Below are 57,544 nucleotides of genomic sequence, written 5' to 3'. Positions count from 1 at the left end.
GGTGACCTGGTCGATGATGTCGCGCACGCGGTCGAGGATGGCGTTGATGTCGATCATCGACAGGTTGGGATTGGCACGCGAGATCTCGCGCAGCTGCGGCGTCTGCTGCGCCGGCAGCCAGTAGCTGGCGATGAAACTGTGCGGCAGCTGGGCCGCGCTGGCCGGGTCCAGCAGCACGAAGAAATTGACCCGGAACGAGGTCCAGTCGGCCTCGCGGATATTGACGATGCGTGCTTCCAGCGTGCGTTCGCCCACGGTGAAGCTCAGCGTGTCGCCGAGCTTGAGGCGCAGCATGTCGACCCAGACGCGCTCCACCGACACCTGCGGCTCGGTCGCCTTGCCGTCGAACCAGGCACCTTCCTTGAGCACGTTGGAGTCGGGCAGGGCGTCGCTCCAGGACAGGCGTGTCTCGCCGTTGATCCAGTTGGCGGCGCGGCGGTCGTCGTAGTCCTCCGGCCGCGGCGGCTTGCCGTTGATCGCGACCAGCTTGCCCACGGCCAGCGGCAGCAGGTTCAGGTTCTTTGCGCCCAGCGCCTGCAACTGCTGCTCGACGCTGTTGCGCTGCTCGGGCTGCAGATTGAGCAGGAAATGATTCGGCGTCTGCGGCGGCAGGTCGGCGCGCCAGGCGTTGAGCAGGCCGGGGCCGACCACGGCGAGCAGCAGCAGGGCAGTGAAGCTCAGCGCCAGCGCGGTAGCCTGGATCAGACTGAGGCCGCGGCGGCGCGCCAGGTTGGCCAGGCCGAACCGCAGCGCGCCGGGCAGGCCGCGACCGATGCGGCGCAGTGCCCAGATCAGCAGCAGGCCTATGACCAGGGTCGCCGCGGCCACGCCGAGCAGGCTGCCGCCCAGGGCCGAGGCGATGGTCGCATTGCTGCTCTGGCTCGCGATCAGGCCGAAGGCAACCAGCGGCGGCAGCAGATACAGCAGATCGAAGCGGCGCGGCCGCAGTCCGACCGCGCGCTGGAATACGCGCATGGGCGGCACATCGCGCAGGCGCGCCAGCGGCGGCAGGGCGAAGCCGATCAGCACGGCCAGGCCGACCGCAATCGCTGCGAGCGCCGGTTGCAGGCTGGGCGGCGGCGCCGCGGCCGGCAGCAGATTGCCGGCGTAGCTCAGCACGATCTGTTGCAGGCCCAGGCCCAGCGCAGCGCCGAGCAAACAGGCGGGCAGGCCCAGCATCAGCACGGACAGGCTCAGGCTGGCCAGCACACGCTGCTTGCCCAGGCCCAGCGCACGCAGCAGGGCGACTTCGTCGATCTTGCGTCGCGCATAACGCTGCGCCGCCAGCGCCACGGCGATGCCCGACAGCAGCGCCGACAGCAGCGCCGCCAGGCGCAGGAAGGATTCGCCGCGCTCGAATGCGCTGCGCAGGTTCTGCTGCGCCTCGGCCACGGTGACCAGCTGCGCGCCGTCACTCAGGCGCGGCTTGGCCCAGGCCTGGAAGCGGGCCAGTGCCGCCGGCTCGCCGGCCAGCATCAGCTTGTGCCGCGCGCGGCTGCCCACGCCGAGCAGGCCGCTGGACTGTGCATCTTCCAGCGCCACGATGATGCGCGGGGCCAGCGAGAACAACTGGCCGCCGTCGGGCTGGCGCAGGATCTCGCCGCGTACGGCCAGCGACTTTCCGGCCAGCTCCAGCGCGTCGCCGGTCCTGAGTCCCAGCGCAGTCAGCAGCAGACCGTCGGCATAGACCGTGCCCGCGGCCGGCGCGGTCACATCCTGCTCCGCGCCGTGTTCGTTGCGTATGCGCAGCACGCCGCGCAGCGGATAGGCCGCATCCGTCGCGGTGACCTGGGCCAGCTGGCTCTTGCCGGCGGCAAACACCACGCTGGGAAACTCGGCGCTGCGGTTCATGCGCAGGCCTTCGCGCTGCGCTTGCGCGGCATATTCGGCGCCGACTTCGCGCCGCGCGGCGACACCGAGATCGCCGCCGATCAGCTCGGCCGCGCTGGCGACGATGGCGCGCTCCACGCGCTGGCCCAAGGTGGCCACGGCGGTGAGCGCGGCCACCGCCAGCACCAGCGCCGCGGCCAGGGTGCGCAGCTCGCCGTGGCGGAATTCGCGGCGCAGGGAACGGGCGGAAAAGCGCCAGATATTCATGCGGCCTCTTCCACGCGGCGGCCGCTGTCCAGCCGCACCACATGCTGGCAGCGCTGGGCCAGGCCCAGATCATGTGTGACCAGCACCAGGGTGGTGCCGCGCGCCTGGTTGAGTTCAAACAGCAGGTCGCTGACGGCGCGCCCGGTGCGCGCATCCAGGTTGCCGGTGGGCTCGTCGGCGAACAGCAGCCGCGGTCCGTGCACGAAGGCGCGCGCGATGGCGACGCGCTGCTGCTCGCCGCCGGAAAGCTGGTGCGGATAGTGATGCAGGCGCCTGGCCAGGCCGACCGCGGACAGGGCCTCCTGCGCCGCCTGGCGCGCATCGCCGCCGTCCTCCAGCTCCAGCGGCAGCATCACGTTCTCTTCCGCGGTCAGCGCCGGCAGCAGGTGAAAGCTCTGGAACACGAAGCCGATGCGGCGCCGGCGCAGCGCCGCGCGCGCTTCCTCGTCCAGTTGGTGCAGGGCCTGGCCGTCCAGCACGATCTCGCCGCTGTCGGGATTGTCCAGCCCGGCCAGCAGCCCCAGCAGGGTGGTCTTGCCCGAGCCCGAGGCGCCGACGATGGCCAGCGAATCGCCGGCCGGCACTTCCAGGCTCACCGCGTCCAGTATCTGCAGCCGCCCGTCGGGGCCGAGCACGGCTTTGCTAACATCGCGGGCGGTCAATATCACTTCGGCGGGTTGCGGCATGCGTCGGTTCCTTGAATTGATTTTTCTGTTTGTATCTTTTGTTTCAAATGCGGCAACTCCGGCGGCGCATGCGGCGGCGCCCGCGACCGCACCGGCAGCGACCGTTGCGGCCGAGCCGGCCAGCGCGACCGCCGCCACCGGCAGCGTGCTGGTGCTCGGCGATTCCCTCTCCGCCGCCCACGGCATCGCCCGCGATGCCGGCTGGGTGAACCTGCTGCAGCAACGCCTCGCCGCTGCCGCGCCGGCGCGCAGCGTGGTCAACGCCTCCATCAGCGGCGAAACCACTGCCGGCGGCCTGGCCCGGCTGCCGGCGCTGCTCACGCAGAACAAACCCGCCATCGTGCTGATCGAACTCGGCGCCAACGACGGCCTGCGCGGGCTGCCGCTGAGCGAGATCAGCGCCAATCTGAAACAGATGCTGGAGCTGGTACGTAAAAGCGGTGCGAAAGCCGTCCTGGCTGGTATCGAACTGCCGGTGAACTACGGCCCGCAGTACCGCGACGGACTTCGCGCCATCTATCGGGACTTGGCCGGGGAATTCAATGTGCCCTTGGTCCCGTTCCTGCTTGAAGGCGTGGCGCTGCAGCCCGAGCTGATACAGGACGACGGTCTGCATCCGACGGCGCAGGCGCAGGGGCGGATATTGGAGAATGTCTGGAGCGTGGTGGGGCCGGTGCTGAAGTAGTCATCGCGGATTCGGCACGCTCTGGCGCGAAGCAGGTTCTGCGTGCCGGGCCGGGGACGGTGATGCCTCGGATGCGCCCGTGCGGAACGCGGCGGCTTCCGGCACATGGAGGAATGGGACGGTAGTGCCGACGGCGACGGCAAGCCACGCCGATCCGCCGCGGCCGGCGCATTTTTGTGCTGCCCGCCGGCAGAATCCGACAGGGAACTGCCACGGCCTTCACAACCCCCTCACTCCAGAACCCTCAGTCTTCACAAATGTGAAGACGGCCGGTACGGGAGCGGAGCATGAAGCAGCGCGAGGAGCCGGCAGGGCTGATCCTGCTGATCGAAGACAACCGCGGCATCGCCGAGATGGTCGGCGAATACCTCGAACGCCGCGGCTATGGCATCGACTACGCCACGGACGGGCTGACCGGCCTGCGCCTGGCCACCAACAACAGCTACGACGTCATCGTGCTGGACCTGATGCTGCCGGGCATGGACGGCATAGACCTGTGCCGGCGCCTGCGCAACGAAGCCAAGAAATCCACCCCGGTGCTGATGCTCACCGCACGCGACACGCTGGACGACAAGCTGGTCGGGCTGGATGCCGGCGCCGACGATTACCTGGTCAAGCCCTTCGAGATCCGCGAGCTGGAAGCCCGCGTGCGCGCGCTGATCCGGCGCGACCGCCGCCTGGTCAGCGCCGAGGTGCTCAAGGTCGCCGACCTGGTGCTGGACACGGCCACGCTGCGCCTGACCCGCGCCGGCCAGGAGCTGGTGGTGTCGCCTATTGGCATCAAGCTCCTGACCATACTCATGCGCGAATCGCCGCGCGTGGTCAGCCGGCGCGACATAGAACGGGAGATCTGGGGCGATACGCTGCCCGACTCCGACACCTTGCGTTCGCACCTGTACAACCTGCGCAAGATCATCGACAAGCCGTTCCAGCAGCAATTGCTGCATACCATCCACAGCGCGGGCTATCGCCTGGCCGACCTGGACGCGGAACTGGCTGCGAACAGCCAGGCTTGAGCCGATGCGGCGTCCCGGCGGCATACGGCGCAAGATCTGGGTCGTATTCGTACTGCAGTTGGCGGCGATCAGTTTTGCCACCGTGGTCGGCGTCTACGGCGCCGCCACGGTGCTGGAAGACCTGCTCATCAAGCAGGCGCTCAAGGACGAGGCCTCGCACTATTTCCGCCGCCTGGCGCTGAACCCGCGCGCGGAGCTGCCCGATACCTACAACCTGCATGGCTACCTGGCCGCCGACGAGGCCGCGCGCGCGCATCTGCCGCAGGAACTGCGCGGGCTGGGCCTGGGCTATCACCATGTGCGCCAGGGCGGGCGCGACGATCTGATCTACGTCAGCCAGGATGCCCAGGGCTGGCTGTTCCTGGTGTTCAATCAGGAACAAGTGCACAAATTGGCATTCCTGTTCGGCTTCGTGCCGCTGACCGTGGTGCTGCTGATCATCTACCTCACCACCTGGCTGACGTACCGCGCCTCGCGCCGGGCGCTGTCGCCGGTGGTCGCGCTGGCCAATGTGGTGCGCGACTGGGATCCCAAGCGGCCGGACCTGGAAGCCCTGGACAGCGCCAACCTGCCCGGCGATGCCGACCACGATGCGGAAGTGCTGTCGCGCGCGCTGCACGGCTTCGCCACGCGCATCGAGGAATTCGTCGACCGCGAGCGCAATTTCACCCGCGACGCCAGCCACGAGCTGCGCAGCCCGCTGACCGTAATCAAGGTCGCCGCCGATGTGCTGGAGGAAGAGGAACAGCTCAGCCCCTTCGCACGCCGCTCGGTAGGCCGCATCCGCCTGGCCACGCGCGACATGGAGGCGCTGATCGAAGCCTTCCTGATCCTCGCGCGCGAGGCCGACACCGGCCTGCCCGAAGAGGATTTCCTGATCGGCGAACTGGTCGCCGACGAGCTGGAACAGGTGCGCCCGCTGCTGGAGAACAAGCCGGTGCAGCTGGAGCTGCGCCGCCAGGGCGATTTCTGCCTGCACGCCTCGCCGCGCGTGCTTTCGGTGGTGGTCGGCAACCTGCTGCGCAACGCCTGCCACTACACCGAGCGCGGCCGCGTCGTCGTCACCGTCGGCGGCGATTTCGTGCAGGTGGAGGACACTGGCGTAGGCATGAGCGACGACGAACTGGCCCAGGTGTTCGAGCCTTTCTACCGCGCCCAGCGCAGCCAGCGCGGCGGGCACGGCGTCGGTCTCACCATCGTCAAGCGCCTTTCCGACCGCTTCGGCTGGCCGCTGCAGATCCACAGCGTGCTGGGCGAGGGCACGGTGGCTTCGATCCAGTTTCCATCGGCCACTGCCGCACGCGCGGGAGCGTTGCCCTGCGGCGACGGCACGGACTGAGCTGGCGCAGCCGCCGGCGAAGCGGCGGCCGCTGCCGGTCGCGGTACGATCGGTACGTCGCACGGCGCCGACGAGACGGCGGCGCGGATCGGCAACTATGCTTCAGCCCGGCTGCTGGCTCGAACTGAGCGCCAGGCGCGGCACGGCCAGCCCGGATCACCACCAGCCTGCGACTGGCGCACGGGTGCATGAGCGTACGCCGGTCCAGGGGCTGTGGGCCGCCGCTCGCCGCCGCCGCGGGACGCTACAGCTCGAAGCCGTTGCGGAAGATCAGGTTGCTGTCTGCCGCCAGTCCGAAATTCGCGGTCGCTGAACTGGTCGCCCCGAGCACGACCGGCGTGCCGCCGGTGACGTTGCAGGCGCCCTGGGCGCAGGGCAGGTCGTTCCAGAGTTCGTCCAGCAGGCCGGTGTGGCTGGTGCGCAGGAAATAGCTGCCGGCGCCCAGGCCCGGGTAGCGATAACTGCCGTTATTGCCGATCGCAGCCAGGCCGAGATACTGGCCGCCGGAGCGGTAGACCTCCACATAGCCGTCGGTGACCGGCAGGCCGGTGGCGGTCGCGGTGACCGTGCCGCTGATCTGTGCGGCCGGAGCCAGGGCGAAATTCGCCACCTGCGCGCCGGAGCCCACGAGTATCGGCGTGCCGCCGGTAATCGTGCACACGCCCTGGGCGCAGGGCAGGTCATTCCAGAGTTCGTCGAGCAGGCCGGTATCGTCGGTGCGTACGAAATAGTTGCCGGGGGCCAGGCCGGTCAATGCGTAGGCGCCGTTTGCGCCGATCGACACCAGGTCAAGGAAATTTCCCGCACTGTTGTACAGGTATACCTGACCGTCGGCGACGGGCTGGCCGGTGGCCTGGGCGGTGACCACGCCGTTGATGCTGCCACCGCCGTTGAGCACGAAATTCGCCGTTGCCGTAGTGGTAGTGACGGCGATCGGCGTACCACTGGTCACCGTGCAGTTTCCCTGGGCGCAGGGAATGTCGTTCCACAGTTCATCGGCCAGATTGGTCGAGCCCGTGCGGGCGAAGTAGTTGCCCGGCGCCAGTCCGCTGTAGAGGTAGTTGCCGCTGTTGTCGATGCTGGCCAGGCCGAGGTAGGCGCCGGTCGCCGCGTGGATCTGCACGTAGCCGTCGGTGACGACCTGGCCGCCGCCGCTGCGCGTGACGCTGCCGCCGATGGAACCGCCGCGCTGCAGGCTGAAATTCACCGTCGTCGTTGCGCCGGCGGTGACGGCGATCGCTGTTCCGCTGGTCACGCTGCAGACTTGTTGGGCACAGGGCAGGTCGTTCCAGAGTTCATCGAAAAAGCCGGTGTCGGCGGTGCGGGCGAAATAGTTGCCCGAAGCAAGCCCCGCATAGGCGAACTGGCCGGCATTGTTGATCGACGCCAATCCCAGATAGCTGCCGCTGCTGTTGTAGATCGTGACGTAGCCGTCGCCGATGGGCTGGCCCGTAGCCGTGGCAGTAACGTTTCCGGCGATGACCCCGCCGGCCTCCAGCGCGAAATTCGCCTGCGTGGTGCCGTCGCCAACGACGATGGGCGTGCCGCCGGTGATGCTGCAGGCGCCCTGTGCACAGGGCAGGTTGTTCCACAGCTCGTCGAACAGGCCGGTATCTTCCGTGCGGGCGAAGTAGTTGCCCGGCGCCAGGCCGCCATAGCTGTAGGCGCCGGCATTGTTGATCGCGGCCAGCCCGAGGTAGGTGCCGTTGGCGCGGTAGATGACGACATAGCCGTCGCCGACGGGCTGGCCGCCGACGGTGACGGTTCCGGCAATGCTGCCGGCCACGGCAGGGCCTGCGGCGGCCAGTGCGACCAGCGCGGCAATGGGCTTGGACAAGTTCATGCGAGGCATCCTTGCTGAGGAAAAGGAAGGGTGGGTGCCCGGGACGGCCTTGCGCAAGGGCGCCGCGGCCCGGGAAAGCGTAGCGGTTAACTGTCGGCTTGCGGCCTGTCCTCCCAGTGCCGCGAGCGCTTCCGGCGGCCAGCCGCCAATGGGTGTAGTCCGCTCCGGCCAGATCCCCAGGTCGCCGCGCCGTGTACACCTGTGCAAAACGACGGAAACGCGCAGGTGCGGGGGCAGCGCCGCCCGCCGGGCATCGGCCTTTTGCGGGCGGTGACTCTCCCTCGGCAGCACCTGCGCAGGCTTGAGGCGCGGCGGTGGCCGGTGGGCCGAGCGCAGGCAGGTCCGGCTTGTGAGACGCAGGCGCCGCCAGTACGGTACGGGGCTTGCCGCTGCGGCCGGTCCCAGGAGATTCAGCGATGTCGCTCGCCCTCTACGGTCATCCCTTTTCCTCGTACACGCAGAAAGCCCTGATCGCGCTGTACGAGAACGCCACGCCGTTTGAATTCCGCTGCATAGGCCCGGATACGCCGGAACACGCGGCCGAATGGCTGCGGCGCTGGCCGCTGGCCAAGTTTCCGCTGCTGCTGGACGGCGAGCGCCAGATCGTGGAGACCAGCATCGTCATCGAATACCTGCAAGTGGCCCATCCCGGCCCGGTGCGGCTGATTCCGGCCGATGCGCTGGCCGCGCTGGAGGTGCGCTTCCTCGACCGCTTCTTCGATCTGCATGTGATGAGCGCGGTGCAGTTTGCCGTGGACTGCGCGCTGGGACGCATCCCCGCGCCGCCCGAGCAGGGCCGTGCGCTGGTCGCGGACAGGCTGCAGGGCGCCTACGCCTGGCTGGAAGGCCACCTCGCCGGCAAGACCTGGGCTGCCGGAGACACGTTCAGCCTGGCCGACTGCGCCGCTGCCCCGGCGCTGTTCTACGCCGACTGGACCCACCGCATCGGCGAGGACTTTCCGATGCTGCGCGCCTACCGTGCCCGCCTGCTGGCGCGGCCGTCGTTTGCGCGGGCGATGGAGGAGGCGCGGCCGTATCGGCCGCTGTTTCCGCTGGGGGCGCCGGACAGGGATTGAGGCCGGCGGTGCGCGGCGAATGGCTGCTTGCGGTGGGCTGCTCCGCCCATCTGCATCGATTGCGCTACTGCCGGATGCCGGCGTTCACGCCGCCGGCCTGCCCAGCTCCTGCCATTGCCGGAACGCCAGCAGCAGCCGCGATCCGTCGGGATCGTCGCAGTTGCCTTTGTGTTTGATCTGCCAGCTTGCCGCGAGCGAGGCAACTTTTTCCACCAAGGAAAAAAGTCCCATTATCGCCGTATCGGTCCAGTCTGCGCCCCGGCGGTAATTGACGGAGATCAATTCCGGCGCGTCGAGATAGACGCCCAGCCCGGGCAGCGCCGCACCGTTGGGCGCGTGCAGGGCGTCGTAGCTGACGTGGAACGGGTCGGCGTCGCCAGTCAGCAGCAGCGCGGCGGGGTTCTCGCCGTGGTGGATGTCGAAATCGCGGCCGCGGGCCTGGCACCAGATATGGCCGAGTATGCCGGTTGCCGGCACGGCGCAGGACTGGATCAGCGCATAGGCTTCGGCGGCGAGGGCTTCGCCGCCGAAGTCGATGAAGATATCCGGCAGCGAACCGTCGTCGCCGTGCATCAGCTCGCGCAGGCTGTGCAGGAATGGCAGTTCGGCCGGCGGGTTCGGCACCATGCTATTTTTCCAGCCGGTAATTCAGACCGGCACGGTTCTCCGTCGTCGCGTTCTGCGCCTCCAGCTCCCACATGCGCGAGAGCTTGTAGCGCAGGGTGATGACTTCGCCCGGGGTGAAGATGCCTACGCCGTAGCTCAGATAGAGCTTGGGCGAAAGGTATTTGCCCACGGTCAGCGCGGCGCCGCCGAGGGCGGCGTTGTCGCTGACTGCGGCGTCCACGCCCAGGCGCGCGCCTATGCTCTTGGCGAGCAGGTCGCCGGTGGCCGAGCCCAGCGCCTGGGCGGCGGCGCCGACCAGATCGCCTTCGCCGCTTTTCAGCGCCGACAGCGGACGGCCGGTGATGAGATAGGACAGCGCTTCGGACTGTTCCATGGCCGGTTCGGAATACACCGTCAGGACCGGTACCTGGGCCGTGCCCTGTACGCGCAGGCCGGCGGTGACGTCCTTGAGTTCGCGCACGGCGCGCATGTCCAGGCCGGGGTTGTCGATGGCGGTGCCGGCGAACAGCAAGCGGCCGGTCTGGATCTTGAGATCCTGGCCGTAGGCCTTGTAGGTGCCGCCGACGCGGATCTCGCCGCGGCCCACGGTCTGGCGGCCGGGGCGCTCGACCACGACCAGCTGGCCGTCGAGCTTGCCGTCCAGGCCGAAGCCCTTGAGCTTGACCGCATCGCCCAGGCGCAGGGTGACATCGGCGGTGACCGGCAACGGTTCCTTGCTGTCGACCTTGTCCGCATCGACGACGACCACATCGGGCGAGGTCTTGGCCGCGCCGCCGCCGGGCAGCTTGGTCAGGTCCACGTCGGCTTCGGGCACGACCACTTCGCCGCTGGCCTGCAGGCCGGCGGCGCTGCGCTGCACGCGCAGCCGGGGCGCGATCACCACGTGCGCGGCGGGAATGTCGGCGGCGAGGAAATCCTTGCCTTCGATGCTGATGTCCAGCGGCGCATCGGCGGCGGTGCCGGCGGTGCCCTTGAGATCGATGCGGCCCTTGCCGGAGGCCAGGCCGCCGTTCACCACGATGCGGCCCTGGCTGTCGAGATTCACCGTGATCCGGCCGTCGGCCAGTTTCAGGCCGGCCGCGGGGACTTCCGCGGCGAAGCCGGCCAGCTCGATGTTGCCGCTGAGCGCGGGTGCGGCCACGGTGCCGGCGAAGTCGATGCGGCCGTCCAGGTGGCCCTTGGCGGCGGCGACTTCGGTGGTGAACAGTTCCACAAAGGAAATGCTGCCCAGGGCGAGCTGCACCTGGCCGCTGAGCGCCTGCTCGGCACCGCTGACGGCGACATTGCCGTCGATGCGGCCGCCGTCGGACAGCTGCGCCTGGATGAGCACCTGCTGCGACTGCGGCGACAGGGTCGCGCTCACGGCGAGGTTGGTGTAGTCCAGCAGCGGCCTTTCCGACGTATCCGGATAGGCGATGCGGCCGTTGGCCGAGGCCAGCCGCGCCGCGCCGCTGAGCGCGCCCTGGGGCGTGCGCGCGACATTGCCTTCGCCGTTGATCTCGCCGTCGAGTTTGAAGGTGGCATCCGGCGCGCCGATGGCCGCGAGCATGGCCAGCGGCAGCTTTTCCACCCGGTAGGTGCCCTGCACGCCGCCGTCGGCGGCCTGGCTGCCGGCCAGGCAGATGCGCGCGCTCTGCGCGACCAGGCAGAGATCATTGAGCTTGGCCGCGCCCTGCTGCCAGGACAGCGCGGCGGGCTGGTCGAGGTTCCACTCGGGCTGGTCCTTCAGCGCGAGCTTGAGCTGGTTCAGCGTGCCGGCCCAGTTCTCGCCGTTCAGTGCGCCGCGCAGCTGCAACTGGGTGGACAGCGCAGCGCCGCCGGCGTTGAACACCAGCTCGTGCGATTGCCGGTCGCCCTTGCCGTCCAGGCTGACGCGGTCGAAATGCTGGCCACCCGCATCGACGCCGGTGGCCAGCAGTTCCAGCGAACCGCGCGGCGCGCTGGTGTCGGTCACGTCCAGATTGAGTTCCAGCGAGCTGGCGCGGTTGCCCTGCAGCGCCAGCGCCTGGCCGTCCATGCGGCCGTTCACCGCCAGCGCCGGCCATTGGCCCTTGAGCTTGAACTGGCCGCGCAGGCGGCCCTGGGCTCCGGGCAGGAAATCGCCCAGCGAGGCCAGGGTGAAGCCGATCTGCGCATCGGTAGCGCCCTTGCCGCCGCGGCCCTGCACCGCCAGCGTGCTTTCGCCCGAGGCCAGCGCCAGGGTGCCGTCGATGACCAGTTCCGGCGCGATGGTGAGATCGGCCGTACCGCTGACCGGGCGCTGGCGCAGGGTGCCGTCCAGTTTTTCCATTTTCAGCGTCGTGGTGACGCCCTTGTCGTCGCTGGCGCCGACGCTGGCCAGGGTGAAGTTCAGCGCGCCGGGCCATTCGGCGACGAAAGCGCCGGGATCGAGGCGGTCGGCGACGGCGCGCAGGCTCCAGCCCAGCGCGGGCTTGAGCGTGACATCGCCCTGCAGCACCAGCGAGCCGGCCGGCTTGCCGTTGCGCTGCTGCAGCAGCTGGATCTGCTCCAGGCGGATCTTGTCGGCATTGCCGTCCAACTGCAGGTTCATGTCCACCGGCTGGCCGGGCGGGCCCAGCTGCAGCTTGCCGTCGAGGCCGAACTGCTGCGCATTGCCGTTGAACACCACGTCGCCGCGGCTGTGCAGTTCCTGCCCGGTCAGTCCCGCCGGCAGTTTCACGTCCTGCCAGCTCAGTTCCAGTTTCGCCGCGGCGGCGGCATCGCCCAGCGGCACTTCGCCCTTGAGCGCGAGCAGGCCGGGAATGTTGGGCGAGGTCAGCGCCACGTTCTGCAGCAGCAGGCGCTGCGGCTCCAGCTTGAACTGGGCCGGGGAAATGACGACGCGGTAGTCGTCGATGTCGATGGGGCCGCTGAAACTGCCGCCTTCGCGGCTTATCGTGCCGGCCAGGCTGAAGCCCAGCGACTTCAGCGTACTGTCCTTGAGCACGGCCTTGGGGTCGAAGCGCTCGGCGTTGAGGGTGACGGCGTAGGTGCGCTGGTCCAGCGGCTGGCTGGAGGCTTCGCTCGCCGCCACCGTCGCGGCCAGCGCGACCGGCTGCTGCAACTGCACCTGTACCTGGGGCTGGCGGCCGTCGTTGCTGGCGCTGAGCGTGCCGGCGTAGTCGGTGCCGTCCACCTGCCAGCGGAAGCGCCCGCTGCTGCTGCCGCGGTAGTCGCTGAAGGAGTCGAGGCGGGCGTCGAGATCGACTTCGCCCTGCCTGGCACGCAGGGCCAGTTTCTCCACCGCCAGGCCGCGGCTGGTCCAGCGCGCGACGGCGGCGAAGCTGTCGGCCTCGAACACGGGTTGGGCATCGTGCGTGAGCTGTATGCGCTCCAGCGCGACGCGGTCGACCAGGATATCCAGCGGCGGCTGCAGCGACAGCGGTTCGTCCGACGGCGGCGCGGGCGGCTGGGTGGTGGTGGCGATGCGGATATCCGAAGCCGCGATGTTTTCCACATGGGCAACGTTGCGCAGCAGCGCCAGCGGCGCGATATCGACTTCGAGGCGGCCGATCTGCGCGTCCACGCCGGCGTCGCGCCAGCGCACGTCGGTCAGCACCAGCGGGCCGGCCAGGCGGCCCTGGCTGGCGCCGATGGCGAGCTTGCCTTCGGTCGCGCCCAGGGCGCGGGCGATGGCGAAACGCGCGCCGGACTCGGTGCGCAGCAGCCAGAACAGGCCGACGCAGGCGACCAGCAGCACCAGGGCGAACAGGCCGCCCAGCCATTTCAGCGCGCGCTTCACAGGTCAGGCCCTATCACGAGGTGGATCTGCACGCCGTCCTTGGGCTCGCGCAGCGGCACGCCCAGGTCCAGCCGCAGCATGCCCACCGGCGAGCGCCAGCGCAGGCCCAGGCCGGTGCCGATCTTGGGTTCGTACTTGGTGCCGGAGAAGGCGTCGCCGGCGTCGACGAAGGTGGCTATGCCCCATTTGCTGCGGAAGTAGTACTCGTATTCGGCGCTGGCGGTGAGCAGGTGCTTGCCGCCGATCACGACCGGTTTCTTGGCCGGATCCACGATCAGTTCCGGGCCTATGGTCTGGTAGACATAGCCGCGGATGGAGCGGTCGCCGCCGGCGAAGAAGCGCAGGTCCGGCGGCAGCTGGTCGAACTTGTCCACCCAGCTGGTGCCGACGCTGCCGCGCAGGATCAGGCGCTGGCGCGGCTTGAACGCGCGTATCCATTTCACGTCGCCGCGCAATTGCACGAAGTTGGTGTCCGACAGCACGCCCTCGGCGGCGGCGCGGGCGAGCAGGCTGACCGAGTAGCCGCGGCGCACGAACAGCGGATCGTCGGCGCGCTTGCGGGTCAGGTCCAGCTGCGGATAGAGGATGGTGGAATTGCCGCGGAAGGCGACTTCCTTGCGGTTGCCGATCTCGAAATCGCCGGTCTGCAGGTGGATGCCGGCATTGCGGGTGAAGCCGCGCCACTGGCGCGTCTCGCTGGCAACCAGGGTGGTGGTCCTGGAGCGGGTGGTTTCGGTGTCCTCGTCGCGGAAGTTGACGCCGAAATTGAAGCTGCGGTTGTCCGGGCCGGGCAGCGGGATCTGGTACAGCGCGGTGGCCGAGGTCAGGCGCTGGGCCAGGATCAGTTCGCTCTTGAGCTTGTGCCCGCGCCGGTTCATCCAGCGCCGTTCCAACCCGCCGCGTACGCCGAAGCCGGTATCGGTGCCGACGAAGATGCCGCCGGTGTAGATGCTGCGCTTGGCCGGGGCCAGGTTGACCCGGATCGGCACCACGCCGTCGGCGGCGTTCTCGATATCCGGGTTGACGTCGACGATGGCGAAGTAATCGGCCTCGTTGAGGCGCTGCTGCAGTCCCAGCAATTGTTCCTGTGTATAGAAATCGCCGCGCTGCCAGGGCAGGTAGCGCTGCAGGAATTCGGTGGGGAACTGGGCGCCTTCGAACACGGTTTCGCCGATGCGGTAGCGCTGGCCGGGCTCCCAGGCCAGCTTGACCGCGGCCTTGTGGGTGGAGCGGCTCAGTTCCACGCGGTGCTCGACCAGCTTCGCGTCGAGGAAGCCGTCGGCGAACAGGGCGGCCTGGATCACCGCCTTGCCGCGCTCGTAGGCGGCGTGGTTCATGGGCTGGCCGACCTTGGGCTCGAACGCGCGCAGGGCCTGGCGCACGCTCTTGAGTTCGCGTGCCTCGCCCTGGAGCTTGAGTTCCAGCGTGGCGACCGTGACCGGCTCGCCCGGCGTGACGTTCAGCGTGGCCTGCCAGCCCTGCGGAGTTTCCTTGAGGTCGCCGCTGACGGTTGCGTCGTAGTAGCCGTAGGGCTCCAGCGCCGCGGCGATCTGCGCCGGCGCGCGCTCGTACAGGCGGCGCGCCTGGGCGGCGCTGACGTCGCGGCCGGCGTACTGGTTGAGATCCAGGCCGGCCAGCGCGGCCAGCTTGAGATCGCCTTCGATGCCGCCGACCGTGGTGGTGATCGTGGCGGCCTGTGCGCTGCCGAGCAGGAGCAGGCCCAGGGCCAGCACTCGGGCGATGCAGCGGGCAGGCGGCGTAGGCAGGGTGTCCTTTTCAGGCATGCGACCGATCCGTGCGAACAAGACCGATCTTATAGCAGGGTGGACCCGGCCGCCGCATTACGCGGCTTGCCGGGTGGTGACAATGTTCACTGTCGCGGGCCGCGGCAGGCGCCTGCCGTGCTCAGGCGGCGGGGCGCTGCAGCGCGTACAGATCGGCCTCGGCGCCGACGCGCGCCAGGTGCAGGCGGCGCTCGTAGCGCAGACCCAGCTTGCGCAGCACCTGGGCAGACGCGGCATTGCCCGGCAGCACCAGGCCAATGATGCGCGCCAGCTCCAGCGTCTCGAAGCCATGCCGCAGCACCGCCGCGCCGGCCTCGCTGGCATAGCCGCGGCCCCAGCAGTCGGGCAGGAAACGGTAGCCGATATCGGTTTCGCCGAGTTCGTCCACGTACTTGAGCCCGCACCAGCCGACCAGGCGCCCGTCGCTCTTGTCGATCACGGCCAGGCGGCCGTAGCCGTGGCTGGCGTATTCGGCGTGCAGGCGCTCGCGCAGGCGCTGGCGAACCTGTTCCAGATCCGTCAGCGGGTGCTCGTGCACCTGGGCCAGGATGCGCGGCTCGCTGACCAGGGGCAGGTAGGCCGGCGCATCGTCCACCGTCAGCGGCCGCAGCAGCAGGCGCGGCGTCTCCAGGCTGTCGACTTCTCCGGGCGTGCTCAGCAGCGCGTACACCGGCTGCTCAGAAACTGGCCAGGCGCGGGAACAGGCCGATCAGGCCAACAAAGATCAGATAAAAGGCGACGATGTAGTTGAGCAACTTGGGCCGCAGCAGGATCAGGATGCCGGCGATCAGGGCAACCAGCGGGGCCAGGGCGAAGTGAAGGGTCATCGCGTACTCCTTTGCGCTCAGCGTTGGGCGGCCGGAGTTTAGCGGACGCGCGGGTGAGGGAAGGGTGTTCGCGGCGGCGCAGCCATGGTGGTGCTGGCGCAGTTGTCGCTGTCGCGATGCCGGCAGCCGTTGCTGCAGTACTGGCGCGGGTGCCGCGAATCTGCGGGAAGCTCCCTCTCCCCCGAGCGCGAACGCACTTGGGGGAAGAGGGCCGGGGTGAGGGGGCAGCGATCAGCGCGCCTCGCCGCTGGATCGTCGCCGGATGTTCAACCCGGCTGCACCGCCGCCGCACGACCTGCCTGCGCCCGCCGCCGGGAACCAGCAGCAACGTTCCGCCCCGACGGCGTCCGCCAGCGGCCGGATTGAATCAATCCACGGAATTTCAAAACAACTAGTCCCGCCCGTGTCACTCCAGTGCTAGCCCTGTGCGGCCAACGCCTCCCGCGCCAGCCGCCGCCGGCGCCGGGCCTTCATCACGTAAGGCTCCGCGAACAGCCAGAGGCCGCTGAGCGTAGCCAGGAACAGCCCCAGGGCGCTGCTGGCGAACCAGCCGAACTTGACCCCGTCGCCAAACCAGGAGCCGTCGTGCAGGGCCTCGATGGTGTCCGAGCGGCGCGGTGCGACCTGCAGCACCTTGCCGCTGACCGGATCGAACTGGGCTTCCTGGCCGTTCTTCGCAATCAGCTTGATCAGACCCTTGGATGGACGCAGCTCCAGCCTCTCCACATCGGCCCAGCTGCGCACCTCCAGCGCCGGCTGCGCCTGTGCAGCCCGCAGCAGCAGCGGCCACTCCGCCAGCGGCAGGGCCAGTTCGCGGCGCTGCTCCGGCGGCTGCACCCAGGGCAGGGACTTCTTGAACTGCAGCAGCAGGCCGGTAATCGAGATCAGGGCCATGGGCAGGGCCAGCCACAAGGACAGCCAGTAATGAATCTTGCGGTTGATATAGCCGGCGCGCACGGACCTGTTCCCCTGAGAACGAAGGTCCAACTATGGCATGGGGTGTCGGCGGGGTTCCTCGGTCCAAAGTATGGACTGGTGTGGGTCTGTTGGCTGATTTCCCGGCCGCCGGCCCCGTCGCGCGCGTCCGCAAAAATCATCCGATTTGCGTTGTGCCGTGTATGACGCCTGATTCGCGGCACGGAAATCGCGATCGCGTTGACAGCTGTATCGAGCGGGCTGAATGAAGCTGCGGATTCGTACGAAATATGGAACGCTCGCCTTGCAACGTCCAGCGAACTTGCCGGTGTAGAGCGGGCGATGCGTTCCGTATGCCAGCGCCGGTGCAGCCCTGGTCAGGGCCGCACCGGAAGCCCGGATTCAATCCTCTTCATGCCGCGGCTTGTACGATTCCACCAGCTGCTTCTGTATCTGCGCCGGCACCGCCTCGTAATGGCTGAATTCGATCGCATAGCGGCCGCGGCCGCCGGTCATGGATTTGAGTTCGGTCTGGTAGTCGGTGACTTCAGCCAGGGGCACCTGGGCCTTGATGATGATTTCGCCGCCGCGGGCGGAGTCGGTGCCGTTGATGCGGGCGCGCTTGCCGGCAAGGCCGCCGGTGACGTCGCCCATGTGGTTGTCGGGCACGAACACTTCGAGATTGACCACCGGTTCGAGCAGGGTGGGCCTGGCCTTGGCCACGGCGTCGAGGAAGGCTTTCTTGCCGGCGGCGATGAAGGCGACTTCCTTGGAATCCACCGGATGGTATTTGCCGTCGTACACGGTGACGCGCACGTCCTGCATCTGGTAGCCGGCGATGGCGCCGTGGTCCAGCACCTGGCGCACGCCTTTTTCCACCGCGGGCAGGAACTGGCCGGGGATGGTGCCGCCCTTGACCGCGTCCACGAACTCAAAGCCGGCGCCGCGCTCCAGCGGTTCCACGCGCAGGAACACTTCGCCGAACTGGCCGGCGCCGCCGGTCTGTTTCTTGTGGCGGTGATGGCCTTCCGCGTGCGCGCCTATGGTCTCGCGGTAGGCGATGCGCGGCGGGCGCGATTTGACCTCCACGCCGTAGCGTTCCTTCATGCGCTCCAGCATCAGCTTGAGGTGCAGATCGGACAGGCCGCGCACCACGGTCTCGTTGAGTTCCTTGTTGTGTTCCACGCGGAAACACGGGTCTTCCTCGCCCAGCTTGGCCAGGGCGGTGGCCAGCTTCTGCTCCTGGCCCTTGTGCGCCGGCTCCACCGCAAGGCCGAACATGGGCACGGGGAAGTCCAGCGGTTTCAGGTGAATCTGGTCCTCGTCGTGGGAATCGTGCAGCACGGCGTCGAAATGGATCTCGTCGATCTTGGCCACGGCGGCGATGTCGCCGGGTATGGCCTGGTCGATCTCGACGTGGTCCTTGCCCTTGAGCTTGAACAGGTGGCCGACCTTGAACGGCTTCTTGCCGTCGTCGATGAACAGCTGGGTGTCTTTCTTCACCGTGCCCTGGTAGACGCGGAAGACGCTGAGCTTGCCCACGAACGGGTCGTTGACGATCTTCCACACGTCGGCGATCACGTGCGCGGCCGGGTCGGGCACGGCTTCGATGGGCGCGGCTTCGGCGCCGCTGCCCTTGATGAAGGGCGGCGGATTGCCTTCGCGCGGGTTCGGCGCCAGGCGTTCGACCAGCTCCAGCAATTCCTTCACTCCGGCGCCGGTGCGCGCGGAGACGAAGCAGATCGGCACCAGATGGCCCTCGCGCAGGCATTGCTCGAAGGCATCGTGCAGTTCCTGGCCGGACAGGCCCTGCTCGCCTTCGTCCAGGTAATGTCCCATCACGGTCTCGTTGATCTCGACCACCTGGTCGATGATGCGCTGGTGGGCGGCCTGGACCGTATCGAAATCGGCCACGCCCTCGGGCTTGAAGAAACAGTCCACCACGGCCTTGCCGCCCTGGGAGGGCAGGTTGATCGGCAGGCATTCGGGACCGAAGGTTTCGCGCAGCTGGTCGACCAGCGCGCGGCAATTGCCGCCGTCGATCTTGTTGACGATCAGCAGCCGGCACAGGTTGCGCGCCCTGGCGTATTCCATGAGCCGGTGCGTGGAGTATTCGATGCCATTGTGCGCATTGACCACAATGGCGCAGGTCTCCACCGCGGCCAGGGCCGACAGGGTGGGACCGCGGAATTCGGGGTGTCCGGGCGTATCGATGAGGTTGATATGACATTCGCCGCGGTCGATCGAGGCGACGGCGTCGGCGATGGAGTGCTGGCGTTCCTTCTCCATCGGATCGAAGTCGGACACGGTGGAGCCGCGCTCCACGCTGCCCTGGGTCTGGATCACGCCGCCGGCCTGCAGCAGCGCTTCAAACAGCGTTGTCTTGCCCGCGCTCGCGTGGCCCACGAGCGCGATATTTCGGATGCCATCGGTGGTGTAGGACATGACGTAACCCTCCCAGCGGAACGTGGATGCAGGGCCGTCATGGTCGTCCGCGTAAGGCGCGTTGCCCCGGCGGGCACGGCGGGGCGGGCGGTCATGGCGGGTACGCGGCCGCGACGGGCGTCCGCGCCGGCATAGCCTTGCCCCTAGTCATGCAAGCGTCAAGTTGCGATGCGGTAGAGCGGGCCGGCCTGGCGCGGCCGGCGTCGCGGTTTCATGATGCTTTCATCCGCCTGCAAAATCCGTTTCATCCGGACTGACCACCCTTGCGCCTCTTTTACCTGGAGCGATCGGGATGGCACGCGATATCAAGATGGACCGGCGCGGCTTTCTGCTGCGCGCACTGGCGACCGCGGGCATGCTCAGCATCGGCCCGCGCGCCTTCGCCAGCGTCAACGAGGCGACGCGCGCGGTGCACGGCTGGGACAAGCTGCGCAGCCTCAATCCGCAGCTGATCGACAGCCTGCGCGCGGGGCTGGAGCCGCCGGACGCCAATGGCATCTGCCTGCCGGCGGGCTTCAGCTCGCGCGTGGTCGCGCGCACCGGCGAGGCGCCGGTCAGCGGCGGCAGCTATCTGTGGCACCGCGCGCCGGACGGCGGCGCGACCTATGCCACCGGCGATGGCGGCTGGATCTACGTGAGCAATTCCGAAGTCGGTTCCGGCCAGGGGGGCTGCGGCGCGCTGCGCTTCAATGCTTCCGGCGACGTGGTCGATGCCTATTCCATTCTCAGCGGCACCAGCAGCAACTGCGCCGGCGGCGCGACGCCGTGGAATACCTGGATTTCCTGCGAGGAAACCGATTCCGGCCATTCCTGGGAATGCGATCCCTTCGGCCAGCAACCGGCGGTCAGGCGCAGCGCGCTGGGCACGTTCAAGCACGAGGCCGTCGCGGTCGATCCGCAAGCGCGCCGTGTCTACCTGACCGAGGACCAGTCCAGCGGCCGCTTCTACCGCTTCACGCCGACGGCGTATCCGGATTTCAGCGCCGGCCTGCTCGAAGTGGCCGAGGCTGTCGGCGCCGACGAGAGCGTGCCGCGTCCGGTGACCTGGCATGTGGTGCCCAATCCGAATCCCAATCTTGCCGCCGGCGAAACCGCGACCCGCCTGCAGGTGCCGCAGAGCACCGTGTTCAAGGGCGGCGAGGGCATCTATTTCCACAACGGGCTGGTGTTCTTCACCACCAAGGGTGACAACCGCGTCTATGCCTACGACACGCGCAGCGGCCTGATCGAGATTTTCTACGACGACGCCTGGTTCGCCCAGCCGGAACTCACCGGCGTGGACAACGTGGTGGTCGACGCCAAGGGTTTCGTCTACGTGGCCGAGGACGGCGGCAATCTGCAGATCGTGCTGCTGGGCCCGGAAGGCCAGGTGCTGCCGCTGTTGCAGGTGATGGGCCAGGATGCTTCGGAAATCGCCGGGCCGGCTTTCAGTCCGGACGGCACGCGCCTGTATTTCAGTTCCCAGCGCGGTACCACGGGCTCGTCCAGCGGCGGCATCACCTACGAGATCCGCGGACCGTTCTTCGGCACCGACCTGCTGCTGCAGACCGGCTTCGAGCCGCGCCTGGGCGGCTGAGCAAGCGGCCCGCCGCCGCAGGTTTTGCGGCGGCGGCAACAATAAAACCAGGCCTGCCGCGCGGCAGGCCTGGTGATTGCGCGTCAGCGCGGCGGGTTTACTCGAAGCGGCCGCAGAAGATCGAGCACTCGTCCTCGATGGTGATGGATTCAATCTGGATCATCATGGAGCGCTCGCCGCCCTGGCCGTCGAACACGAACCAGGACGCCTTCTCGAAATGCTCCGGGCCGAAGGTGCGGTTGATGCCGTTGAGTTCGGCCGAGTCGAACAGGTCGCCGCCCGGGTTGAACATCTCGAACTCCATCGCCGTGCCCGGCGTAGCCAGCGGCGTCTCGAACAGATGAATGCCGTCGGAGCGCGGATAGTCGTTGGCGATGCGGCTGAGCGGGCCGGCCGGGGTCTCGATGAGGGTGTCGCTGGCGGCGCCGGCCTGCAGGCGGAAGCTGGCAATGTCGATGGGATAGGCCATGTGCGAGCCGGGATCGATCTCCAGGCCGTCGGGCGTCATGCGGTAGCTCATGACCACCGGCGTTTCCAGCGCGATGCCGGCGAAGGGGCCGTTGGCGATGTCGTTCCAGACGACCTTGCCGCGCGCTTCGAGAATGGCGTCCTGGGCCGGCACGCGGGAGAGTTCGACCACGAACGAATTGATGGCGTTGTTCGGATCCAGGCCCCAGCCGCCGAGGACGCGGCCATCGCCGGAAACCGCAGTCACGCTGTTGAGCCGCCAGCCGGCCGGCACGGTGATGTCGCGCGCGGCGAGGAAGTCGGCCAGCTTGACCATGCCGCTTTCCGGCGTCCATACCACGGCGTGGCGGTCCCAGCCGGCGCCGCTGGCGCCGCCGATGAGGTTGCCGTCGTCGCTGGTGCCGAAGGCGTAGGCGCGGTCGAAGAAGCTGCCGCTGCCGATCATGCCGATGGGCTGCACGCCGGTGGCAGCGGTCCAGCGCCAGGCTTCCTTGCCGTCCACGCCGGCGCCTTCGCCGACGATGACGCTGCCGTCGCGGTTGACGGCCAGGGCTTCACCGACCTGCAGGCCCTTGGCGTCAAGGAATTCGCTGATCGCGCCGTCGACCCATTTCACGCCGCGGCGATAGCCGACGTCGGTGTCGTTCCAGCCGATCACCACATGGCCGTCGCGGCTGATTGCGTTGGCGCGCGCGGCTTCCTGGTCCAGCCGCGGCAGCTCGGTCATGCCGGTGACGGCCTGCCAGTGGAAGGCCACGGGGTCGCCGGCGGCGTTGTAGGCCAGGCCGACCACGCTGCCGTCGTCGGCGCTGTCGTAGCCGGCGCTGAGCATGCCGTCCATGGGCTGGGCGCCGGGCAGGGCGCCGACCAGGATGGGATCGAAGAACTGGGCATTGCTGTAGGCCACGGCCGCGACCAGGTTCTGGTTGGCGTCCGCGGCCTGGCCGACGACGGGCTGGCCCCAGCTGTTCATGCCGTTGATGCTGCTGTAGCCGGCGATCTGGCTGGCGCCGTTGGCGCGGGTCCAGCGGAAGGCGCCTTCGCCCATGTAGCTGCCGGTGCCGATGCGGCCGTGTTCGGACAGGCTGACCAACTGGCTGTTGGGCTGGTCCAGGGAGATGAACGTACCTGCCGCGGAAGCTCCGGACAGACCCAGGCCGATCAGGCCGGCGATAACGGAAACACGCATGACTGGAACCCTCGACGAAACGGGAAGAAGGTCCGCCGGGCGGTGGCGTTGAGGGGAGGCGGGGAGGCGCACCGGCCGGCGGACCGCTGCAGTATTGGCAGTGCAGGCGGGGCTGCTTTCGCGCTCCATGCGGCGGGCTTTCGTTTTCCCTTACTTTTCCATCAACGGATTGAACTTGAAGGAATTATTCCGGTCGCGGCGTGGCGGCAGGCTGTGACGGCGGTCACGTTCGCCGGGCGGCTTCAGCGGATCCGCGGCGGCTGTGGCGGCTGGCTCAGCACCGGTGCGATCGGCCGTTCCCCGGCCAGGCCGCGGGCCTTGCCCAGGGCCTGCTGCCAGGCCGGCAGGTCGCCCTGGGCCCAGTAGGCCCAGACCTGCAGCAGGGCGCAGCCAAAATCGGCATCGGCCCAGCGCGCCACCCGCGCCACCACCGGCGCGGCGGCCTGGGCGTCGCCGGATTCGAGCAGGGCGCCGGCATAGCTCTGCACTACCAGAGCCAGGTCGACCGCGATGCCGCTGCGCTCGGCCTGGCTGAGCAGGCCGGCGTAGCGCTGCCGTGCCGGCTCGCGCCGGCCCTGGGCCCAGTCCAGCTCGGCCGCGGCCAGGTCGGCGTACAGCGGCGCGGCGGTCTCGCCGGACTGGCCGGCCTGGGCGCTGAACTGCGGCAGCAGGGCCAGGGCCTCGTCCGTGCGCTCCAGTGCGCGCAGGGCGCGCAGGCGCAGCAGCCAGAGCTGGGCACGCTCGCGGCCGTACTGCTCCAGCGGCAGGCCCTCCAGCCCGGCGGTGGCCAGGCGCAGGGCCTGGGCGGCGTCGCCGTCGGCCAGGGCCAGCCGCGCCAGCACGGCGTCGGCGCGGGCCTGGGTATCGTTTTCCTGCGGCAGTTCCAGTTCCGGGCGCAGGCCGGCGAGCAGGGCGCGGGCTTCCTGCAGGCGGCCGCACTGGGCCAGCACGTCGGCACGTACCACCGCCATCTGGTGGCGCAGGCGCGGGCTGGCGCTGCGCGAGGCCAGGCTCCACAGCTCGTCGGCGGTCTGGCTGGCGCCGGCGATGTCGAGCATCTCGGCCTGGGCGCGGGCCAGGCCGATCAGGGTGGTGAGCTGTTCGTTGACCGCACCGAAAGCAGCGAAGCGCGCGGCGGCGCGGCGCAGGCCGGCGACGGCCTCGGCGTAGCGCGCGCGTTCCACGTCGAGGATGCCCAGGTTGGCATCGACCCGGGCCACGGCCAGCGCGTCGCCGCCCTGTTCCAGCGCGACCCGGGCCAGGGCGAAGGTGGCCAGGGCATCGTCGAACTGGCGCTGGGCCGCCTGGGTGATGGCCAGGCCGGTATAGGCCTGGCCCAGGGCGCGCTTGTCCTGGCCGGGACGCAGCAGTTCGGCCGCCTCGGCGTGGTAGCGCGCGGCGACGCCCATGCGGTTGCGGCGGATCTCGGCCGAGCCCAGGGCGTTGAGCACACGGCCGCGCAGTACCGCGTCGCGGGCCGGATCCAGCCGCGGCAGCAGGCCGAGCAGGCGCTGTTCCAGGGTTTCGTAATCGCCGGCGCGGAAGTCGATCTGGGCGCGGCGGTAGATCAGCTCGGCATCGTCCGGCGCGGCGGCGACAGCGTCGATCTCGCGCCGGGCCAAGTCCAGGTCATCGGCCAGCATGGCGGCTTCGGCACGCTGCAGGTGTTCCGCGCGCTCGCCGCCGGCCTCGCCGGCAACGGCGGGGCCGGCCAGTTCGGCCAGGGCCAGGCGGGCGGCGTCGAGCACCGCCTCGGCGCTGGCCTCGCCGCGGCGGGTGCGGCCGTCGGCGGCGTAGGCCTCGATGCGCACGTTCCAGCCGGTGCCTTCGCGCCGGGCCTGGCTGGCCAGTACCAGCGGCGCGCCGGTGGCGCGGGCCGCGGCCAGGTCGGCAGCGAGGTGGCGCGGCGCCGGATTGCGTGCGAGCAGGACCAGGGTGGTATCGCTGGGCAGTGTGGCCTGGCCGGCGGCGCGCAGCTGGGAGGCGAGGAAATCCATGCCGCCCAGCCGCACCCAGGACCATTCGGCGCCCTCGTTCACTTCCACCGGCAGGACGATGGCGGCGCTGGCGATGGGGCTGGCGGAGTCGGGGCTGCCGGTCGCACCGCCGGCTGGCATGTCGCCTGCGGTGGCGCGGTCTTCGACGGCGGGCGGCGGCGTGGTCGATCGCCACCAGGCCAGGGCGGCCAGCACGGCCGCCGCCGCGAGGACCAGCCAGGTGAGGCGGCGGGGCTTCGCTGCGGTCGGAATGGCGCCGGGCGGTGTCGCGGTGATTGCGGCTTCTGCCGCGGCCGATGGCGGCGTCGGGTTGGATGGCGTGGCAGCTGCGGACTCGAAGGCCGAGGCGCTGCCGGGGCCGGGCGCGTCGTCATGACGGTTCGCTGCGCTGCGCGCGATGGCCGTAGCGGCTGGCGCAGCGGGCGATGCAGTGGACGGAACGGCGCGCGAAATGGCATCCGCACTGCCGTATGCCGCGCCGGCGGCGGTTGCCGACGATACGGGTACGGACGAAGCGGACGGCGCTGCGGCTGTCGGTGACGGCGCGGAGGGCGCCATTGTCGAGGCCGTCTGCGCTGCAGTCGCTGTAATCGTCTCCGTCGGCAGCACCCAGCGATAGCCGAAGCGCGGCACCGTGCGCACGGCGTGCTGCTCGTTGCCGGTGTCGCCGACGGCGCGGCGCACGCGCAGAATGGTCTGGGCCAGCAAGGTGTCGGATACCTCGGCCTTGCCCCAGACCGCGGCGATCAGCTCGTCGCGGCCGACCGCGCGGTCGCGTCGTTCAACCAGATAGGCCAGGCAGTCGAAGGCGCGCGGCGGCAGCGCCACAAGCCCGCCGCCGCGGTGCAGTTCGCGGGTGGCCGGGTCCAGGCGATAGTCGGCGAAGCGGTAAACAGGGGCTGGCATCCGCCGCAGCGTAGCCTGCCGCGCCGGGCGCGCGCCATGACCCGCACGCCCGCGGCCCGGGATTGCGCGCCGCCGGCGCGCCCTGGCCTGGTCTGCCGCGGCGATAATCGGCGCATGAACCCACAGCGGACTCTGGCCGGCCTGCGCGCCCTGGCCGTGCATGGTGCCGGCGGCGGCGGCTGGGAATGGCTGATCTGGCAGCGTCTGTGGCAGGCCCTGGGCGCGCGCCTGGAAACGCCGGACCTGCAACCGGCCCGCGCCGGCCTGGCCGCGACGGCCCTGGCCGACTACTGCGCCCAGATCGAATGCCAGGCGCAGCAGGCCGCGGCGCCGGTGCTGCTGGGCGCCAGCCTCGGCGGGCTGATCGCGTTGGAAGTGGCCAGTCGTGTGGCCGCGCCGGCCCTGGTGCTGGTCAATCCCCTGCCGCCGGCAGGCGTGCAGCCGCGGCCGCGGTTGCGCCGATACCGCGGCGATATCGTGCCCTGGGGCCGCCAGGCCAGCCTGGAAGGAACTCGCCGCGCGCTGCCGGACGGGGACGACGCCGCAGCCCTCTACGCGCTGCGGCGTTGGCGCGACGAATCGGTGCAGGTGCTCGTGGAGGCCGAACAGCATGCATGCGCCGCGCCGGCCTGTCCCGTGCTGGTGATCGCCGGCGCCGGGGACGGCGACATCGCTCCGGCGGCAAGCCAGGCCCTGGCCCGGCGACTGGATGCGGAATTCATGCTGGTCGGGGACTGCAGCCATATAGGCCCGCTGCTGGGCCGCCGCGCCGCGGCGATCGCCGCCGCGGCCGCCCGCTGGCTTGCGCGGCAATCGTTGCAGGGCGGACACAAGTCCCCCCACAAACTGAATGAATGAAGTCTAAATATATGAATTAACTGGAAATTCAGTCCGCCGCCCCTACCTTGGGAAGCGTCCACACGGGCATGGTGCCCGGAGCAGGAGGCGATATGAAGAAGGTTACTTTCATCACTTTGGCCCTGGCGGCCGGCGTGGCGCTTTCGACTCCGACGGCGTTTGCGCGCCGCGACGACTATGGCCGCTATGAAGTGCGTTACGACTGGGCCACCGTCATCGATGTCGATCCCATCGTCGAGCGCACCCGCCGTCCGGTGACCCGCGACGTCTGCTATGACCAGCCGGTCGACCGCTACGAGCCGGGCTATACCGCCCGCCGCGACCATACCGGTTCCACCCTGCTGGGTGCGGTGATCGGCGGCGCCCTGGGCAACCAGGTCGGCAAGGGCGACGGCCGCAAGGCCGCCACCATCGCCGGTGCGGTGATCGGCGGCGCGGTCGGCAACAATGCCTCGCACCGCCGCGGCGACTACTACGAGACCAGCGGCGGCTATGTGCGCGACTACGAGACCCGCTGCCGTCAGGAAACCGCCTGGCGCGGCGGCCGCGATGTGGTCGGCTACGAGGTCACCTATCGTTATCGCGGCGATATTTTCCACACCACGATGGACCATCACCCGGGCAACCGCCTGCGCGTCCGGGTCGACCGCGGCGTGACGCCGGCGGAATAAACGGGCTCAGGCAGAACCTTGCCGCGGCGGCTTGAAAAGCACCGCCCCCGCCCGACGTAAGAGCACAGGCACAGCGGCATCGGGACGATGCCGTATCGGGACTGACGGGCACCTTCGGGTGCCCGTTTTTTTGCGTGAACGGAACGCATCGGCAGCGTGGCGGACCCGGCCGTGCTAAGCCTTTTTTAATCTCCGCGTACAACCGCATGGCTACACTGCGCGCCCTGCCAGACGCCAGACCGCATGAGCGCCGATCCGCAGCATCCCGGGCACCGACCGCCAGCGCCGACCGTTGACCCCGCCCGGGTTGCGGCGCGGGTGTTGCCGCTGCGCCGTGAGCTGCTGCACGAGCTGCGCTGGCGTCCGCCCGACATCAACTGGCGCCGCGTGGTCATCGCCCTCGCCGCCGCGCTGCTGGCGCATCTGATCCTGATTCTGCTGGTGCGCGATGCAATGAAGCTGAAGCCTTTCGTCGAGGACCGCCGCGGCGTGATCCGGGTCACCCTGATCGAACGCGCGCCGCCGCCGGAAATCGCGGCGCCTGCGCCGCTGGAACTGCCGCCGCTGGCAGTTCCAGCGCCCCAGGGCGGCAGCGCGCGCAATGCGCCCGCCCCCGTGCGGCGCGAGCGCGGCCAGCGCCAGGTTCCCGCCGCCGCGGCGGCGGAGCAGGGCGCCGACGCGGTCATCGCCACGCCGTCGCTGCCCAGCCTGTACAACCCCGACGGCAGCCTGCGCACCGGCGCGGCCGCAGCGCCGGCCGTACAGGCGCGCACGCCGCTGGAAAAGGACAAGGCTGTCGCCGCGGAGATGAGCAGCCGCGGCCACAACGTGATCCGCTGCAAGCGCACGCGCTTCGCCAATGCCTATTCGCCGGACGAAAGCGTGGGCGACAAGGCGGCGCGCAAATACCTCGGCTGGATAGGCCTGTACAACCCGGCCCGGGCCAAGCGCAGCGCAGAGCTGGCGATGGAAGCGCGCGAGAACTGCGATTCGGAAGAATGATCCGCGGCGGTCGCGGCAGGCAGGCGACAGCCGGCCTTCTCCATCAGCCTGGCGACGCCAGCGGCGCCGCGAAGCCGCCCATCCGCCTCAGCATTCGATGACGTTCACCGCCAGCCCGCCGCGGCTGGTTTCCTTGTACTTGTCCTGCATGTCCTTGCCGGTATCGCGCATGGTCTTGATGACCTTGTCCAGCGAGACGCGGTGCTTGCCGTCGCCGCGCAGGGCCATGCGCGAGGCGTTGATCGCCTTGACCGCGCCCATGGCGTTGCGCTCGATGCAGGGAATCTGCACCAGGCCGCCGATGGGGTCGCAGGTCAGGCCGAGGTTGTGTTCCATGCCGATCTCGGCCGCGTTCTCCACCTGGTAGATGGTGCCGCCCAGCGCCGCGGTCAGGCCGCCGGCGGCCATGGAGCAGGCTACGCCGACTTCGCCCTGGCAGCCGACCTCGGCGCCGGAGATCGAGGCGTTCTCCTTGTACAGGATGCCGATGGCGCCGGCGGTGAGCAGGAAGTCGAGGATGCGGTCCTCGTTCGCGCCGGGGCAGAAGCGGTCGAAGTAATGCAGCACCGCCGGCACGATGCCGGCCGCGCCGTTGGTCGGCGCGGTGACGACGCGGCCGCCGGCGGCGTTTTCCTCGTTCACCGCCAGGGCGTAGAGATTGACCCAGTCCAGGATGGTGAGCGGATCCTTCAGCGCGGCCTCGGGCCGGGCCAGCAGTTCGGCCTGCATGGCCGGTGCGCGCCGGGCCACCTTCAGTCCGCCCGGCAGCACGCCGGCCTGGCGCGTGCCGCGCGCGACGCAGGCCTGCATGGCGCGCCAGATGGCGAGCAGGCCGCTGCGGATTTCCGTCTCACTGCGCCAGCACAGTTCATTGGCCAGCATCACGTCGGCGATGCTCTTGCCGGCTTCCTCGCAGCGCTGCAGCAGTTCGTCGCCGCTGTGGAAGGGATAGGGCAGCGGCGTGGTGTCGGGCACGATGCGGTCTTCGGCCGCCTCGTCGTGGTTGACCACGAAGCCGCCGCCGACGGAGTAGTAGTCGCGCGTGGCCAGCACTTCGTCGGCCGCGCCGTAGGCGGTGAAGCGCATGCCGTTGGAGTGGTAGGGCAGCTTCTGCCGCTTGTTGAAGACCAGGTCGCGCTTTTCGTCGAAGTCGATCTCGTGGCGGCCGAGCAGGCGTATGCGCTTGTCGGCGCGGATGCGCTCCAGCGTGCTTTCGATGATGTCCGGATCGATGCGGTCGGGCCATTCGCCCTCGAAGCCGCACAGCACTGCCTTGTCGGTGCCGTGGCCGCGGCCGGTATGGGCGAGCGAGCCGAACAGCTCGCCGCGCACGCGCACCACACGTTCGAGCAGGCCGCGTTCCTCCAGCCAGTGGCTGACGAAGCGCGCCGCCGCACGCATCGGCCCCACCGTGTGCGAGGAAGACGGGCCTATGCCGATCTTGAAGATGTCGAACACGCTGACGGCCATGAAACGATTCCGGCGATGGCGGGGAGCCGATTATTCTACGCGCCCCCGGACCCTGCGGCCTCATGACAATGCGACTTGTACTGTTCCAGCGCGATGAATGCCATTTATGCGATCTCGCCCTGGAGGTGCTGGCGCAGGCGCGCGCGCCGGAGTTCTCCAGCGTGTGGATAGATCACGACAACACGCTGGAAGCGCTCTACGGCGAGCGCGTGCCGGTACTGCGCGACGACGACAGCCGGCGCGAACTGGACTGGCCCTTCGACGCGGCAAAGGTCGCGGCCTGGCTGGCGCAGGCCAACTAACGTTCGTTTGATTTTCGGCCGGCCGCGGCTGCCAGCACTTCCACGCTCACCTCCAGCGCCGCCGCTTCCGCGCGCAGGCGCGGCAGCGCCCGGGCCGCGGCCAGGGCGCATTCATCCGGGCCCCGGGCGGCGCTGAGCTGCAACAGCATCACGGGAGCATCCTCAGGCGGAGCTGCTGCGCAGGCGGGCGAGGATTTCTTCGCGTGCCTCGCGCAGGATGGAATCGCGGTCCAACTGAGCAACGATGTCCTGCACCACGCGCTTGGGGCCGGATTCGCCCCAGGATTTGCCCGCCACCAGATAGCGCTCCGCGGCGCGCCCCACGACCAGGGTCGCATACCAGGCCAGCGCGCCCTGGGCACCGGCGGTGAGCACGGTGGACCAGCCCACGCTGGCCACCTTCAGCGCCGAGGCGACCAGATGCACGCCCCAGATCGCACCCATCAGCGCCACCAGCTGGGCGCAGATAGTGACGATCAGCTGGCCGGTCTCGCGGCGGGTCAGCGGCAGGCCGTATACCTTTCCCAGATGCATCACCAGCGCCGCATCCAGCGCGGCGGCGGCGAGCAGGTCGGCCACCGGCACCGGATTGAGCGCAACCGCGACGCCCTTGGCCAGGCAGTACTGGCGTATCACCTTGTCGGCGACATCGCGGCGCACTTCGGCGATGCGCCGGGCGACCTGGTCGGAAAGGCGCCCGGCGAACAGTCCCGCGTTCAGCGCGGACAAGGTCTTGCCCTCGCGCGCGCAGATCGCCAGCAGGCGTTCGCGCAGCGCGGCCACGTCGGGCTCGCGCGGCTGGCTGCGTTCGCGTTCGTTGCCCAGGGCGTCGACCTCGATCAGGCGCAGCGGCGCCGGACTGGCCGCGCAGGCCAGCACCGCGTCCGCCGGCACCAGGCCGGCGGCGTGTTCGCGCAGGCGCGCGAGCAGGCGTTCGCGTTCGGCCTTGTCGTAGCGGTCGGCCTTGTTCAGCACCAGCAGCAGCGGGCGCTCGGTGCGCGCCAGCGTGGCCAGTGCGTCGCGCTCGCTCTGGGTCATGTCGCCGTCGACGACGAACAGCACCAGATCGCTGATCTCGGCCACTTCAAAGGCGAGCTTCTCGCGCGCCTCGCCGTCGAGTTCGTTGATGCCCGGTGTATCGATCAGATGCAGGCCGGCGCCGCCGGCCTCGGTCCAGCGCTGCTGCACCGCGCCGGTGGTCGTGCCGTGCAGCACGCCGGTGACGAAGGCCGGCTCGCCGAGCAGGGCATTGCCCAGGGCGGATTTGCCCACCGACACGCGCCCGAACACGGCCACATGCAGCTCGCTGCGTTCGAGCTTGTCCAGCAGGGCCTGGATGCGCGCGAATTCCTCGCTGAGTTCGCGCCGCACCGAATCGGGCACGGTGGGATCCTGCAGCAACTGGCGCAGCGCGTCGCTGGCCTGCACCTCGGGTGCGGCCGCCGCGGCCGGCACGGCATCGCCGCCGCGCCACCAGCGGGCGAGGGAATTCAGCCAGTCCTGGCTCATGCGGGTCTCAACCGGTTCAGGCCAGCGCTTACTTCAGCACCAGGTGCGAAGTGACCTCGATATCGCCGCTGATCAGGCTGGTGTCGGTCCATTCGCCGGTGCCGACATCGAAGTCCAGGCGCTTGAGCGCCGTCTGCACGTCCAGCGTGGCACCGCTGCCGGCGGGCTTGAAATCCAGCTTGAGCTGCACCGGCCTGGTCTTGTCGCGGATGGTCAGGTTGCCGTCGGCGACCAGCTTGCCGCCTTCCTGGCGCACGGCGCTGCTGACGAAACGGGCCTTGGGGAATTTGGCGTAGTCGAAGAAGGCCGCGCCCTTGAGTTCGCCGTCGTAGTCGGCATTGCCGGTGGTGGTGCTGGTCACGTCGATGTCGACTTCGAGCTTGGCGGCGGCCAGGTTGGCCGGATCCAGCGCGATCTTCGCGTCGAATTTCTGGAACTTGCCGCTGAATTTCTCGCCCTGGTAATTGCCGGCGAAGCCCAGCGTGCTGGAGGGATCTACCGTCCAGTCCTTGGCCTGGGCGGTGCCCGCGAGGGCAAGCAGGGCGACGAGTGCAAGACGCATCAGGATTCTCCTTTATCTGAAGTCGGTGCGGTGACGGCGGCGGGCGCGGCTTCCGCCACGGCGGTTCCGGCCGGCGCCGGGATGGGGGCGGCCTGGCGCCGGCGCAACAGCGGCAGCATGCGCACCAGGGTTTCATCGCGGTCGATCAGGTGATGCTTGAGCGCTCCGCCCACATGCGCGGCCAGCAGCGCGACCAGCAGCCAGAAACCCCATTCGTGCACGAAATGGGCGAAGCTTTTCAGTGCCGGGTCGGCGCCGCCGCTCAGGCTGGGCAGGTTGAAGGCCCAGAACCACTGCAGCGGATAGCCCGAGGCCGAGTTGTACAGCCAGCCCGACAGCGGCAGGGCCAGCATCAGCGCATACAGCAGCCAGTGCGTGAGGTGCGCGGCCCAGGTCTGCCACAGCGGCATGGGCACGTCGCGCGGGCGCCGGTCGAACAGGCGCCAGGACAGGCGCAGCAGCACCAGCGCGAGCACGGTCAGTCCCACGGATTTGTGGATGGCGTATATCTTTATCTTTTGCGGTGAATTGGACAGTCCCGTCATCCACAGGCCGACCAGGCCCAGGACGATGATCAGTACGGCCATCAGCCAGTGGAAGGTGCGCGCCAGCGCGCCCCAGCGGGTGTCATCGCTTTTCAGTGCCATCGTTGCCTTCCTGGTCCTGCGCAGGGGTAGGGGAAGTATCGCCGGCCGGCGGCGAGCCGGGTTCCGCATCCTTGTCGCGCACCGCCGTCACTTCCAGGCGCAGCTGCACTTCGTCGCCGATGGCGCTGAGCACCTTGTCCATGCCGAAGTCGCTGCGCCTGAGCGTGGCGGTGGCAGAGAAGCCGACCGTGCGCTTGAAGGTATAGGGATCGTTGGCGAGCTTGTTGAAGCGGAAGGCGATATCCAGCGGCCGGCGCTGTCCGTGCAGCTCCAGTTCGCCGTGGATCACGCCGCTGTTGCCCTCGCCGCGCTGCACCGAAAGGCTGCGGAACTGCGCCAGCGGCCAGCGCTCGGCGTTGAGATAGCGCCAGGAGCGGACGGTTTCCTCCCACTTGGCGTCGCCGAGGTAAAGGCTGGCCGTGTCGACGCTGGCCGTGACGCGGGCGCTGCTCCAGTCCTTCTCGTCGAACACCAGCGCGCCTTCGCGCAGCTTGAACTGGCCCAGGGAACGGTTGAAGCCCTGGTGGTCGATGCTGAACTGGATCTGCGTATGCACGGTATCCAGACGCCAGCGTGTGTCGTCCGCGGCGGCGGTCAGGCTGGTCAGCGACAGCAGCAGTGGCGGTAGGCGCGGGAGCATGCAGCTAGCTTGGCAGATCGCGGCGACAGGCAGAAGCGGCCGGGAATGAATGGATTGTTGTTTTCGGGGGCGACAATGGTGGGGAACTTTTGGGGTTTGTGGCGGGAAGGGGTGTTTGGGATTGAGGATTAGTGATTCGGGATTAGTGATTCGGGATTCGGGATTCGGGATAGCGACAAAGTGCCAGTCAGGCGAATCTGCCCTCTCCCCCAAGCGAGCTTGGGGGAGAGGGCAAGGCAATTCACCTGTAACCCATGACTCCGGACACCTGTACCCCATGTCCCCGAACGCCCGCTATCCGGCGCCCGCCTACACGAATCCACTCCTTTGTCGACGGTACGAGCAACCCTGCGGACTGGCCTCTCCGCCATGAAGTTCCCGCGCCGCCGCTTCACCGCGGCCGCTCGGCGCCCGTCTCCTCCTCCCGCAATCCCTGCAGGGCCAGCTTCGCCACATACCCGATCCGCGAGCGCGCCTGTTCCGACAACAATCGCTGCAGGCCGGCCTGGGCCTGCTCCTGATCGAAACGGTGCTGCTCCAGCAAGGTCTGGCTGACCGCCCGGCCCAGGCTGTCGAAGATCAGGCCGTAGGCGACGGCATGCAGCACGCCGCCGCCGAGCGTACCCAGGCCGGGAAAAGCCTTGAGCGCGTTGCCGGCGATGGCCAGTATCACCGAGCTGGTGGTGCGCAGCGTCAGTGCGGCCTGACGCAGGAAGGCGTCGAGGTCGATCTGGCGCAGCGGGATATCGTGCAGCGCGGCCAGTTCGCGGATCAGGCTGGTGGCCAGGGCGCCCTGGATCAGCAGATCCGTGCCTGGCGCGACGGCGGCCAGGGCGCCGACGATGGCGCGGCGGGTGTGGCGATCGACGATGGCCTGGGACTCGCGTTCGCGCAGGTTGCGTTCGGCCTGGCCCAGCCGTTCGTCCAGCCGGCCGAGCACGGCGGCGGCGCGGGCCTGTTCCAGCTCGGCCGGGTCGGCGGCGAGGCAGCCGGCCAGGGCCTGCTGCAGCGGCGCGATCTCGGGCTGGGCCTGGCGCGTCACCTGTTCCTGGCGGCCGTCGGGCAGTATGCGCAGGAACTGTTCGCTGCCGCCGGCGCGCACGGCGACGACGCGGTCGGCGCAGTCGGCATAGCGCCGCCGCAGCGCCGCCAGCAGTTCCTCGCGCTGGGCCGTGTCGAACTGGTCGGTCTTGTTCAACACCAGCAGCAGCGGCTTGCCATAGCCGCGCAGCCAGCGCAGTTCGGCGTCCTGGGCGCGGGTCAGGTCGCCGCCGGCGACGTAGATCACGGCATGGGCGCGCAGGGCTTCGTCGCGGGCCAGTTGTTCGCGTTCGCGCGCGCCGACTTCCCGCGTGCCCGGCACATCGGCCAGGATCAGCGCGCGCTCGCCGAGACGGCCTTCGTGATGACTGACCAGGCGCGTGGTGCCGCCGATCACATCGACGTCGATCGCGTCGCGCGCCTGCGGCGCCAGCGCGCGCACCAGGCTGGACTTGCCCGCGCTGATTTCGCCGAACACGGCGACATACGCGGTTTCGCTGCGCGCGCGGCGGTCCAGCTCCTGCAGTTCGGCCTCGAACTGCGCTGTCTCGGCCTGGCGCGACTGCAGCCGTTCCAGGCGCTGCTCCACGCTGGCGCGGTCTACCGGCGGCGAAGGCCGCGGCTTGCGCGGCCGCGGATTGAGCAGGCGCCAGGCCAGCCAGGCGCTGGCGCCGGCGAAGACGGTCACCAGGGCGAGCAGGGCGTAGCGCAGGAAATCCGGCAGGCCGTCGAGTTCGTGCCACAGGCTCAGCGCACTGCGCGTGGCGCCGAACAAAAGCCAGAGCAGGGCCAGGCTGGCCAGTACCACGCCCAAGGCGAGCAGGCGGCGCAGCTGGCGGGGATCGGGTGCGTTCATGCCGCCATGCTAGCAAGGCCGGCCGCGGCCGGCGCGGGCCGCCGGCATCCATGACAAGTCCACCTTTTATACGCGGCGCGGGCTTCTGGCATCATCGGCCGCCTGCGCGCTGGCGCGGCCGCCGGTCCGGCGGGGTTCCGGACCGCCCATCGGGGAGACGCTATGCGGCTGTGCCGCGTGTTGGTCTTGCTGTTGCTGCTGACTGGCGCGCCTGCCGCGGCGGTGCCGCTGGCCGAGACGCCGATGTTCCGCCGCCACGGCGTGGACGACGGCCTGCCGTCATCCACCGTCTACAAGCTGGCGGAGGACCGCGACGGCTTCATCTGGGCCGGCACCCACGACGGCCTGGCGCGCTACGACGGCGTCGCCTTCCGCGTCTGGCGCAATATTCCCGGCGACGATAACTCCATCGCACGCAACGAAGTCTCGGCTCTGTTCGTGGATCAGGCCAACCGCGTCTGGGCCGGCGGCGAGGGCAGCGGCCTGAACGTGCTCGACGCGGCACGCCAGCGTTTCCGCCGCTACCGCCACGACGACAAGGATCCGGCCAGCCTTTCCGCCGACGATGTCTGGGCGATCAGCCAGGACACGAGCGGCGCGATCTGGGTGGGCATGTACGCCGGCGGCCTGGACCGGCTGCGCGCCGACGGCGCGGGCTTCGATCATTTCCGCACCGCCGACGGCGCGGGCCTGGCTTCGGACAATGTCCTCAGCCTGCTCGGTACCGACGACGGCAGCCTGTGGATAGGCAGCGACGCGGGCCTGGCGCGGCGGCGCAAGGATGGAAAAATAGAGAAAGTGCTTTTGCACGGCCAGCCCGGCGCGCCGCAGGTGATGGCGCTGGCCTCCGAGGACGGCCAGGTGCTGGCGACGACCTCGGCCGGCGTCTACCGCATTACCCTGCAGGGTGCGGTGCAGCGGGTCGATCCCGGCGTGGCGCCGCGCATGCTCTACGCCGCCCTGCGCGACAGCAGCGGCGATTACTGGCTGGGCACGCGCCAGGGCGCGGTGCGGCGCAATGCCCAGGGCGGCGAGATCGTCTACCGCGCCCAGCCGCTGATGCCCGGCGGCCTGCCCGGCGAGGACGTGTTCGACCTGCTCGCCGACCGCGAAGGCGGCCTGTGGCTGGCAACCCTGGACGGCGGCGTGGCCTATCTCGCGCCGACCTGGCGCCGCTTCTCGCAATGGCGCGAGGAACCCGGCCGCAGCGACAGCCTTTCGCCGGGGCGCATCCAGGGCCTGACCGCCGGCGCCGAGGATGGCGTCTGGGTAGTCGGTCTGGCCGGCCGGGTGGACCGGGTCGATCTGCACAGCGGCCGCACCGACCGCTGGGGCGAACGCATCGGCGGCGAGGAAAAACGCCGCCGCTCGGTGCTGCAGGACCAGCGCGCGCGGCTCTGGCTGGGCCAGCACCGCGGCATTCGCGTAGTCGATCTGAATGCGGGTTCGGCCCAGGATATCCGCGCCGACGCGACGGCGGCGGATGCCTTGCCGGCCGGTCCCATCGACCAGATGCTGGAACACGGCGGCGCGGTCTGGGCCAGTGCGCGTGGTGCGGGACTGGCGCGCATCGACCCGGCCACGCTGGCGCCGCAGCGTTTCCTGCCCGGCGCCAGCGGCCTGCGCGATGCCGATGTCGAATCCATGCGCGGCGCGCCGGACGGTTCGCTGTGGGTCTCCCATGTGCGCGGCATGGATCGCTACGACAGCGCCGCGGGCCGCTTCGCCGCGGTGACCGGCCTGCCGGAGACGCGCATCCATGCTTTTGCCTTTGCCGCCGACGGCAGCGTCTGGCTGCACCGCTTCGGCGCGCTGGAGCGCTACGCGCCGCGCGGCGCCGCCGGCTATGTGCGCACGCAGCTGATCGACGCTGCGCAGGGCTGGCCGGCGCTGGACGCCGGCGCGCTGGTGCTGGATACGCGCGAGCGCCTGTGGGTGAGCACGCCGCGCGGCCTGTACCGGGTCGATCCGCGCCGCAGCGAAGTGCGCCACTACGCCGCCGAGGCCGGCCTGCAGGGTTCGGAATTCGTCGACCGCAGTCTTTCCCTGCGTGCCGATGGCGTTGCGGTGGCGGCGACCACGGTCGGCGTGGTCGCGTTCGACACCAGCGCCGCCGATCCGCAGCTGCCGCCGCCGCCGCTGCGCCTGACCGGCGTGCGCGTGCGCCGCGGCAGCGGCGAATACGCCTTCGATCCGGCCCAGCCCGTGCTGCTGGCCTGGAACGACCGCGACCTGCGCGTGGAAGCGCGCGCGTTGTCCTACGTCGCGGCCAACCGCTACGAATTCCTGCTGCAGGGCTTCGACAGCAGCTGGATCGCCGGCAGCGACAGCGGCCAGCGCGAACTGGCCCAGCTGCGCACCGGCGACTACCGCCTGCATGTGCGTGCGCATACCGGCTTCGACGACCGCGTCGAGCTGGCCGCGCCGCTGCACGTCGTCGTCGCCGCGCCGCCGTGGGCGCGGCCCTTGGCCTATGTGCTGTACGCGGTGCTGCTGGCGGCGTTCGCGCTGCTCGGCGGGCTGGTCTGGCGCCGCCGCGTTGCGCGCGCGCATGCGCTGGCGCTGGCCTCGCAGCGGCGCGAGCTGGCCGAGCAGGCCAGCGCGGCCAAGTCGCATTTCCTCGCCCACCTCGGCCACGAGATACGCACGCCCATGACCGGCCTGCTGGGCATGGCCGAGCTGCTGCAGCGCACGCCGCTGGAACCGCGCCAGCTCAGCTATGTCGGCGGCATACGCACGTCCGGCGAACACATGCTGCGCCTGGTCAACGACGCGCTGGACCTGGCCCGCGTCGAAGCCGGCCAACTGCGCCTGGAGCAGGCCGCCTTCGATCCCCAGCGCGTACTGCACGACGTGGCCGACGTAGGCCACGCCCTGGCCGCGCGCAAGGGCATAGGCTTCCTGGTGCGCCTGCCGGTGCGGCCGCCGGTCGCGGTGATCGGCGATGCCCAGCGTCTGCGCCAGATATTGCTGAACATCGTGAACAATGCGGTGAAGTTCACCGAGGTCGGCGGCGTGACGCTGGAACTGGCCGCGGCCGAGCCGGGCGAGCAGCGTTTCCGCATCAGCGACACCGGCCCCGGCATGGACACGGCCATGCAGGCACGCCTGTTCCAGCAGTACAGCCAGGATGCGAACGGCCGCAGCAAGGGAGGCAGTGGCCTGGGCCTGGCCATTTCCGGCGAACTGGTCCGGCTCATGGGCGGCCATATCAGCGTGGAAACCGCGCCCGGCCGCGGCAGCACCTTCACCGTGTCGCTGCGCCTGCCGGCCGCTCCCGCCGAGACGCCGCCGGCTCCGGCACCTGCCGCGCCCGCCCCCGCGCTGGACGTGCTGCTGGTCGACGACGATCCCACCGTCGCCCAGGTGCTGACCGAACTGCTGCAGAGCCTGGGCCATACCGTACGCCACGCACCGCAGGCCCTGGCCGCCCTGGCTGAAGTCGCGACGCGCCGGCCGCAGCGGGTGCTGCTGGACCTGGACCTGCCCGACGTGGACGGCTTCCAGCTCGCCCGCCTGCTGCGCGCGCAGGAACAGGAATCCGTGCAGCGACTGCGCATCGTTGCACTGACCGCACGCAGCGACGCGGATGTCGAGGTTCAGGCCAGGGCCGCCGGCATGGACGGCTTTCTGCGCAAACCGGTTACGCGGGCTTTGCTGGCGGCGGAGTTTGGGGATGCTTCAGGTTGTGATTTGTGATTCGGGGTTCGGGGTTCGGGGTTCGGGGTTCGCAGGGAGTGTGCGGCGGAATCCGTTTTTTTTGGCAAGTGAAATTTGCCGATTTTATTCAGGAAAAGCGGAAAGCTCCCTCTCCTCCAAGCTCGCTTGGGGGAGAGGACTGGGGTGAGGGGGCGGCGCCAAATCCCGGCGCAGGATCCAGGTTGTTGCCATAAAAACACCGCGAAGATCTTCCTCGTCGGATCACCAAGCCAACGGCGGCGGCTCCGGCCACGCCGCCACCGGCTTCCAGCAGTCCGGCGCAAATTCCGCACCGCCGGGCGACCGGCGCGAACCCGGCTTTGCGGCGGCGGTCATTCCCGGCGCCGGCTGTTTCCGTGTGCGGCGTGTTCGGGCAGGATCGGCCGTTCGTCCCGCCTCTCATCCTGTCCCTCTACTTTGCGGAGTTGCTGCATGAAGTCCTTGTTCGCCGCCGTGCTGATCGCGTTCTGCGCCGCTGCCCCTGCCCTGGCGGCCGAAGTGCATCTGGGCGAATCCGACCAGGCCGCCGTTCGCGCCGCGGCGCTGGCCTATGCCCGCGGCTGGTACGCCGGCGACGGCGCGCAGATGGCCGGCGTGCTGCACGACAAGCTGGCCAAGCGCGCCTATCTGAAGAACAAGGAGCGCAGGCGCGAACTGTCGGAGCTGGACAAGGCCGGCCTTGTTGCCGGCACCAGGCCGGAAAATGCGCAGCGCTATGCCAAGGCGCCGCGGCGCGCCGAGGTCGAGATCCTCGATGGCTTCGGCAATGTCGCCTCGGTGCGCCTGCAGATGGACGAATGGGTGGACTACATGCACCTGGTGCGCGCCGAGGACGGCGAGTGGCGCATCATCAACGTACTGTGGGAGCTGGGAGAGCCCTGAGTCGGGATCCGATATTCGTATTTGGTTCGAGATCCGGGATTTCTTTACAAATCCCGAATCTCCGATTCCGGATCCCGGCTTCTCAAGCCTGGCTCAGCTCGTGCACGGCCTCGACCAGCGCTGCCACATGCTCGGGCTTCACATCCGGCGTGATGCCGTGGCCCAGGTTGAAGATATGGCCGGGGTTCTTGCCGTGGCTGGCCAGCACGCGGGCGACTTCGCGGCGGATCGCCTCGGGTGAGGCCTGCAGCGCGGCCGGGTCGAGGTTGCCTTGCAGGGCGATATGCGGGCCGACCAGCGCGCGCGCGCTGGACAGGTCCATGGTCCAGTCTACGCCCAGGCCGTTGCAGCCTGTCGCGGCCAGGCCAGGCAGGTGGCCGTTGGCGCCCTTGGAAAACAGGATCACGGGCACCTCGCGGGCGCGCGGATCCGCCTTGAGTTCGGCCACGATCTGGCCCAGGTAGCGCAGCGAGAATTCCTGGAACTGGGCCGGTGCGAGCAGGCCGCCCCAGGTATCGAACACCATCAGCGCCTGGGCGCCGGCGGCGGCCTGGGCGGCGAGATAGCTGGCGACCGAGCGCGCGACGATATCCAGCAGCCGGTGCATCTGCTGCGGCTCGTTCCACAGCATGGCCTTGGGCAGCGGGAAATTCGCCGAGCCTTCGCCCTGCACCATGTAGCAGGCCAGGGTCCAGGGACTGCCGGCGAAGCCGATCAGCGGCACGCGGCCGTCCAGCTCGCGCCGGATCGTGCGCACGGCATCCATGACGTAACGCAGTTCGCCTTCCGGATCGGGCTGGCCGAGGCGGTCTATGTCGGCCGCGCTGCGCACGGGGTTGCGGAACTTGGGGCCTTCGCCTTCGGCGAAATGCAGGCCCAGGCCCATGGCGTCGGGCACGGTGAGGATGTCGGAGAACAGGATGGCCGCATCCAGCGCGAAGCGCCGCAGCGGCTGCAGGGTGACTTCGCAGGCCAGTTCCGGATTGGTGCACAGGGCCATGAAGCTGCCGGCCTGCGCGCGCGTGGCGCGGTATTCCGGCAGATAGCGGCCGGCCTGGCGCATCAGCCATACCGGCGTGCAGTCCACCGGCTCGCAGCGCAGGGCGCGCAGGAAACGATCGTTTTTCATTCGGGCAACCTGGATTGGGGAATTGTCTTGATGTGGACGGCCGGCTGCGCGGTCGCAGATGCCGCAACGGACCCGCCGTGGCCGGCCGGGCCGCCTGGCGCGGGCAGCGCCGCTGCGCCGTCGCGCGGCGGCGGCCGGGCGGGATCATTGTCCGCGCAGCTCCTGCTTCAGCGGCCCGGCGCGGCGTGGCCAGCCGGCGCGCATGGCGCCGACGGCGATGGCTTCGCCGCGGGCGGCGCGCGCGGCATCGACGGTGTCGAAGTCGCCCCAGACGGCCAGATACCAGGGCGCACCGTCGCGGCTCAGCGGCAGCAGATAGATCTCGCCGCGCGTGGGTGCGATGCGGCCGGCCTCGTATTCCACGGCGCTGCGGTCGCTGCCGCTGGCCAGCTCCAGCACGAAGCGGCCGTCGCCCAGGCGGCGGAATTCGGCGCTGCCGCGCAGTACGGTGTTGCCGGCCGGTGCAGCGGCGCTGCTGCTGGACGTGGGGCCGGCGCTTGCAGCCGTGTTGGTGGCCGATGCGGCGGTGGGTGAAGTCGGTGAGGCGGCCGGCGGTGCGGTGGTGGGCTGCGATGCCGTGGCCGCAGACGCGGGTCGGGTCGATCCTGGCTGTGTCGCCGGTGCCGAGGGCGCGGCCGTGGACTGGCCGGACGTGGAATCTGGCGAAGCCGCTGCCGTTGCCGGGCTGGTCCGCGTGGAAGTCGTCGTCGTTGCTGCGGAGTCCTGAGAAGCGGTTTCCGGCCTGGTCGCGGCCGCTCGTGTGTCCGTGCTGGCCTGCGCGTTCGCGGCAGGCTGGGCGGAGGCTGTCGCCGCTTCGGTCGCGCCGGCTGTTGCCGCGGCCTCCGGTGCGTGCCGGCTTGCTGCTGGCGGCGCGGTCGCTGCGCCAGGCGTTGCTGCGCGCGCGGGTGCGGCGGCCGGCGCTGCTGCGGTGGCTTGCGCTGCCGGTGCGGATTCGCCGCGCGCCGGCGTTGCCGCGGCTGTCGACGCCGCAGGCGCCGTCCCTGCCGCTGCCGGTTCGCTGCGCGGCGGACTGCTGTCGCTGTGCGCCTCGCGCGATTCAGGGGCGAGCAGATAGCTGGGTACGCGGCGCGAGCGGGCGTCGTTTGCACTTGCCTGGCTGGCTGTCTTTGCCGGAGCAGTGTGGCCGGTGGCTGCGGCGCCGGAACTGGCGCTTGCGCCGGAGCCGGCTGTGGTGCCGGCGCGCACACTGGAACCGGTGCTGTTGCCGGCGGCGGAGTCCGCGCTCCGCGCCGGCGCACCGGCCCGGGCTGGTGCCGCGGCCGCGGGCTGGGCCGGCAGGCTTTCCACGCGCGTGGCCGGTTCGGCTTCCGCAGGTGCTGCGATGGCTGCCGGCGGCGCGGGATCGTCGGGGATTTCGCTGCTGCTGCGCAGGCGCGGTTCGCGCGGGCGTTCGGCGGCCGCGGCCGGCGGAGCCTCGGCGGAGCTGCAGTCCCAGCCCTGGCCGCTGGCGGCCGGCACGCAGACATGCCGGGTCCCGGGTTCAAAGATGTGTTCGTCCTGCGCCGCCAGCGGAGCGGTCCAGGCCAGTCCCAGGGCCCAGAGCAGCAGCGGCGCGCGGCGCTCAGCGTACATGCGGCGCCTCCAGGCCCTGACTGAAGACCACGCGGAAGCCGCGCTTGACCTGGGCGTCGCGGGCCTGGGCGAAGGCGTTGAGCGCGTCGTCGCGCTCCAGATAGACCTCGCGCTTGCTGCTGCTGCGGCCGCCCTGCTGGCCCCATTCACGGTACAGGGTCCAGCCGCCGAGCAGGTCCTGTTGCAGGATGACTTCGTAGTAGCGCGGAGGCTCCGCGGCGACCGGTTGGGTTTGCATGTAGATGCGCATGGACGCCGATTGTAGCGGCCCTGGCCGCGCCGGTGTCGCACGCGGCGCGGCTTGGGACGGCCTGCAACACCGGCGGATCGCCGTCTCGGCCAGGCAGGGCAGGATTCCGCGGCGTCTGCCCGGCTCCGGCGGCGTCACGCGGCGCCGTTCAGGGCGCGCCTGCGGCAGCGGATGTACTCCAGTGCCGGCCGTGCCGGGCAAGGCTGCGGCGCGCCTGTGCGGTTTCAAGCGTTCGCACGGCGGTTTCAGGCGGCCCGCAGCACCGGCCGTATCGCCGCGTCGGCCACGCCCGGCACGATTTCCGCCGCGCCTATGCCGCGCCAGAGGATCAGGCGCAGATGGCCGCTGAGGTTCTTCTTGTCCAGGTACATCAGGCGCAGCAGTTCCTCGGCGTCGCTGCCGGCGGGCAGGGCGGTGGGCAGGTCCAGCGCCTGCAGCAGCGCGATCAGTGCCTGGGTATCCCGTGAGGGCGCGCGGCCCAACTGCTGCGACAGCTGCGCGGCCAGTACCATGCCTATGGCCACGGCCTCGCCGTGCAGCAGCTGGCCGTAGCCGGAGAAGGTTTCCAGCGCGTGGCCGAAGGTATGGCCGAAGTTGAGCAGGGCGCGCTCGCCTTCCTCGCGCTCGTCGCGGGCGACCACGCCGGCCTTGTGCAGGCAGCTGCGCGCGATGGCCTCGCCCAGCGCGGCGGGTTCGCGCGCGGCCAGCGCGGCGGCGTTGCGCTGCAGCCAGGCGAAGAATTCCGCATCGCCGATAGCGCCGTACTTGACCACTTCGGCCAGGCCGGAGCGGTACTCGCGCGGCGGCAGCGTGGCCAGGGTGTCGGTGTCTATGACCACGCCGCGCGGCTGGTGGAAGGCGCCGACCAGGTTCTTGCCGGCCGGCAGGTTCACGCCGGTCTTGCCGCCGACGGAGGAATCGACCTGGGCGAGCAGGGTGGTGGGGATCTGCAGGAAATCCACACCGCGCATCCAGCAGGCCGCGGCGAAGCCGGCGAGGTCGCCGATGACGCCGCCGCCCAGTGCGATCACGCAGGCGTCGCGGTTGGCCTTGAGCGCGGCCAGCGCATCCAGCACCTCCGCACAGCGCGCCAGCGACTTGTGCTGTTCGCCGTCGGGCAGCACCAGGCTGGCCGAGTGCAGGCCGTCCAGGCCGCGCAGTACCGCGTCGAGATACAGCGGCGCCACGGTCTCGTTGCTGACCACCAGCACGTGGCGGCCGCGGATCACGCTGCGCCAGCGCCCGCTGTCGGCGAGCAGCCCCTGGCCTATCCAGATCGGATAACTGCGCGGACCCAGGACTACGTCGAGCTGCCGGGCCAGGCTCATGCGGCGGCCGGCGCCGGTTCGCGCCGCCATTGCTGCTGCAGGCGCTGGATCAGTTCACTGGCCACGTGGGCCGCATGTTCGTTGTCGGAGATCACGGTGAGATCGGCAATGCTGCGGTAGAGGGGGTTGCGCAGGGCGGCCATCTGCTCCAGCCGCTCGCGCCGGTCCGGCGCGGCCAGCAGCGGCCGCTTGCGGTCGCGGGCGAGGCGGCTGAGCTGGATGTCGACGGCGGTTTCCAGATAGACGATGAAGCCGCGCGCAGCCAGCAGCTCGCGATTGTGCGGATCCAGCACCGCACCGCCGCCGGTGGCCAGGACGATGCCGTCCAGCGCGGTACAGTCGGCCAGCGCAGCACATTCGCGGCGGCGGAAGCCGGCTTCGCCTTCGAGTTCGAAGATCAGCGGAATGGCGGCGCCGGTCTGTTCTTCGATCACATGATCCAGGTCATGGAACGGCAGCTGCAGTTGCTCGGCCAGGCGCCGGCCTATCGTGGTCTTGCCGGCACCCATGGGACCGATCAGGAACAGGTTTGGAGCGGGATTCATGCCCGGATCCTAGCACGCGCCCCGGCGCGGCTTTTGCGTCGGATTGGTTATGAGCGCGGCGTCGCGGCGCCGGGGGGCGGCCGGTGTAAAGACCGCGTCAAGGCGCGGCCCCGCGTTCGCGGGTTGGCCCGCGGCGGGTGCGCGGGCGTAAGCTAGTGCGATTCCAGCCCTCGTGCGTCCGTCATGCTCCGATTCATCGTCATTTTCCTGGCTTCCCTGCTGGTGCTGTTCACGCTCGACGTGCTGACCGTGGTCGAAGTGCACGTCATCAACCCGTTCAACGCGCTGCTGGCGACGATCTCGGCCAGCATCATCGACCTGTTCGGCGGCGATGCGGTAGCCCACGGCAAGGTGATCTACAGCGTCGCTACCGGCCTGGCCGTTTCCATCGAGCGCGTCTGCAACGGCATAGAGGCGGTAATCATCCTGGTCTCGGCCATGCTCGCGTTTCCGGCGCGCTGGTCGCACAAGCTGATCGGCGTGGTGCTGGGCACGCTGGCGATCCAGGCGCTGAACCTGGTGCGCATCATCAGCCTGTACTACCTGCACCAGTGGAATTCGGTCTGGTTCGAGTGGTTCCACAGTTACATCTGGCAGGCGCTGATCGTGCTCGACGCGCTGGTCATGTTCCTGCTGTGGCTGCGCTATCTGCCGCGGCCGCCGGCGCAGGAATCCGCACCGCCGCCGCCGTCGGACGACGATGCGCCGCTGGAGGCGGCGGCGTGAGCGACGCCGGCGCCGTGCTGCTGGCCGGCTGCGGCGATGCGGGCTGCCGCGCCGGGCTGCTGCTGGCGGCGGCCGGGCGGCGCGTCTACGGCCTGCGCCGCAGCGAGGCCGCGCTGCCGGCGCCGCTGCTGCCGCTGCGCGCGGATCTCACCGACGCGGCCAGCCTGCGCAATCTGCCCGACGATATCCGCGACGTGATCTTCCTGCCCGCGCCCGGCCGGCGCGACGAGGCGGCCTATCGCGGCCTGTTCCTGGATGGCCTGGCCAATCTGCTGGATGCGCTGCAGCGGCGCGGCGCGGGCCTGCGCCGGCTGCTGTTCGTATCCTCCAGCGCGGTCTACGGCGAGCATGGCGGCGCCTGGGTGGACGAGGACAGCGAATGCCGTCCGCTGGCCTTCAACGGCCGGCTGCTGCTCGAAGCCGAACGCCGCCTGGCCGGCGCCGGCGTGTCCGCGGTGGTCGCGCGCTGTTCCGGCATCTACGGGCCGGGCCGCACCCGCCTGATCGACCAGGTGGTCAACGGGCAGGCGCGGCGTCCGGCCGGCGCGCCGGAGTTTTCCAATCGTATTCATGTGGATGATGTGGCCGGCGCGCTGGCGCACCTGGTCGGGCTGGCGGAGGTCCAGTCCTGCTATGTGCTCAGCGACGACGAGCCGGTGCCGCTGGATCAGGTGCAGTCCTGGCTGGCGCGGCAGCTGCGCCTGCCGCCGCTGCCGCCGGGCGCGGCCTCCGGCGAGCGCGCCGTCGGCAGCAAGCGCTTGTGCAACCGGCGCCTGCGCGCCAGCGGCTACGAATTGCGCCATGCGGACTTCCGCAGCGGCTATGCGCCGCTGCTGGCCGGACGTTGAGCGCATTTCTGCAGATCGCCGCAGGCGCCGCGGCGGGAAAAATGCCCGCTTGATGCAGGAGGCGGTAACTGTACTCAGGAAAGTGCGGGGGAAAACCCCTACGATTGACGCCATGGCGGTTTTATGAAACGACATGTTGCATTGCGCCATCCGCCACAGTCCGGAGCGCGGTGGCAGTGCTACGGCATGCTGCTACACTGCGGCCTGTGCGGGCAGAAAAAATTTCATGCTTTGCCCCGAGCCGCCCCAAAACAGGGAGTTCGCCATGTCCATAGCCAAGGTGATTGAAGTAAGTTCATCGTCCACCAAAGGTATCGATGACGCCGTGCAGTCCGGACTGTTGAAGGTGGCCACCACCGTCAAGAATGTGAAGGGTGCCTGGGTCAACGACATCAAGGTCGTGACCGAGGACGACGGTCGCGTGCGCGAATGGCGTGTGAACATGCGGGTGAACTTTGTCGTCGAATGAGGAATCGCGAATGGGCCGGTCGCTTGTGCTGGAAGGAGTCGCATGAGCAAGCATGAAGTGGTCATCGGCTTTCTCGAAGATGACGCCGATCAAGCCGAACTGATCTCCCTGTGGCTGGAACGGGCCGGTTACACGCCCCGCGTTTTCCGCAGCGCCAATGAATTCCGCCGCCGGCTGGGCATAGAGGCGGTGGATTTGCTGCTGCTGGACTGGATGCTGCCCGACGCCACCGGGCTGGACGTGCTGGCCTGGATCCGCGGTTCCACCAATGCCGAGCTGCCGGTGATCTTCCTTACCGCCCGCTCCATGGACGAGGACATCGTCAAGGGCCTGGAGAGCGGCGGCGACGATTACGTGGTGAAGCCGCCCAAACAGGCCGAGCTGCTCGCCCGCGTCGCCGCGGTGCTGCGCCGGCGCGGCGTGGACGCGCAGGATTCCACCGACCTGAGCGTGCCGCCCTACCACATCGACCTGATGCGCCGGCGCGTCGCCATCGACGGCCGCGACATCGAGCTGACCCAGCGCGAATTCGATCTGGCGACCTACCTGTTCCGGCGCCAGGGCCGCATAGTCAGCCGCGACGCACTGTTGGAGAATGTCTGGAACATGAGTGCCCAGGTGTCGACCCGCACGGTCGACACGCATGTCAGCCGCCTGCGCAAGAAGCTGGAACTCGGCGGCGAGCATGGCTGGCGCCTCACCGCCGTCTACCAGCATGGGTATCGCCTGGAACAGGCCTGAGCCGACCGGCCTGTTCGCGCAAGGGAGCAAGGCCATGGGCAGCAAGCGTCACCCCGTCGTAGACAACAAGAAACGCAGCGCCGCCGCGGCGGCGCCCGCCGTGACCGCGGCGCCGCGGCCGGCGGCCCAGCCCAGTACCACGGAGTCCAGTGTGAGCGATAAGAAAACCGGCGCCGACAATGCGGCGGACCGCAATGTCGACCAGATCCGCGACATCCTGTTCGGCGGCCAGATGCGCGACTACGAGCGCCGCTTCGTCGAACTCAATGAACGCCTGGAGGCGGATTTCGACGCCCTGCGCCAGGATCAGGAACGCCGCTTCGCCCAGCTGGAAAAACGCCTGGACGAGCAATTTGAAAAACTTTCAAAAGCGCTGCGCCAGGAAGTCAACGACCGCACCGCGGCGGTGGACGATCTGGAAACCCGCCTGGTCCAGGGCGCGCGCACCCAGCGCGGCGAGCTGACCGGCGCGATCGAGGCGCTGGAACAGTCGCAGGCCTCGGCCGAGGAACGCCTGCGCGCCGCGCTGGCCGATCTGGATGCCGCGCTGAAAGACCAGGCCGGCCGCCTGAACCAGTCGCTGAGCCGTTCCCGCGACGAGCTGCGCGCCGACAAGGTCGGCCGCGAAGACCTGGCCGCGCTGATGACCGAGCTGGCCCTGCGCCTCAAGGGCGATTTCGATTTGCCGGGCGCCCGCTGAAGCGGCGGCCGCGGCGCCGTGGACGAGCATGAACGGCTGAAGCAGCTGCTGCTCGGCGAGGAACTCGCCGAGCTGCAGGCGCAGCAGCGCCGCGTCGCCGCGCTGGAAACCGGTGCCGCCGCGCTGCCGGCGCAACTGCCCGAACTGCTGCAGCAGGGCCAGCGCGGCGAGGGCCGCGCGCGGCTGGCGCAGGCGCTGGCCGTGCCGGTGGCCGACGCCCTGGGCACCGCGGTGCAGCAGCAGCGCCAGAGCATCGTCGATGCGCTGTTTCCGGTCATAGGCCCGGCCATACGCAAGGCCATCGCCGAATCCCTGCGCGATTTCACCGATACCTTCAACCGCGCGCTGGAGTCCAGTTTCACCCTGCACGGCCTGCGCTGGCGCCTGGAATCCTGGCGTACCGGCCTGCCGTATGCCGAAGTGGTGCTGCGGCATACGCTGCGCTTCCGCCTGGATCATCTGTTCCTGATCGAGCGCGACAGCGGCCTGGTGCTGATGCGCGAATCCGCCGCCGACCTGGCCGAGCTGGATGCCGACGCCATCGCCGGCATGCTTACCGCCATCGGCGATTTCGTGCGCGATTCGGTTTCCGCCGACGGCGACAGCACGCTGGATTCGGCCAGCGTCGGCGAACACCTGGTCTGGGTGCTGCAGGGGCCGCGCGCCAACCTGGCTGCCTTCCTGCGCGGCGTGCCGCCGCCGGTGCTGCGCAACGAGCTGCGCCGGCGCCTGGAGCTGATCCACGCCGAACTGGAAGACCCGCAGCTGGCCTTGCAGGCCGATGCGCCGCAAGTCGCCGCCGCGGTGCAGCGCAATCTGCGCCTGGACCATATCGAGGCCAGCCTGCGCGCCGAAGCCGTGCAGCAGCGCGCCAGTCCGCGGCGCTGGCCGCTGCTGCTGGTGCTGCTCGCCGCGTGGGCGGCGCTGGCCTGGTGGGGCTGGGGCGAATGGCAGTGGCGCGCGCGCATGGGCGAGGCGGAACGGCTGCTGCAGGCCTGGCCCGGGCTGCATGTGGACGGTATCGCGCATGAGCGCGGCAAGCGCCTGCGCGTACGCGGCCTGATCGACGCCGATGCCCAGCCGCCGCGGGCGGCGCTGGAAGCGCTGCTGCCGGACGGCGTTGCGCTGGAGCTGGATCTGCGCGGCTATGTCTCCGGCGACGATGCTGTGGTGCTGCAGCGCGCCCGGCGCCAGCTGCAGCCGCCGCCGACGGTGCGGCTCAAGGTCCAGTCCGGGCAGTTGCAGTTGCATGGCGATGCGCCGGCGGACTGGGTCGGACAGGCCGTGCGCCAGGCCGGCTGGATCGCCGGCGTGCAGCGCGTGGATGCTGCCGGCCTGCGCGCGCAGGACGACGCCCAGGCGCCGCTGCGCGCCGAATGGGATCAGCTGCTGGCCGCGCTGCCGCAGCAGCGCGTGCATTTCGTGCGCGACCTGGAACTGCGCGATGCGGAGGAACTGCGCGCCCTGCTTGCGACCGCGGCGCGCCTGCGCGAACTCGGCACCGCGCTGCACCGGCCGCTGCATCTGCTGTGCCGCGGTCACAACGACGAACCCGGCAGCAACGCCACCAACCTGGATCTGCGCGCCCGCCGCGCGCGCTGGCTGTGCGAGGAACTGGCCAGGGCCGGCTTCGCTGCCGATACGCTGCGCGCCGCCCCCGGCGCGCCCGACCCCAACCTGCCTACAATCGACGCACGCGCCGCCACCCTGCGGCCGGATACCGCCGCGGCGGAGGAAGAATGACCGAGATCGCACGCAAGGTCTGCATGCTGGGCGACTTCGGCGTCGGCAAGACCAGCCTGGTCGCGCGCTATGTGCGCAACACCTTTTCCGACAAATACCTGACCACGGTCGGGGTCAAGGTGGACAGCCGCCAGCTGCAGCTGGCCGACGGCGCCGGCCTGAAGCTGGTGATCTGGGATATCGCCGGCAAGTCGGTGATCGACGGCGCCAACCAGAGCTACCTGCGCGGCGCCAGCGGGCTGATCCTGGTCGCCGACGGCACGCGCGAAGCCAGCCTGCGCGCCGCACTGGGCCTGCTGATGCAGGCGCGCGAACTGCTGCCGGATCCCGCCTGCGTGCTGCTGGTCAACAAGCTGGACCTGATCGAGCGCTGGGAAGTCGCGCCGGCCACGCTGGCGGAGATCCGCCGCAGCCTGCCGGTGTTCGAGACCAGCGCGTTGAGCGGCGACGGCGTGGAAGCCGCGTTCGCCGCACTGGGGGAGGCGCTGCGCCCATGAACCGTTTCCCCGCGGCGGTGGACAGCTATCTCGACCAGACCCTGCGCGCCCGCGCGCGGCCGCTGCTGCTGAGCTTCGACGCGGACTGGAACCTGGTCGAGGTGCGCGGCGACACTGCCGCCAACGGCCTGGCCGGCGAAGACGCGCGCGGCCTGGTGCAGCAGCTGCAGGATCTGTTCCTGGGCCTGCCGCTGGATCAGAGCCAGGACCTGCCCTTCGTCGAGCTGTCCGACGGCCGCCACGCCCATGTGCACCTGATTCCGGATGGTGAAAATTTCCATCTTTTGCTGCTGGACGCGCGCGACGAGCACCGCCAGACCCAGGTGCAGCAGCAGATGGGCAACGAGGCGGTGCTGGCCGGCATCGAGAAATCCCGCACCCTGGCGCGGCTGCGCCAGATCAAGAGCGAGCTGGAACAGCAGCGTGCGCGGCTGGAAGAAGCCAATGCGCTGAAGAACGCGCTGTTCGCCACGCTGAGCCATGAATTCCGCACGCCGCTGACCTCGATCTTCGGCTACCTGCACCTGCTCGAACGCGGCCTGGAGCCCAACGCCGGCCAGGCGCAGGCCCTGCGCGCGCTGCGGCGCAATGCCAGTCATCTGTTCGCGCTGGCGGAGAACCTGCTCGAATACGGCCGCAGCGAGTCCGGCGAATCCCTGCTCGATCCGGCCCAGCTGGACCTGGCGCAGCTGGTGGCCGACCTGGACGCCATGTTCCAGCCGCTGGCGGCGGAAAAGGGGCTGGCCCTGCTGATCGAAGCCGGCGCGGCGCCGCCGGAGCAGGCCTGGTTCGATCCGGTCAAGCTGCGCCAGGTGGCGATCAACCTGCTGTCCAATGCGCTGCGCTACACCCCGCGCGGCTATGTGAAGGCGCGGCTGGAATGGCGCGACCAGGCGCTGCGGCTGGATGTCGCCGACAGCGGCCTGGGCATAGACCAGGCTTCGCGCGCACGCATCTTCCGCCCGTTCAACCGCGGCGCCCAGCACGGCGGCCGCGGCGCCGGCCTGGGGCTTTCCATCGTCAAGCGCCTGGTCGAGCGCATGGATGGCCGGCTGGAACTCGATTCCACGCCAGGCCAGGGCAGCACCTTCCGCGTCAGCCTGCCGCCGCTGCGCGCCGGCGGCCTGCCGGCGCTGCCGGAAGAGGCGAAGCGGCGCGGCCTCAGCGCGCTGATCGTCGACGACGATCCGGACGTGGCCGGCCTGCTGGAAGTGCTGCTGGACGACCTGGGCGTATCCACGCGCCAGGCCGGCACCGCCGCGGCGGCGCTGGCCGCGGTGGCCGAGGCCGAGCCCGACCTGGTCCTGGTCGACGTGGAGCTGCCCGGCCTTTCCGGCAACGCCGCCGTCTACCAGTTGCGTTCACAAGGCTTCAAAGGGGGCATTGTGACTTTGTCTGCAAATGCCACCGAAGAGGCGCGCCGCGCCGCGCTCGCCGCCGGTGCGGACTACTACCTGACCAAGCCGCTGGATTTCGCCCAGTTCGCCCGCGTGATCCAGCAGGCCGGGCGGCGCGACTGAGTGCGGTCTGCGCCGCGCCGTCATGCGGGCGATGCAGGCATGGGAGCCCGCGCTGCGGCGCCGGAGCCACTGTGCCGTCCCGCAGCGGGGCCAATGCGCGCCGCAGGCGTTTCCGCCGTACGGAAAGGCGGCGCGGCGCATTGTCGCAGTGCTGCGGCAAGGGCGTGACGCGGCGCAATGCGCGGTCTCCTGCGATGGCTATTTGCAGGGCAGGGCACTAGCATTCCGGATCTTTCCGCCGGAGCCTGTCATGCCTATCTGTGCCGCCGCCCTGGATGAATTGCAGCGCCTGCTGAAGGAGGCCGAAGCCAGCGGCGACCGCGAGCCCACGGCCATGAACCTCAGCACGGTCGGCGCCGATGGCCGGCCGCATTCGCGCATCGTGCTGCTCAAGGGCGTGGACGCCGACGGCCTGCGCTTCTTCACCAATTACACCAGCGCCAAGGGCCAGGAACTCGCGGCCAACGCCCAGGTTGCGCTGTGCCTGCACTGGAAGCTGCTGCGCGAAGGCGTGCAGGTGCGCGTGGAGGGCCGCGTGCAGCAGCTCGACGCGGCGGCTTCCGACGCCTACTTTGCCAGCCGTCCGCGCGGCAGCCAGATCGGCGCCTGGGCTTCGCTGCAATCGCAGACCTTGCCGCAGAGCGCCGACTTCGACGCGCGCATCGCCCACTACGAAGCCGAGTTCGCCGGCCGCGACGTACCGCGACCGCCGCACTGGGGCGGCTACCGCGTCGAACCGGACCTGATCGAATTCTGGTACGGCGCGCAGTACCGTCTGCACGAACGCCAGCGCTACGAACTGGTCGACGGCCAGTGGCGCCAGCGCATGCTGTATCCCTGAGCGCGGCCATGTTTCCCAGCCGCATCGTCTGCCTGACCGAGGAACCGACCGAAGTGCTCTATGCCATCGGCGAAGAGCAGCGCATCGTCGGCATCTCCGGCTTCACCGTGCGGCCGGCGCGCGCGCGCAAGGAAAAGCCCAAGGTATCGGCCTTCACCAGCGCCAAGATCGGCGAGATCCTCAAGCTGGAGCCGGATCTGGTCATCGGCTTCTCCGACATCCAGGCGGATATTGCGCGCGACCTGATCAAGGCCGGCGTCGAGGTGTGGATCAGCAATCACCGCTCGGTCGAGGGCATCCTGGGCTATATCCGCCGCCTTGCCGGCATGGTGGGCCGCGCCGAGGCCGGCGACGAACTGGCCCGGCGCGCCGAGGCGCATATCGCCGCGGTGCGCGAGGCCGCCGCACAGCTGCCGCGCCGGCCCCGGGTGTATTTCGAGGAATGGGACGAGCCGCTGATCACCGGCATACGCTGGGTCGGCGAACTGGTGCGCATCGCCGGCGGCGACGACGTGTTTCCCGAACTCACCCGGGAATCGCTGGCGCGCAACCGCATCCTGGCCGATCCGGCCGAAGTGGTGCGGCGCGCGCCGGATCTGATCCTGGGATCCTGGTGCGGCAAGCGCTTCCGTCCCCAGCACGTCGCCGCGCGGCCGGGCTGGGACGCGATTCCCGCCGTGCGTGACGGCGAACTGCACGAGATCAAGTCGCCCCTGATTCTGCAGCCCGGCCCGGCGGCGCTGTTCGACGGCCTGGACGCCATCCATGCACTGGTGCGGCAATGGGCGCAGCGCCATGCCGGCTGATGTCAGGCTTGCGCGCCGGCCTGCGTAATCCTGCACAGTGATTACGGAGCCCGCCATGCGTATTCCTGTCCTGCGCTGCCTTGTATTTTCCGCCGTACTGCTGCCGCTGGCTGCGCAGGCCGAAACCCAGACCTTCAGCGCGCAGATCGGCGGTGCCGAATTCGTCAGCGACGACGACAGCATCAGCCTGGTGCCGGCGGGCAATGCCAGCGGCAGTTTCAGCCTCAGTGCGAGCAGCAAAGGCGCCAGTGCCTGGCCGCCGCCGAAGACACCGGTCGACCGGCTCAGCATCATCTGCGGCGGCCTCGCTGCCGGGCAGCGGCTGAAGCTCGACAGCGGGAACTTCAGCCGCGCCGAGTGCGATGTGCGCTTTTCCAAAGGTGTAAAAACCATGGGCGGCGATCCCGACGCCGAGTACAAGCTGGACAAGCAGCACGCCGGCAATCAGTTCGAGATCGAACGCGCCGAAGGCAAGCGCTACGCCGGCCGCTTCAGTTTCCGCCTGCTCGACGCGGCCGGCCAGGCGCACGACGTCAGCGGCAGCTTCCAGGCCGAGGACCGCCAGCTCTGAAGCGGCCCCGGACGCACTAAAACAAGTGTTTGAAATCTGCGTTTGAGCGCGCTAGAGTCGGCGCGCCGGCGCGTCTCGCCGCCCGGCATACCATCCAATCAACGTTCGTCATGCTGGGAACCTCGCTGCGAGGTCGTCGCCGGTAGTACGAAGTAGCCGCAAGGCTCGCCGAAGACGGGAATCCGCGCGGCAGGAGCAGGAACACAGGACGGGGCCGGCGCGATCGCCGCAAGCCAGGCTTCCCTTGGGAGAGGGAAGTATGATGCGCACTGTCTTCGGACGCCTGCTCGGCGTCCTGCTCTGTCTTTTTGTCGCGGCACCGGTCTGGGCCCAGTCCGGCTATACCCAGACCCGCCACCCCATCGTGCTGGTGCACGGCCTGCTCGGCTTCGACAGCCTGCTCGGCGTATACGACTACTGGTACGGCATTCCTGCACAATTGCGCGCCGGCGGCGCCAAGGTCTATGTGGCCAGCGTCTCGGCGGCCAACTCCAGCACCGTCCGCGGCGAGCAGCTGGTGCGCGACCTGGATCACCTGCGCGCGCTGTACGGACACACGAAGTTCAACCTGATCGGCCACAGCCACGGCGGCCCGACCATACGCTACGTCGCCTCGGTGCGGCCGGACCTGGTCGCTTCGATAACCTCGGTCGGTTCGCCGCACAAGGGCAGCAAGGTGGCCGATGCGCTGGATGCGACGCTGCCGCCGGGTTCGCCGCTGCGCCCGCTGGTGGCCGGTTTCGTCGATGCGCTGGGCGGCTTCCTCGGTTTCCTTTCCGGCAACAGCGATCCGCAGTACGCCCTGGGCGCGCTGGCGTCGCTCAACACGGCCGGCTCCAACACCTTCAATGCGCGCCACCCGCAGGGTATTCCCGCGACCAGCTGCGGCCAGGGCGCGGCCGTGGTCAACGGCGTGCGCTACTACTCCATCGGCGGCACTTCGGTGCTGACCAATGTGTTCGACGCCTCCGACGCGCTGCTCGGCGCCGGCGGCCTGTTCTTCGGCTTCGAGGAAAACGACGGCCTGGTCGGCCGCTGCTCCAGCCATCTCGGCGTGGTGCTGCGCGATGATTACGCCTGGAACCATCTGGACGAAGTGAACCAGGTACTGGCCCTGCGCGGCCTGTTCGCTTCCGACCCGGTCAGCGTGCTGCGCGCGCAGGCCAACCGGCTGAAGTCCGCCGGCCTGTGATCAGGCCGCGTTCGTGACGAAGCGTGCGGCGATGGCAGCGGCAGTCCTGCTCGGACTGCTGCTGCTCGTCTTTTTCTGGCGCCGGCCGCCGGCCTCGGCGCCCGCGACGGCTGCGGCCGGCGTTGCCCAGCGCAGCGAAAGCGCGGCGTCTGCGCCGAAGGCCGCGGCGTCGAATGCGGCCGCGCGCCTGCCGCAGGCCGCGCCCGCGGTGCGCGAGGATTCGCTGCGCGGCACCGAAGTCGACGGCCGGATACGGGTGGACGCTGCCGGCAACCTCGCCGCCGACCGCGAACTGCGCCGCCTGTTCGACTACTTTCTGGCCCGCCTGGGCGAGCGCAACCCCGAACAGATCCGCGCCGACCTGCTGGCCTGGCTGCAGCAGCAGACGGCGCTGAGCGCGAGCGTGCGTGCCGCGGTGCTGCACCTGTTCGACCGCTATGTGGAATTGCAGCGCGCCAGTGCCGCGCTGGGCCGCAGCGGCGATCTGGCGGCCGATCTGGAACGCCTGCGCGAACTGCGCCGGCGCGAACTCGGCGAGGAACTCGCCCGTGCCTGGTTCGGCGAGGAAGAAGACTATGCCGCGCTGACCGCACAGCGCCTGGCCCTGGCGCGCGACACGGGACTGGACGCCGCCACGCGCAGCGCGCGTCTGGCCGAACTCGACGCCCAGCTCGATCCGCAGCAGCGCGAAGTCCGCGCGCAAAGCACCGACTTCCAGCTCGCCCTGGCCCAGACCGCGCAGTTGGACGCGCAGCAGCTGTCCCCGGCCCAGCGCGCACAGCAGCGCAGCGAACTCTGGGGCGAGGCCGCCGCCCAACGCCTGGGCGAACTCGATCAGCAGGAACTGGACTGGAATCTGCGCCTGCGCGCCTATGCCCAGGCCCGCGAACGGCTGCTCGCCGACAGCGCACTGGCGCCTTCGGTGCGCGAGGTGAAATTGCAGAAACTGCTGCAAAGCTTCAGCGAGACAGAGCGCCGGCGAGTGCTGGCACTGGTGGACGAAGGCTTGTTGCCGCGCTAAGTCGGCACAGGCGAATGCACGCGCCAATGAATGCGCGCGCACAGCACTGCCTCGATCATCGCTTCCGGCCTGGCGCCCCGTGCTCGTCCCTCTCGATCATCGCTTCCGCCTGGCCGAGACCAAAGCCTCGGTCGACCTGGGCAATGCAACAGTCTCCCGATGCGCTCACACAAAACCCGGATCGATCCCTCTCCCCCGAGCTTGCTTGGGGAGAGGGCCGGGTGCGGGGCGACGACCAATGCGCCTCGCCGTTGGATTTTCGCCGCAATCTTCAATTCGCGAAGAATGATGCGGAAACCGGGCTCCATTGCGGACTGAAGCGCCGCCCCTCACCCAACCCTCTCCGCCAAGCACGTGAACGCGCTTGGCGGAGAGGGCTTTTCGCGGCGCCCGCGGCCACGTACTGGCCAAGGGCGTGCTGGTGGGCACGTTGACGCGGCCGGCCGAACCGAAACGCCCGTAGTCGTGCACTGATGCGGACGTACCTGCGCGGTCCGCTTTTCAGCCGCCAAGCACTTCCTGTCCCATCTGCGCAATCGTTCCCGCCATCCTTCCCGCCGCCAGCGCCTGCTCATTCGACGCATTGCCCTGCAGCGCGCGCTTCATCACGCCCTGGGCGATCGCGGCCAGGCGGAAGAAGTGGAAGGCGAGGTGGAAGGGCCAGTCGGCGCCGGGATCCAGGCCGGTGGCTTCGCCGAAGCGGGCGAGCAGGGCGGCTTCGGAGGGGATGCCCAGCTCGGCGCGGTCCAGGCCGGCCAGACCGGGCAGCACGGGATTGCGCGGCAGGCGCAGGGCCATGCAGAAATAGCCGAGGTCGGCCAGCGGATGTCCCAGTGTGGACAATTCCCAGTCGACCACGGCCAGCAGTTCGCCCTGTCCGGACCACATCAGATTGTCCAGGCGGAAATCGCCGTGTACCAAGGCGCTGCGGCCGTCGTCCGGCGGTGCGGCGGCGGGCAGGTGCCGGATCAGCGCGTCCATGGCGGCGATGGGCGCGGTCTCGCTGGCGCGGTATTGCTCGCTCCAGCGCGCGATCTGGCGCGCGAAGTAGTTGCCGGGCCTGCCGTAGTCGGCCAGGCCGGCGGCCGCCGTGTCCAGCCGGGCCAGAGCGATCAGGGTATCGACCGCGCCCAGGTAGATCCTGCCGCGCTGTTGCGCATCGAGTTCGGGCAGGGCCGGGTCCCAGTACACCCGGCCGGGCACATGGTCCATGAGATAGAAGGCACTGCCGATCACGGCACTGTCTTCGCACAGCAGCAGCGGCGCTGCCACCGGCACGGCGCTGTGCTGCAAGGCCTGCAGCACGCGGTATTCGCGTTCCACCGCATGTGCCGAGGCGAGCAGCTGGCCCGGCGGTTTGCGCCGCAGCACGCAGCGGCCGGAGGCGGCGTCGAGCTGGTAGGTCGGGTTGGATTGCCCGCCCTTGTACTTGGTCGCCTGCAGTGGGCCGCGGAAGCCGGGCAGATGCTCGGCGAGGTAGCGTTCCAGTGCGGCGAGGTCCAGCGTCTGGCCGTTGCTTGTGCTCATGGCGGGGTGCTCGCGGGCATGCAGCGGTTCAGTACCAGCTGCGCAGGGAACGGTGCGGTTCTTCTTCCAGGTGCGGCAGGTGGCTCCAGCGCGCCAGGTTCCAGGCGCCGCCGTCGTGCACGAATTCGACGATGCCGGAA

The 57,544-nt window shown here is 69.6% G+C and carries 49 protein-coding genes (2 of these 49 cut by a window edge); 24 read left to right on the top strand and 25 right to left on the bottom strand.

Translation table 11 applies throughout. The features are described 5' to 3' along the window. Together NM961_RS11155 and NM961_RS11150 are read right to left on the bottom strand one after the other, a co-directional pair. Positions 1-2,097 carry the 5' portion of an ABC transporter permease gene (locus tag NM961_RS11155; RefSeq protein ID WP_255914392.1) on the bottom strand. Its footprint begins 381 nt before the window's first position, so the window shows 2,097 of its 2,478 coding nt (coding positions 1-2,097); the start codon lies at positions 2,095-2,097; the stop codon falls past the left edge of the window. Further along, complete coding sequence (locus NM961_RS11150) at positions 2,094-2,783, bottom strand: ABC transporter ATP-binding protein (RefSeq protein ID WP_255914391.1); 690 nt, start codon at positions 2,781-2,783, stop codon at positions 2,094-2,096. Before NM961_RS11150 ends, NM961_RS11155 begins: the two co-directional genes overlap by 4 nt. On the opposite strand from NM961_RS11150, the gene NM961_RS11145 reads away from it, so the two are divergent. The 3 genes from NM961_RS11145 to NM961_RS11135 all read left to right on the top strand — a co-directional run bounded on the left by NM961_RS11145 (position 2,782) and on the right by NM961_RS11135 (position 5,823). Further along, positions 2,782-3,468, top strand: coding sequence for an arylesterase (locus tag NM961_RS11145; protein ID WP_255914390.1), 687 nt, complete (start codon positions 2,782-2,784; stop codon positions 3,466-3,468). The two genes, NM961_RS11150 and NM961_RS11145, sit on opposite strands and share 2 nt — an antisense overlap. 287 nt (positions 3,469-3,755) lie before the next feature. Further along, a complete protein-coding gene (locus NM961_RS11140) occupies positions 3,756-4,484 on the top strand; it encodes a response regulator transcription factor (RefSeq protein WP_255914388.1) in 729 nt (242 codons plus the stop codon). Between the two features lie 4 nt (positions 4,485-4,488). Beyond that, positions 4,489-5,823 (top strand): sensor histidine kinase, encoded by a 1,335-nt coding sequence (locus NM961_RS11135; protein ID WP_255914387.1) that lies wholly within the window; start codon positions 4,489-4,491, stop codon positions 5,821-5,823. Between the two features lie 244 nt (positions 5,824-6,067). On the opposite strand, the gene NM961_RS11130 is transcribed toward NM961_RS11135, so the two are convergent. Beyond that, positions 6,068-7,666: an MSCRAMM family protein gene (locus NM961_RS11130; RefSeq protein ID WP_255914385.1), complete on the bottom strand. Its 1,599-nt coding sequence runs from the start codon at positions 7,664-7,666 to the stop codon at positions 6,068-6,070. Positions 7,667-8,082: 416 nt separating this feature from the next. On the opposite strand from NM961_RS11130, the gene NM961_RS11125 reads away from it, so the two are divergent. After that, positions 8,083-8,742, top strand: coding sequence for a glutathione S-transferase family protein (locus NM961_RS11125; RefSeq protein ID WP_255914384.1), 660 nt, complete (start codon positions 8,083-8,085; stop codon positions 8,740-8,742). A gap of 84 nt (positions 8,743-8,826) precedes the next feature. Here NM961_RS11125 and NM961_RS11120 read toward each other — a convergent pair whose 3' ends face one another. The 7 genes from NM961_RS11120 to fusA form a co-directional block, all read right to left on the bottom strand. Further along, positions 8,827-9,369 (bottom strand): hypothetical protein, encoded by a 543-nt coding sequence (locus NM961_RS11120; RefSeq protein ID WP_255914383.1) that lies wholly within the window; start codon positions 9,367-9,369, stop codon positions 8,827-8,829. A 1-nt stretch (position 9,370) separates the two neighbouring features. Beyond that, positions 9,371-13,111 (bottom strand): translocation/assembly module TamB domain-containing protein, encoded by a 3,741-nt coding sequence (locus NM961_RS24160; RefSeq protein WP_255914382.1) that lies wholly within the window; start codon positions 13,109-13,111, stop codon positions 9,371-9,373. Continuing rightward, entirely contained in the window at positions 13,108-14,895 is a 1,788-nt protein-coding gene (locus NM961_RS11110) for an autotransporter assembly complex protein TamA (RefSeq protein WP_255914381.1), read from the bottom strand. Before NM961_RS11110 ends, NM961_RS24160 begins: the two co-directional genes overlap by 4 nt. A gap of 121 nt (positions 14,896-15,016) precedes the next feature. Continuing rightward, positions 15,017-15,565, bottom strand: coding sequence for a GNAT family N-acetyltransferase (locus tag NM961_RS11105; protein WP_255914379.1), 549 nt, complete (start codon positions 15,563-15,565; stop codon positions 15,017-15,019). 7 nt (positions 15,566-15,572) lie between these two features. After that, positions 15,573-15,722, bottom strand: coding sequence for a DUF3096 domain-containing protein (locus NM961_RS11100; protein WP_255914377.1), 150 nt, complete (start codon positions 15,720-15,722; stop codon positions 15,573-15,575). 417 nt (positions 15,723-16,139) lie between these two features. Continuing rightward, positions 16,140-16,679 (bottom strand): PepSY-associated TM helix domain-containing protein, encoded by a 540-nt coding sequence (locus NM961_RS11095; protein ID WP_255914376.1) that lies wholly within the window; start codon positions 16,677-16,679, stop codon positions 16,140-16,142. 360 nt (positions 16,680-17,039) lie between these two features. Then, on the bottom strand, positions 17,040-19,082 hold the full coding sequence (gene fusA, locus NM961_RS11090; RefSeq protein ID WP_255914375.1) for an elongation factor G: 2,043 nt from the start codon (positions 19,080-19,082) through the stop codon (positions 17,040-17,042). 292 nt (positions 19,083-19,374) lie between these two features. On the opposite strand from fusA, the gene NM961_RS11085 reads away from it, so the two are divergent. After that, positions 19,375-20,658 carry an alkaline phosphatase PhoX gene (locus NM961_RS11085; RefSeq protein ID WP_255914374.1) on the top strand — a complete coding sequence of 428 codons (1,284 nt, stop codon included), beginning with the start codon at positions 19,375-19,377 and terminating at the stop codon, positions 20,656-20,658. A 97-nt stretch (positions 20,659-20,755) separates the two neighbouring features. Here the strand turns inward: NM961_RS11085 and NM961_RS11080 are convergent, their stop codons facing one another. Together NM961_RS11080 and NM961_RS11075 are read right to left on the bottom strand one after the other, a co-directional pair. After that, on the bottom strand, positions 20,756-22,315 hold the full coding sequence (locus NM961_RS11080; RefSeq protein ID WP_255914373.1) for a hypothetical protein: 1,560 nt from the start codon (positions 22,313-22,315) through the stop codon (positions 20,756-20,758). 242 nt (positions 22,316-22,557) lie between these two features. Beyond that, entirely contained in the window at positions 22,558-25,218 is a 2,661-nt protein-coding gene (locus NM961_RS11075) for a winged helix-turn-helix domain-containing protein (RefSeq protein ID WP_255914372.1), read from the bottom strand. A gap of 114 nt (positions 25,219-25,332) precedes the next feature. Between NM961_RS11075 and NM961_RS11070 the strand changes: the two genes are divergently transcribed. The 3 genes from NM961_RS11070 to NM961_RS11060 all read left to right on the top strand — a co-directional run bounded on the left by NM961_RS11070 (position 25,333) and on the right by NM961_RS11060 (position 27,749). Continuing rightward, positions 25,333-26,076 (top strand): alpha/beta fold hydrolase, encoded by a 744-nt coding sequence (locus NM961_RS11070; protein WP_255914371.1) that lies wholly within the window; start codon positions 25,333-25,335, stop codon positions 26,074-26,076. 92 nt (positions 26,077-26,168) lie between these two features. Further along, complete coding sequence (locus NM961_RS11065) at positions 26,169-26,747, top strand: glycine zipper 2TM domain-containing protein (RefSeq protein WP_255914370.1); 579 nt, start codon at positions 26,169-26,171, stop codon at positions 26,745-26,747. A 321-nt stretch (positions 26,748-27,068) separates the two neighbouring features. Beyond that, entirely contained in the window at positions 27,069-27,749 is a 681-nt protein-coding gene (locus NM961_RS11060; protein ID WP_255914369.1) for a hypothetical protein, read from the top strand. A gap of 87 nt (positions 27,750-27,836) precedes the next feature. Here the strand turns inward: NM961_RS11060 and NM961_RS11055 are convergent, their stop codons facing one another. Then, a complete protein-coding gene (locus NM961_RS11055; RefSeq protein WP_255914368.1) occupies positions 27,837-29,219 on the bottom strand; it encodes an L-serine ammonia-lyase in 1,383 nt (460 codons plus the stop codon). A 68-nt stretch (positions 29,220-29,287) separates the two neighbouring features. On the opposite strand from NM961_RS11055, the gene NM961_RS11050 reads away from it, so the two are divergent. After that, entirely contained in the window at positions 29,288-29,521 is a 234-nt protein-coding gene (locus tag NM961_RS11050) for a glutaredoxin family protein (RefSeq protein ID WP_255914405.1), read from the top strand. A gap of 162 nt (positions 29,522-29,683) precedes the next feature. Here the strand turns inward: NM961_RS11050 and NM961_RS11045 are convergent, their stop codons facing one another. From NM961_RS11045 to NM961_RS11025, 5 genes are all read right to left on the bottom strand, one after another. Beyond that, positions 29,684-31,030, bottom strand: a complete 1,347-nt coding sequence (locus NM961_RS11045) for a GTP-binding protein (protein WP_255914367.1) — start codon at positions 31,028-31,030, stop codon at positions 29,684-29,686. A gap of 28 nt (positions 31,031-31,058) precedes the next feature. After that, positions 31,059-31,592 carry a YceI family protein gene (locus NM961_RS11040; protein ID WP_343231913.1) on the bottom strand — a complete coding sequence of 178 codons (534 nt, stop codon included), beginning with the start codon at positions 31,590-31,592 and terminating at the stop codon, positions 31,059-31,061. Beyond that, positions 31,592-32,239, bottom strand: coding sequence for a cytochrome b (locus tag NM961_RS11035; protein ID WP_255914365.1), 648 nt, complete (start codon positions 32,237-32,239; stop codon positions 31,592-31,594). Before NM961_RS11035 ends, NM961_RS11040 begins: the two co-directional genes overlap by 1 nt. Then, positions 32,220-32,879 (bottom strand): YceI family protein, encoded by a 660-nt coding sequence (locus NM961_RS11030; protein WP_255914363.1) that lies wholly within the window; start codon positions 32,877-32,879, stop codon positions 32,220-32,222. Before NM961_RS11030 ends, NM961_RS11035 begins: the two co-directional genes overlap by 20 nt. A 391-nt stretch (positions 32,880-33,270) precedes the next feature. Next, positions 33,271-34,776, bottom strand: a complete 1,506-nt coding sequence (locus NM961_RS11025) for a GTPase (protein WP_255914362.1) — start codon at positions 34,774-34,776, stop codon at positions 33,271-33,273. A 177-nt stretch (positions 34,777-34,953) separates the two neighbouring features. Between NM961_RS11025 and NM961_RS11020 the strand changes: the two genes are divergently transcribed. Then, the gene (locus NM961_RS11020) at positions 34,954-38,475 is read left to right on the top strand and encodes a hybrid sensor histidine kinase/response regulator (RefSeq protein ID WP_255914361.1); all 3,522 of its coding nucleotides are present in this window, start codon (positions 34,954-34,956) and stop codon (positions 38,473-38,475) included. 432 nt (positions 38,476-38,907) lie between these two features. Further along, entirely contained in the window at positions 38,908-39,357 is a 450-nt protein-coding gene (locus NM961_RS11015) for a nuclear transport factor 2 family protein (protein ID WP_255914359.1), read from the top strand. Positions 39,358-39,439: 82 nt separating this feature from the next. Here the strand turns inward: NM961_RS11015 and hemE are convergent, their stop codons facing one another. The 5 genes from hemE to aroK form a co-directional block, all read right to left on the bottom strand. Continuing rightward, on the bottom strand, positions 39,440-40,486 hold the full coding sequence (gene hemE / locus NM961_RS11010; protein WP_255914358.1) for a uroporphyrinogen decarboxylase: 1,047 nt from the start codon (positions 40,484-40,486) through the stop codon (positions 39,440-39,442). Between the two features lie 144 nt (positions 40,487-40,630). Further along, entirely contained in the window at positions 40,631-42,079 is a 1,449-nt protein-coding gene (locus NM961_RS11005) for a hypothetical protein (protein WP_255914356.1), read from the bottom strand. Further along, positions 42,069-42,329, bottom strand: coding sequence for a WGR domain-containing protein (locus NM961_RS11000; protein WP_255914355.1), 261 nt, complete (start codon positions 42,327-42,329; stop codon positions 42,069-42,071). The genes NM961_RS11005 and NM961_RS11000 overlap by 11 nt, the downstream gene beginning before the upstream one ends. Positions 42,330-42,574: 245 nt before the next feature. Further along, the gene (gene aroB, locus NM961_RS10995) at positions 42,575-43,687 is read right to left on the bottom strand and encodes a 3-dehydroquinate synthase (RefSeq protein WP_255914354.1); all 1,113 of its coding nucleotides are present in this window, start codon (positions 43,685-43,687) and stop codon (positions 42,575-42,577) included. Continuing rightward, positions 43,654-44,202 (bottom strand): shikimate kinase AroK, encoded by a 549-nt coding sequence (gene aroK, locus NM961_RS10990; protein WP_255914353.1) that lies wholly within the window; start codon positions 44,200-44,202, stop codon positions 43,654-43,656. The genes aroB and aroK overlap by 34 nt, the downstream gene beginning before the upstream one ends. Before the next feature lie 183 nt (positions 44,203-44,385). On the opposite strand from aroK, the gene xrtH reads away from it, so the two are divergent. From xrtH to NM961_RS10925, 13 genes are all read left to right on the top strand, one after another. After that, positions 44,386-44,928, top strand: a complete 543-nt coding sequence (gene xrtH / locus NM961_RS10985) for an exosortase H (RefSeq protein ID WP_255914352.1) — start codon at positions 44,386-44,388, stop codon at positions 44,926-44,928. Then, positions 44,925-45,776, top strand: coding sequence for an NAD-dependent epimerase/dehydratase family protein (locus NM961_RS10980; RefSeq protein WP_255914347.1), 852 nt, complete (start codon positions 44,925-44,927; stop codon positions 45,774-45,776). Before xrtH ends, NM961_RS10980 begins: the two co-directional genes overlap by 4 nt. Positions 45,777-46,041: 265 nt before the next feature. After that, positions 46,042-46,245 (top strand): dodecin family protein, encoded by a 204-nt coding sequence (locus NM961_RS10975; RefSeq protein WP_255914340.1) that lies wholly within the window; start codon positions 46,042-46,044, stop codon positions 46,243-46,245. Positions 46,246-46,287: 42 nt separating this feature from the next. Beyond that, a complete protein-coding gene (locus NM961_RS10970; protein WP_255914339.1) occupies positions 46,288-46,986 on the top strand; it encodes a response regulator transcription factor in 699 nt (232 codons plus the stop codon). A gap of 151 nt (positions 46,987-47,137) precedes the next feature. Beyond that, positions 47,138-47,686: a hypothetical protein gene (locus NM961_RS10965; protein ID WP_255914338.1), complete on the top strand. Its 549-nt coding sequence runs from the start codon at positions 47,138-47,140 to the stop codon at positions 47,684-47,686. Positions 47,687-47,704: 18 nt separating this feature from the next. Next, positions 47,705-49,429: a hypothetical protein gene (locus tag NM961_RS10960; RefSeq protein ID WP_255914337.1), complete on the top strand. Its 1,725-nt coding sequence runs from the start codon at positions 47,705-47,707 to the stop codon at positions 49,427-49,429. Then, complete coding sequence (locus tag NM961_RS10955) at positions 49,426-49,926, top strand: Rab family GTPase (RefSeq protein ID WP_255914336.1); 501 nt, start codon at positions 49,426-49,428, stop codon at positions 49,924-49,926. Before NM961_RS10960 ends, NM961_RS10955 begins: the two co-directional genes overlap by 4 nt. Then, entirely contained in the window at positions 49,923-51,446 is a 1,524-nt protein-coding gene (locus NM961_RS10950) for an ATP-binding response regulator (protein WP_255914334.1), read from the top strand. The genes NM961_RS10955 and NM961_RS10950 overlap by 4 nt, the downstream gene beginning before the upstream one ends. A 250-nt stretch (positions 51,447-51,696) precedes the next feature. Beyond that, positions 51,697-52,287 carry a pyridoxamine 5'-phosphate oxidase gene (gene pdxH, locus NM961_RS10945; RefSeq protein ID WP_255914332.1) on the top strand — a complete coding sequence of 197 codons (591 nt, stop codon included), beginning with the start codon at positions 51,697-51,699 and terminating at the stop codon, positions 52,285-52,287. 8 nt (positions 52,288-52,295) lie between these two features. Further along, positions 52,296-53,093, top strand: coding sequence for a cobalamin-binding protein (locus tag NM961_RS10940; RefSeq protein WP_255914331.1), 798 nt, complete (start codon positions 52,296-52,298; stop codon positions 53,091-53,093). A 55-nt stretch (positions 53,094-53,148) separates the two neighbouring features. Beyond that, on the top strand, positions 53,149-53,664 hold the full coding sequence (locus NM961_RS10935) for a hypothetical protein (RefSeq protein ID WP_255914330.1): 516 nt from the start codon (positions 53,149-53,151) through the stop codon (positions 53,662-53,664). A gap of 259 nt (positions 53,665-53,923) precedes the next feature. Then, positions 53,924-54,856, top strand: a complete 933-nt coding sequence (locus tag NM961_RS10930) for a lipase family alpha/beta hydrolase (RefSeq protein WP_305119118.1) — start codon at positions 53,924-53,926, stop codon at positions 54,854-54,856. 31 nt (positions 54,857-54,887) lie between these two features. Continuing rightward, on the top strand, positions 54,888-55,877 hold the full coding sequence (locus NM961_RS10925) for a lipase secretion chaperone (protein ID WP_255914329.1): 990 nt from the start codon (positions 54,888-54,890) through the stop codon (positions 55,875-55,877). A gap of 501 nt (positions 55,878-56,378) precedes the next feature. Here NM961_RS10925 and NM961_RS10920 read toward each other — a convergent pair. After that, positions 56,379-57,404 (bottom strand): phosphotransferase family protein, encoded by a 1,026-nt coding sequence (locus NM961_RS10920; RefSeq protein WP_255914328.1) that lies wholly within the window; start codon positions 57,402-57,404, stop codon positions 56,379-56,381. Between the two features lie 28 nt (positions 57,405-57,432). Beyond that, a protein-coding gene (locus tag NM961_RS10915; RefSeq protein WP_255914326.1) for a histidine phosphatase family protein crosses the window boundary here: on the bottom strand, positions 57,433-57,544 show its final stretch. 602 nt of this gene lie beyond the right edge of the window; only the last 112 of its 714 coding nucleotides appear in the window; its start codon lies beyond the right edge, outside the window; its stop codon occupies positions 57,433-57,435.

Source organism: Tahibacter harae (genome assembly GCF_024437735.1).
Lineage (GTDB): Bacteria > Pseudomonadota > Gammaproteobacteria > Xanthomonadales > Rhodanobacteraceae > Tahibacter > Tahibacter harae.
This window is presented reverse-complemented; position numbering and strand designations above follow the sequence as displayed.

Coding starts and splice junctions, on each gene's coding strand:
- NM961_RS11145 (WP_255914390.1), top strand. CDS start 2,782: ATGCGTCGGTTCCTTGAATTGATTTTTCTGTTTGTATCTTTTGTTTCA.
- NM961_RS11150 (WP_255914391.1), bottom strand. CDS start 2,783: ATGCCGCAACCCGCCGAAGTGATATTGACCGCCCGCGATGTTAGCAAA.
- NM961_RS11140 (WP_255914388.1), top strand. CDS start 3,756: ATGAAGCAGCGCGAGGAGCCGGCAGGGCTGATCCTGCTGATCGAAGAC.
- NM961_RS11135 (WP_255914387.1), top strand. CDS start 4,489: ATGCGGCGTCCCGGCGGCATACGGCGCAAGATCTGGGTCGTATTCGTA.
- NM961_RS11130 (WP_255914385.1), bottom strand. CDS start 7,666: ATGAACTTGTCCAAGCCCATTGCCGCGCTGGTCGCACTGGCCGCCGCA.
- NM961_RS11125 (WP_255914384.1), top strand. CDS start 8,083: ATGTCGCTCGCCCTCTACGGTCATCCCTTTTCCTCGTACACGCAGAAA.
- NM961_RS11120 (WP_255914383.1), bottom strand. CDS start 9,369: ATGGTGCCGAACCCGCCGGCCGAACTGCCATTCCTGCACAGCCTGCGC.
- NM961_RS11110 (WP_255914381.1), bottom strand. CDS start 14,895: ATGCCTGAAAAGGACACCCTGCCTACGCCGCCTGCCCGCTGCATCGCC.
- NM961_RS11100 (WP_255914377.1), bottom strand. CDS start 15,722: ATGACCCTTCACTTCGCCCTGGCCCCGCTGGTTGCCCTGATCGCCGGC.
- fusA (WP_255914375.1), bottom strand. CDS start 19,082: ATGTCCTACACCACCGATGGCATCCGAAATATCGCGCTCGTGGGCCAC.
- NM961_RS11085 (WP_255914374.1), top strand. CDS start 19,375: ATGGCACGCGATATCAAGATGGACCGGCGCGGCTTTCTGCTGCGCGCA.
- NM961_RS11080 (WP_255914373.1), bottom strand. CDS start 22,315: ATGCGTGTTTCCGTTATCGCCGGCCTGATCGGCCTGGGTCTGTCCGGA.
- NM961_RS11075 (WP_255914372.1), bottom strand. CDS start 25,218: ATGCCAGCCCCTGTTTACCGCTTCGCCGACTATCGCCTGGACCCGGCC.
- NM961_RS11070 (WP_255914371.1), top strand. CDS start 25,333: ATGAACCCACAGCGGACTCTGGCCGGCCTGCGCGCCCTGGCCGTGCAT.
- NM961_RS11065 (WP_255914370.1), top strand. CDS start 26,169: ATGAAGAAGGTTACTTTCATCACTTTGGCCCTGGCGGCCGGCGTGGCG.
- NM961_RS11055 (WP_255914368.1), bottom strand. CDS start 29,219: ATGGCCGTCAGCGTGTTCGACATCTTCAAGATCGGCATAGGCCCGTCT.
- NM961_RS11050 (WP_255914405.1), top strand. CDS start 29,288: ATGCGACTTGTACTGTTCCAGCGCGATGAATGCCATTTATGCGATCTC.
- NM961_RS11045 (WP_255914367.1), bottom strand. CDS start 31,030: ATGAGCCAGGACTGGCTGAATTCCCTCGCCCGCTGGTGGCGCGGCGGC.
- NM961_RS11040 (WP_343231913.1), bottom strand. CDS start 31,592: ATGCGTCTTGCACTCGTCGCCCTGCTTGCCCTCGCGGGCACCGCCCAG.
- NM961_RS11035 (WP_255914365.1), bottom strand. CDS start 32,239: ATGGCACTGAAAAGCGATGACACCCGCTGGGGCGCGCTGGCGCGCACC.
- NM961_RS11030 (WP_255914363.1), bottom strand. CDS start 32,879: ATGCTCCCGCGCCTACCGCCACTGCTGCTGTCGCTGACCAGCCTGACC.
- NM961_RS11025 (WP_255914362.1), bottom strand. CDS start 34,776: ATGAACGCACCCGATCCCCGCCAGCTGCGCCGCCTGCTCGCCTTGGGC.
- NM961_RS11015 (WP_255914359.1), top strand. CDS start 38,908: ATGAAGTCCTTGTTCGCCGCCGTGCTGATCGCGTTCTGCGCCGCTGCC.
- hemE (WP_255914358.1), bottom strand. CDS start 40,486: ATGAAAAACGATCGTTTCCTGCGCGCCCTGCGCTGCGAGCCGGTGGAC.
- NM961_RS11005 (WP_255914356.1), bottom strand. CDS start 42,079: ATGTACGCTGAGCGCCGCGCGCCGCTGCTGCTCTGGGCCCTGGGACTG.
- NM961_RS11000 (WP_255914355.1), bottom strand. CDS start 42,329: ATGCGCATCTACATGCAAACCCAACCGGTCGCCGCGGAGCCTCCGCGC.
- aroB (WP_255914354.1), bottom strand. CDS start 43,687: ATGGCGGCGCGAACCGGCGCCGGCCGCCGCATGAGCCTGGCCCGGCAG.
- aroK (WP_255914353.1), bottom strand. CDS start 44,202: ATGAATCCCGCTCCAAACCTGTTCCTGATCGGTCCCATGGGTGCCGGC.
- xrtH (WP_255914352.1), top strand. CDS start 44,386: ATGCTCCGATTCATCGTCATTTTCCTGGCTTCCCTGCTGGTGCTGTTC.
- NM961_RS10975 (WP_255914340.1), top strand. CDS start 46,042: ATGTCCATAGCCAAGGTGATTGAAGTAAGTTCATCGTCCACCAAAGGT.
- NM961_RS10970 (WP_255914339.1), top strand. CDS start 46,288: ATGAGCAAGCATGAAGTGGTCATCGGCTTTCTCGAAGATGACGCCGAT.
- NM961_RS10955 (WP_255914336.1), top strand. CDS start 49,426: ATGACCGAGATCGCACGCAAGGTCTGCATGCTGGGCGACTTCGGCGTC.
- NM961_RS10950 (WP_255914334.1), top strand. CDS start 49,923: ATGAACCGTTTCCCCGCGGCGGTGGACAGCTATCTCGACCAGACCCTG.
- pdxH (WP_255914332.1), top strand. CDS start 51,697: ATGCCTATCTGTGCCGCCGCCCTGGATGAATTGCAGCGCCTGCTGAAG.
- NM961_RS10940 (WP_255914331.1), top strand. CDS start 52,296: ATGTTTCCCAGCCGCATCGTCTGCCTGACCGAGGAACCGACCGAAGTG.
- NM961_RS10935 (WP_255914330.1), top strand. CDS start 53,149: ATGCGTATTCCTGTCCTGCGCTGCCTTGTATTTTCCGCCGTACTGCTG.
- NM961_RS10930 (WP_305119118.1), top strand. CDS start 53,924: ATGATGCGCACTGTCTTCGGACGCCTGCTCGGCGTCCTGCTCTGTCTT.
- NM961_RS10925 (WP_255914329.1), top strand. CDS start 54,888: ATGGCAGCGGCAGTCCTGCTCGGACTGCTGCTGCTCGTCTTTTTCTGG.
- NM961_RS10920 (WP_255914328.1), bottom strand. CDS start 57,404: ATGAGCACAAGCAACGGCCAGACGCTGGACCTCGCCGCACTGGAACGC.